Source organism: Microbulbifer maximicatervae (SeqCode), assembly GCF_052468295.1.
Genome location: NZ_CP174340.1, coordinates 3,767,227 through 3,824,897, shown reverse-complemented (window position 1 = coordinate 3,824,897; position 57,671 = coordinate 3,767,227). Strand labels below are relative to the sequence as shown.

Annotated in this window: 51 protein-coding genes (2 of these 51 only partly in view); 16 read left to right on the top strand and 35 right to left on the bottom strand. The window is 47.8% G+C overall.

Annotated features, from left to right (window positions below; translation table 11 throughout):
* The 3 genes from ACJJIQ_RS17050 to ACJJIQ_RS17040 form a co-directional block, all read right to left on the bottom strand.
* Nucleotides 1-383: the beginning of an FHA domain-containing protein gene (locus ACJJIQ_RS17050; protein ID WP_282931212.1), read on the bottom strand. It extends 658 nt beyond the left edge of the window; only the first 383 of its 1,041 coding nucleotides appear in the window; its start codon is at nt 381-383; its stop codon lies beyond the left edge, outside the window.
* A complete protein-coding gene (locus tag ACJJIQ_RS17045) occupies nt 374-1,672 on the bottom strand; it encodes a S1C family serine protease (protein ID WP_413663356.1) in 1,299 nt (432 codons plus the stop codon). Before ACJJIQ_RS17045 ends, ACJJIQ_RS17050 begins: the two co-directional genes overlap by 10 nt.
* A 110-nt stretch (nt 1,673-1,782) precedes the next feature.
* On the bottom strand, nt 1,783-3,564 hold the full coding sequence (locus ACJJIQ_RS17040) for a trans-sulfuration enzyme family protein (protein WP_445362531.1): 1,782 nt from the start codon (nt 3,562-3,564) through the stop codon (nt 1,783-1,785).
* 1,223 nt (nt 3,565-4,787) lie between these two features.
* Between ACJJIQ_RS17040 and ACJJIQ_RS17035 the strand changes: the two genes are divergently transcribed.
* On the top strand, nt 4,788-5,285 hold the full coding sequence (locus ACJJIQ_RS17035; protein ID WP_445362530.1) for a hypothetical protein: 498 nt from the start codon (nt 4,788-4,790) through the stop codon (nt 5,283-5,285).
* Here ACJJIQ_RS17035 and ACJJIQ_RS17030 read toward each other — a convergent pair.
* From ACJJIQ_RS17030 to ACJJIQ_RS17020, 3 genes are all read right to left on the bottom strand, one after another.
* Complete coding sequence (locus ACJJIQ_RS17030) at nt 5,282-7,840, bottom strand: protein kinase domain-containing protein (protein ID WP_445362529.1); 2,559 nt, start codon at nt 7,838-7,840, stop codon at nt 5,282-5,284. The two genes, ACJJIQ_RS17035 and ACJJIQ_RS17030, sit on opposite strands and share 4 nt — an antisense overlap.
* A gap of 126 nt (nt 7,841-7,966) precedes the next feature.
* Nucleotides 7,967-10,549: a protein kinase domain-containing protein gene (locus tag ACJJIQ_RS17025; protein ID WP_445362528.1), complete on the bottom strand. Its 2,583-nt coding sequence runs from the start codon at nt 10,547-10,549 to the stop codon at nt 7,967-7,969.
* Nucleotides 10,550-10,656: 107 nt separating this feature from the next.
* Nucleotides 10,657-11,631, bottom strand: a complete 975-nt coding sequence (locus ACJJIQ_RS17020) for an FHA domain-containing protein (RefSeq protein ID WP_445362527.1) — start codon at nt 11,629-11,631, stop codon at nt 10,657-10,659.
* A 713-nt stretch (nt 11,632-12,344) separates the two neighbouring features.
* Between ACJJIQ_RS17020 and ACJJIQ_RS17015 the strand changes: the two genes are divergently transcribed.
* The gene (locus tag ACJJIQ_RS17015; RefSeq protein WP_445362526.1) at nt 12,345-13,739 is read left to right on the top strand and encodes a cytosine permease; all 1,395 of its coding nucleotides are present in this window, start codon (nt 12,345-12,347) and stop codon (nt 13,737-13,739) included.
* A gap of 48 nt (nt 13,740-13,787) precedes the next feature.
* Here the strand turns inward: ACJJIQ_RS17015 and ACJJIQ_RS17010 are convergent, their stop codons facing one another.
* The 3 genes from ACJJIQ_RS17010 to ACJJIQ_RS17000 form a co-directional block, all read right to left on the bottom strand.
* Nucleotides 13,788-14,351, bottom strand: coding sequence for a YceI family protein (locus ACJJIQ_RS17010; RefSeq protein ID WP_108734532.1), 564 nt, complete (start codon nt 14,349-14,351; stop codon nt 13,788-13,790).
* Nucleotides 14,352-14,363: 12 nt separating this feature from the next.
* Nucleotides 14,364-14,969, bottom strand: coding sequence for a cytochrome b (locus tag ACJJIQ_RS17005; protein WP_444896073.1), 606 nt, complete (start codon nt 14,967-14,969; stop codon nt 14,364-14,366).
* A gap of 134 nt (nt 14,970-15,103) precedes the next feature.
* Nucleotides 15,104-15,772, bottom strand: a complete 669-nt coding sequence (locus ACJJIQ_RS17000; protein WP_444896074.1) for a hypothetical protein — start codon at nt 15,770-15,772, stop codon at nt 15,104-15,106.
* Between the two features lie 570 nt (nt 15,773-16,342).
* On the opposite strand from ACJJIQ_RS17000, the gene yihG reads away from it, so the two are divergent.
* Nucleotides 16,343-17,245: a 1-acylglycerol-3-phosphate O-acyltransferase, YihG family gene (gene yihG / locus ACJJIQ_RS16995; RefSeq protein WP_445362525.1), complete on the top strand. Its 903-nt coding sequence runs from the start codon at nt 16,343-16,345 to the stop codon at nt 17,243-17,245.
* Between the two features lie 52 nt (nt 17,246-17,297).
* On the opposite strand, the gene ACJJIQ_RS16990 is transcribed toward yihG, so the two are convergent.
* Nucleotides 17,298-17,735: a host attachment protein gene (locus ACJJIQ_RS16990; protein WP_413663346.1), complete on the bottom strand. Its 438-nt coding sequence runs from the start codon at nt 17,733-17,735 to the stop codon at nt 17,298-17,300.
* 315 nt (nt 17,736-18,050) lie between these two features.
* On the opposite strand from ACJJIQ_RS16990, the gene ACJJIQ_RS16985 reads away from it, so the two are divergent.
* The 3 genes from ACJJIQ_RS16985 (at nt 18,051) to ACJJIQ_RS16975 (ending at nt 19,818) form a co-directional block, all read left to right on the top strand.
* Nucleotides 18,051-18,479 (top strand): Hsp20/alpha crystallin family protein, encoded by a 429-nt coding sequence (locus ACJJIQ_RS16985; protein ID WP_282931225.1) that lies wholly within the window; start codon nt 18,051-18,053, stop codon nt 18,477-18,479.
* A 74-nt stretch (nt 18,480-18,553) separates the two neighbouring features.
* Nucleotides 18,554-18,970 (top strand): CBS domain-containing protein, encoded by a 417-nt coding sequence (locus ACJJIQ_RS16980; protein WP_108734525.1) that lies wholly within the window; start codon nt 18,554-18,556, stop codon nt 18,968-18,970.
* Nucleotides 18,971-19,242: 272 nt separating this feature from the next.
* A complete protein-coding gene (locus ACJJIQ_RS16975; protein ID WP_444911534.1) occupies nt 19,243-19,818 on the top strand; it encodes a PhnA domain-containing protein in 576 nt (191 codons plus the stop codon).
* 145 nt (nt 19,819-19,963) lie between these two features.
* Here ACJJIQ_RS16975 and ACJJIQ_RS16970 read toward each other — a convergent pair whose 3' ends face one another.
* A complete protein-coding gene (locus ACJJIQ_RS16970; RefSeq protein ID WP_444911533.1) occupies nt 19,964-20,206 on the bottom strand; it encodes a DUF6868 family protein in 243 nt (80 codons plus the stop codon).
* Nucleotides 20,207-20,439: 233 nt separating this feature from the next.
* On the opposite strand from ACJJIQ_RS16970, the gene ACJJIQ_RS16965 reads away from it, so the two are divergent.
* From ACJJIQ_RS16965 to fghA, 3 genes are all read left to right on the top strand, one after another.
* Nucleotides 20,440-21,453: an AraC family transcriptional regulator gene (locus tag ACJJIQ_RS16965; protein WP_444918204.1), complete on the top strand. Its 1,014-nt coding sequence runs from the start codon at nt 20,440-20,442 to the stop codon at nt 21,451-21,453.
* 174 nt (nt 21,454-21,627) lie between these two features.
* Complete coding sequence (locus tag ACJJIQ_RS16960) at nt 21,628-22,761, top strand: S-(hydroxymethyl)glutathione dehydrogenase/class III alcohol dehydrogenase (RefSeq protein ID WP_413663342.1); 1,134 nt, start codon at nt 21,628-21,630, stop codon at nt 22,759-22,761.
* Between the two features lie 14 nt (nt 22,762-22,775).
* Complete coding sequence (fghA, locus tag ACJJIQ_RS16955; RefSeq protein ID WP_445362524.1) at nt 22,776-23,633, top strand: S-formylglutathione hydrolase; 858 nt, start codon at nt 22,776-22,778, stop codon at nt 23,631-23,633.
* A gap of 138 nt (nt 23,634-23,771) precedes the next feature.
* Here fghA and ACJJIQ_RS16950 read toward each other — a convergent pair whose 3' ends face one another.
* The gene (locus tag ACJJIQ_RS16950) at nt 23,772-24,194 is read right to left on the bottom strand and encodes a hypothetical protein (protein ID WP_445362523.1); all 423 of its coding nucleotides are present in this window, start codon (nt 24,192-24,194) and stop codon (nt 23,772-23,774) included.
* Between the two features lie 412 nt (nt 24,195-24,606).
* Here ACJJIQ_RS16950 and ACJJIQ_RS16945 point away from each other — a divergent pair, with 412 nt between their 5' ends.
* Nucleotides 24,607-26,814, top strand: a complete 2,208-nt coding sequence (locus ACJJIQ_RS16945) for a S9 family peptidase (protein ID WP_445362522.1) — start codon at nt 24,607-24,609, stop codon at nt 26,812-26,814.
* Nucleotides 26,815-26,885: 71 nt separating this feature from the next.
* On the opposite strand, the gene katG is transcribed toward ACJJIQ_RS16945, so the two are convergent.
* The 11 genes from katG to ACJJIQ_RS16890 form a co-directional block, all read right to left on the bottom strand.
* Nucleotides 26,886-29,159, bottom strand: coding sequence for a catalase/peroxidase HPI (gene katG / locus ACJJIQ_RS16940; protein ID WP_445362521.1), 2,274 nt, complete (start codon nt 29,157-29,159; stop codon nt 26,886-26,888).
* Nucleotides 29,160-29,534: 375 nt separating this feature from the next.
* Nucleotides 29,535-31,883 (bottom strand): DNRLRE domain-containing protein, encoded by a 2,349-nt coding sequence (locus ACJJIQ_RS16935; protein ID WP_445362520.1) that lies wholly within the window; start codon nt 31,881-31,883, stop codon nt 29,535-29,537.
* An 87-nt stretch (nt 31,884-31,970) separates the two neighbouring features.
* Nucleotides 31,971-32,612, bottom strand: coding sequence for an Lcl C-terminal domain-containing protein (locus tag ACJJIQ_RS16930; protein WP_445362519.1), 642 nt, complete (start codon nt 32,610-32,612; stop codon nt 31,971-31,973).
* A complete protein-coding gene (locus ACJJIQ_RS16925; protein WP_445362518.1) occupies nt 32,612-34,150 on the bottom strand; it encodes an ethylbenzene dehydrogenase-related protein in 1,539 nt (512 codons plus the stop codon). The genes ACJJIQ_RS16930 and ACJJIQ_RS16925 overlap by 1 nt, the downstream gene beginning before the upstream one ends.
* Before the next feature lie 338 nt (nt 34,151-34,488).
* A complete protein-coding gene (locus ACJJIQ_RS16920) occupies nt 34,489-35,091 on the bottom strand; it encodes a glutathione S-transferase N-terminal domain-containing protein (protein WP_444915520.1) in 603 nt (200 codons plus the stop codon).
* Between the two features lie 83 nt (nt 35,092-35,174).
* The gene (locus ACJJIQ_RS16915; protein WP_282931240.1) at nt 35,175-35,426 is read right to left on the bottom strand and encodes an HP1242/YdcH family protein; all 252 of its coding nucleotides are present in this window, start codon (nt 35,424-35,426) and stop codon (nt 35,175-35,177) included.
* 315 nt (nt 35,427-35,741) lie between these two features.
* Nucleotides 35,742-36,494 (bottom strand): TetR/AcrR family transcriptional regulator, encoded by a 753-nt coding sequence (locus ACJJIQ_RS16910; RefSeq protein WP_444896086.1) that lies wholly within the window; start codon nt 36,492-36,494, stop codon nt 35,742-35,744.
* A gap of 145 nt (nt 36,495-36,639) precedes the next feature.
* Nucleotides 36,640-37,659, bottom strand: coding sequence for a cytochrome d ubiquinol oxidase subunit II (locus ACJJIQ_RS16905; RefSeq protein ID WP_445362517.1), 1,020 nt, complete (start codon nt 37,657-37,659; stop codon nt 36,640-36,642).
* The gene (locus tag ACJJIQ_RS16900; protein ID WP_444896088.1) at nt 37,656-39,044 is read right to left on the bottom strand and encodes a cytochrome ubiquinol oxidase subunit I; all 1,389 of its coding nucleotides are present in this window, start codon (nt 39,042-39,044) and stop codon (nt 37,656-37,658) included. The genes ACJJIQ_RS16905 and ACJJIQ_RS16900 overlap by 4 nt, the downstream gene beginning before the upstream one ends.
* Before the next feature lie 317 nt (nt 39,045-39,361).
* Nucleotides 39,362-39,919 (bottom strand): GbsR/MarR family transcriptional regulator, encoded by a 558-nt coding sequence (locus tag ACJJIQ_RS16895; RefSeq protein ID WP_282931244.1) that lies wholly within the window; start codon nt 39,917-39,919, stop codon nt 39,362-39,364.
* 136 nt (nt 39,920-40,055) lie between these two features.
* Nucleotides 40,056-41,009, bottom strand: a complete 954-nt coding sequence (locus tag ACJJIQ_RS16890) for a DUF1853 family protein (protein WP_445362516.1) — start codon at nt 41,007-41,009, stop codon at nt 40,056-40,058.
* A 263-nt stretch (nt 41,010-41,272) separates the two neighbouring features.
* Between ACJJIQ_RS16890 and ACJJIQ_RS16885 the strand changes: the two genes are divergently transcribed.
* Nucleotides 41,273-42,175, top strand: a complete 903-nt coding sequence (locus tag ACJJIQ_RS16885; RefSeq protein ID WP_445362515.1) for a bile acid:sodium symporter family protein — start codon at nt 41,273-41,275, stop codon at nt 42,173-42,175.
* Between the two features lie 211 nt (nt 42,176-42,386).
* Nucleotides 42,387-43,304: a glycosyltransferase family A protein gene (locus ACJJIQ_RS16880; protein ID WP_445362514.1), complete on the top strand. Its 918-nt coding sequence runs from the start codon at nt 42,387-42,389 to the stop codon at nt 43,302-43,304.
* A gap of 80 nt (nt 43,305-43,384) precedes the next feature.
* Here the strand turns inward: ACJJIQ_RS16880 and ACJJIQ_RS16875 are convergent, their stop codons facing one another.
* From ACJJIQ_RS16875 to ACJJIQ_RS16865, 3 genes are all read right to left on the bottom strand, one after another.
* A complete protein-coding gene (locus ACJJIQ_RS16875; protein ID WP_445362513.1) occupies nt 43,385-45,745 on the bottom strand; it encodes an autotransporter family protein in 2,361 nt (786 codons plus the stop codon).
* Nucleotides 45,746-45,897: 152 nt separating this feature from the next.
* Nucleotides 45,898-46,692 (bottom strand): OmpW/AlkL family protein, encoded by a 795-nt coding sequence (locus ACJJIQ_RS16870; protein ID WP_445362512.1) that lies wholly within the window; start codon nt 46,690-46,692, stop codon nt 45,898-45,900.
* Nucleotides 46,693-46,985: 293 nt separating this feature from the next.
* Complete coding sequence (locus ACJJIQ_RS16865) at nt 46,986-47,915, bottom strand: LysR family transcriptional regulator (protein ID WP_444896093.1); 930 nt, start codon at nt 47,913-47,915, stop codon at nt 46,986-46,988.
* A gap of 113 nt (nt 47,916-48,028) precedes the next feature.
* Between ACJJIQ_RS16865 and ACJJIQ_RS16860 the strand changes: the two genes are divergently transcribed.
* The 4 genes from ACJJIQ_RS16860 to ACJJIQ_RS16845 are packed head-to-tail and all read left to right on the top strand — an operon-like array spanning nt 48,029 to nt 50,790.
* A complete protein-coding gene (locus ACJJIQ_RS16860) occupies nt 48,029-48,247 on the top strand; it encodes a hypothetical protein (RefSeq protein ID WP_445362511.1) in 219 nt (72 codons plus the stop codon).
* 2 nt (nt 48,248-48,249) lie between these two features.
* Nucleotides 48,250-49,179 carry a sodium-dependent bicarbonate transport family permease gene (locus ACJJIQ_RS16855; protein ID WP_282931252.1) on the top strand — a complete coding sequence of 310 codons (930 nt, stop codon included), beginning with the start codon at nt 48,250-48,252 and terminating at the stop codon, nt 49,177-49,179.
* A 6-nt stretch (nt 49,180-49,185) separates the two neighbouring features.
* Nucleotides 49,186-49,677 (top strand): 5-(carboxyamino)imidazole ribonucleotide mutase, encoded by a 492-nt coding sequence (purE, locus tag ACJJIQ_RS16850; RefSeq protein ID WP_282931253.1) that lies wholly within the window; start codon nt 49,186-49,188, stop codon nt 49,675-49,677.
* Nucleotides 49,678-49,689: 12 nt separating this feature from the next.
* Nucleotides 49,690-50,790, top strand: coding sequence for a 5-(carboxyamino)imidazole ribonucleotide synthase (locus ACJJIQ_RS16845; protein WP_445362510.1), 1,101 nt, complete (start codon nt 49,690-49,692; stop codon nt 50,788-50,790).
* A 3-nt stretch (nt 50,791-50,793) separates the two neighbouring features.
* Here ACJJIQ_RS16845 and mnhG read toward each other — a convergent pair whose 3' ends face one another.
* The 9 genes from mnhG to ACJJIQ_RS16800 all read right to left on the bottom strand — a co-directional run.
* Complete coding sequence (gene mnhG, locus ACJJIQ_RS16840; RefSeq protein WP_413663319.1) at nt 50,794-51,138, bottom strand: monovalent cation/H(+) antiporter subunit G; 345 nt, start codon at nt 51,136-51,138, stop codon at nt 50,794-50,796.
* A complete protein-coding gene (locus ACJJIQ_RS16835) occupies nt 51,128-51,463 on the bottom strand; it encodes a cation:proton antiporter (protein WP_444911519.1) in 336 nt (111 codons plus the stop codon). The genes mnhG and ACJJIQ_RS16835 overlap by 11 nt, the downstream gene beginning before the upstream one ends.
* Nucleotides 51,463-51,936, bottom strand: a complete 474-nt coding sequence (locus tag ACJJIQ_RS16830) for a Na+/H+ antiporter subunit E (RefSeq protein WP_413663317.1) — start codon at nt 51,934-51,936, stop codon at nt 51,463-51,465. Before ACJJIQ_RS16830 ends, ACJJIQ_RS16835 begins: the two co-directional genes overlap by 1 nt.
* Before the next feature lie 21 nt (nt 51,937-51,957).
* Complete coding sequence (locus tag ACJJIQ_RS16825) at nt 51,958-53,463, bottom strand: Na+/H+ antiporter subunit D (protein ID WP_445362509.1); 1,506 nt, start codon at nt 53,461-53,463, stop codon at nt 51,958-51,960.
* A complete protein-coding gene (locus tag ACJJIQ_RS16820) occupies nt 53,460-53,834 on the bottom strand; it encodes a Na+/H+ antiporter subunit C (protein ID WP_413663315.1) in 375 nt (124 codons plus the stop codon). Before ACJJIQ_RS16820 ends, ACJJIQ_RS16825 begins: the two co-directional genes overlap by 4 nt.
* Nucleotide 53,835: 1 nt before the next feature.
* Nucleotides 53,836-54,255 (bottom strand): Na+/H+ antiporter subunit B, encoded by a 420-nt coding sequence (locus tag ACJJIQ_RS16815; protein ID WP_413663314.1) that lies wholly within the window; start codon nt 54,253-54,255, stop codon nt 53,836-53,838.
* Nucleotides 54,252-56,537, bottom strand: a complete 2,286-nt coding sequence (mbhE, locus tag ACJJIQ_RS16810; RefSeq protein WP_445362508.1) for a hydrogen gas-evolving membrane-bound hydrogenase subunit E — start codon at nt 56,535-56,537, stop codon at nt 54,252-54,254. The genes ACJJIQ_RS16815 and mbhE overlap by 4 nt, the downstream gene beginning before the upstream one ends.
* 219 nt (nt 56,538-56,756) lie before the next feature.
* Nucleotides 56,757-57,449, bottom strand: coding sequence for a pirin family protein (locus tag ACJJIQ_RS16805; RefSeq protein WP_445362507.1), 693 nt, complete (start codon nt 57,447-57,449; stop codon nt 56,757-56,759).
* A gap of 102 nt (nt 57,450-57,551) precedes the next feature.
* Nucleotides 57,552-57,671, bottom strand: partial view of a LysR family transcriptional regulator gene (locus ACJJIQ_RS16800; RefSeq protein ID WP_445362506.1) — the 3' portion only. Its footprint extends 783 nt past the window's final position; the window shows 120 of its 903 coding nt (coding positions 784-903); its start codon lies beyond the right edge, outside the window — the gene reads right to left on this strand; its stop codon occupies nt 57,552-57,554.

Sequence of the window (57,671 nt, the reverse complement as noted above, 5' to 3'; positions counted from 1 at the left end):
GACAAGCTGGAAAACAGGTTTTCCAGTGAATGGAGAGGGGTAGCTTCAGGTACCGGGTCATCCGTATGGAAAACCCGGAAGCGTGACTTCCCACACTGCAGCAAGTCACCGGAGGAAATCCTGTGTTGAGCGATGGTATCTGGTTTAACGGACTTATCTTTCAGGTTTCCCAAAAGCTGGCAGCCGTTGGTCGAATTGAGGTCGTGTAAGACGTACTGGCCGTCCTCTCCCCGCTTGATTTCGGCATGGTGGGCATCGGAATGGATGTCCTCCAGAATTGCATCGTTGTCGTAAGCGCGGCCCAGGGTAAATTTATCCCCGTCCATTCGGTAGCGCAGCTGCACCCGGTGGGCGCGATTGAGTTCTTCAATAATCAGGGCCATTGGATCTCGCTCGTAAACTTCTGAGTAAAGGCGTCGGCGGACTCCTGGGTAAAGCCGGACAAGGTAAAGTGGCTGACCAGTGCGCGATTTTTCTGATCCACACTTAGGCTCAGGAAGAAAATATCGTAGAGGTCTGGGAAGTCCTTGTAGCGCCTGACACAATAGCTAGTGCGCGCGATCAGGGGCTCGCGATTGCGATCCGGCTTCGATACCGAGGTTTCATTGCCGCGCTCCTGAGAGGTAAATCCTTGCTGGCAGCGGAAATTGGTTACATCTTCTTCTCCAGCGCTATTGCCTGGGTAAAAGGAGTCCATCTGCCCTTCGTACTCGGCATAAAAGCGCGCGGGCAGAAGATCCTCGGCCTGCAGCCAGAAAAATTCGTACTCTACCCGTCCGGTGTTGAAGTCGTCGGACAGGAAAATAACATCTTGTCCTGTGCAGCCTTTATCAATTCGCTTGATCGGATTAGTTTCGCTCTCTTGGGTGTTTCCCCAGCATTTAATGGCTGGAATTATTTCACCGACAACCTGTGCCTCACCGAGGGCGCGACGCTGCCAGTCGGCCCTAAGTATTGAGTCGATAATTTTTTGCTGGTTATCCAGAAGCTGTTGATAAGTTACTTGCTTCAGGTTGAGAGTGCCGCCTTCAGCGCGGTAGTGTTTTAAAAGTGACGACAGCTTATCCACTGGTACCAGGAAGCTAACCTGGTTGCCTGCAGTCGCCACATTAATGCCCACTACCTGCCCCTGGGTATTGATCGCTGGCCCGCCGCTCATTCCCGGATTAATAGATCCGGCAAAGTGAATACGATCGTAGAAGCTACCGCCGGCAATACCGTTATAGGTCCCGGGAATCAAGGTCATGCCCAGGTCCAATGGGTTGCCTAGGGAGACAATGGTTTCCCCTTTTTTGGGGGTGTCTGTCGCCAATTCCAGGTATTCGTCTCCCGGTTTCTCCTGGCGCAGCAGCGCCAGGTCATTGACCACATCAATATCCAGTAGAGTTAATTTTCCCCGGGTGCCATTAACTGCAAGATATTCCAGGGAATATTCGTCCGGCTCACTAACCGCTTGAGCCACTACGTGGTAGTTGGTGGCGATCAATCCATCGGGGGAGATTTGAAAGCCTGACCCCAGGCCGGCTTTTGAATTGGAGGACTTTTCGATAAGTCGAATTTGATAGAGGCTGCCGCGATAATCACTGTAGAGCTTTTCATAGCCTTGCGCCATTGCAACAGTGGATAAGCAGCACAGAATCCAGGCGAAGAGCCACGTGGAAAGTTTCGGCATTTTAAATTGATTAAATTGTGGACAGGAAGCGTGATACTACGGGATATAGGATAGTGCAACAAGCGCCCATCACCGGCGCTATCTACCGGTGATGGTTTTGTTTTGGATGGTTAGAGATAGTCCACAATTTTTGGCTGTGTCTCTATCACTTTTTGGTGCGACTCGAGATAAAAGCGGCTGAAGAGTTTGTCGGCCTCTTCCGGAGCGATAAAGCCCTCGCTAAAACCAGGGCTAACTGGATCGAGATGCAGGCGCGCGCAGTTGATCACATGGGCGGCCATCTGCGCCATATTTTCATCCCCAACAGAAATTCGGATAGTGGTTGGGAATATCCCCGCCGCTTCCATAGCTTCAGGTGATAGCTCTGAGTGAGATGTCAGGGCAGGGCAGAGCACCATGGTATTTGTCTGGCCCAAGCTCACCATCTGCCCGAAAGCGGGCTCCAGCGCGTCAAAGAAACTTTTAAAGGCCTCGGTGGGAATTTGCGCAGCTTCCATATCAATGCTGAATAATGGTGTGGGGAACTGGTAGCGCATCAGTGACTCTCGCAGCCCGGAATTGGGATGGGTTTCCACTGCATGGCTGTTGACACGAATCTTGCTGTGACTGGCGAAGAAATGGCTGAGGCTCAAAGTATTAATGCACTTGGTGAGCATGCGCATTTCCAGGGTGCGCATACCGCAATGCACTTCCCAGGCCTTATCTGCATCCAGGAAAGCCCCCTTGATGTAATAAACATCCCAGAACATGCACTGATCCCAATTAAGGCCTTTTGCGCTGTCGCCTTTAGGGATAAACATGCGGTGGTTTTCGCCGATAACCACACCGGCAGTAGCGGCACCGGTGCCACCGATATCCTTGGTGTAGGAGTGAACAACAAAATCCGGTCTCTCTTCCCTATCTTTGCGGCGTAGTGGCTGGTATAGGAAAGGGGTTGCCAGGGTGGCATCCAGGCTTACCAGGATATTTTCCCGGTGAGCGGTTTTACAAATAGCCGGTACATCCAGCATGATCCCGTGGGGATTGCATGGAGACTCAATATAGACATGTATTTTTGCTCCGGCACTGATTGCGTCTATATGTGTTTGCCGGGTATCAGCCAATAGCTTTTCAAACTCTTCACCGGTAGTGCCATCAAACCAGGCCAGATTGATAGACAGCTTATCTTTGCGCGCGTAGAAATCCTGTAATAGTTGGTGAGTGCCGCCATAGATATTCCTGGAAACAATTAAGATATCCCCGTGGCGCAATTGATTTGATAGGAGTGCATCGATTGCAGCCATACCGGAATTAAAATTCCAGGCCATATATTCACTGGCTTCAGGTCCGCATTCCAAATCCACAATAGCATTGGCCAGGGAAATGGAAGTGGGGTTGAGTAAACGTGAATAAATATCGTGGCTTGGCTCGCGCCCACGGAAAGCATCGTCCACCCACTCGGTGCAGGCATAAATGTAAGTTGCCGTGCGGGCAATTACCGGGGTTGCAGAAAAAATAGCGGGAATATTATCGAACAGGGGGTAACCGCCCCGTGTGGTGATATTAAAGTCGTCCCCCTGCAGGCTTTGAAAGCTGGCTCGCAATGGGTTTTGTAAGGTGTCCAATAATTTTGCCAGCTGGAAACTCATAAAGCGCTTGGCATTGAAATAGGCAATCTTGTCAGACTTGTCTAAGCGCTGGAGTGTGTCCGTAACCTGGCTCCACAGCTGGCTCAGATTTCCTTGTGCCTGGTAGAGCAGGGTTGCGGTCTGTTCTAACAGTTTTCCATGTTCTGATTCACTATCAATACAAAAGTGCCGCAATTGCTCTTTTGCCAGTTCATCAATATTTTTTGCCTCGGTGCTATTGCGGCGGGGAGAGAGAATTTTTACATCTTCTAGGTTCGCTTCCATTGTGTCCTCACTACGTGATGCTTTTTGTTATATGGTGACTCTAACAGTCCTGTGCGGCGCATAAAACACTTGGTGGGCAATTAGTGTGTAATTTGCTGTGTTTTGGCGTGATCGATCTGTAATTTGGAAATCTGTACAGTAGCTTCCAGTTGAGGGGGTAGGTGGCTGTGATAATGGTTACCTCGCCATGGAAAGGCAGCCCCCACAACGTTTAAACAGGATTTAATTTCCTCGCAGCCTTGGCGCGATGAAATAAAGGGATTCAGCGCAAGCTGAACGGTCAAGCTGGAATTGGCAGGTGTAGAGTCTTAGTCGGTTCTCTTGGATGAGCTTGTCCGGGCATGGATGCCAAATTTTGCTCTTGATAGTGTTGTTGTAACCGTCGATGGTTGGGACCATCATTTCGGACCGGCAGTTTTATTACTGCCGGTTTTTTTTATTTTCTGATTTAGTTGTAAAGGTTATTGCTTGGCTAAAGAGATTGTCTGCCATCGGTTTTGCTGAATAGCTTTGAATAAACATTTTTGGTGTGGCCTTGATAAGAATAAATTATCTGAGGGGGCGTTAGTCGCTTTCAGTAAGAGTTCAAAATATTTTTATATTTATTTTAATAATATAGCGTCTTATCTTTATTTAGATATTTACGTGATGGGGAAGGAAAAACTTTCCCACTCTTCTTTTTTCTTTTATTATGAATTTATCGTGTAATTATTTTGGCATATGATGACTTTATGCCTTTCAACAAATATATTTTGCGAAATTATCTGTAATGGCGTGTGATCGACCTGTGATCCTTAAGTATGTACATTGTGTTCCAGTTGAGGGTGGGGGTAGGTGCTTGTGGGAACAATTACCTCGCCATGGAAAGGCAGCCCGCAGCAAAATTCGGATAGATTTACTTACCCCCTATCCCCAATGTGATGCCAGGGGTTGAAGGGGGGCACAGACTGAGTGGCCAAGCTAGGATCGATAGGTGCAAAGTCTTAATCGAGTCAATTGGATAGGGTTGCCCGGGCACGGGTGCCAAATTTTGCGCTTGATAAGATTGTTATTGTTATAGCCGTCGATGATCGGGGCCATCAATCAGGGGCGGTAAGTTTCAGCCCTGCTGGATGATTTAAGATTGGGGCTGGTTATGATGACGCAGTCACGGACGTAGTTTACACAAGATAATACGTCCTTTAGTGACACCATATAACAAATTTTTAGAGGGGAATGGAAATATGGTCAATTGTGCTGACCTACCTGTACTTGACGTGAAGGTGCCTAAAGAAGGGTTAAAGCTAGATTTGGTTCTTCAGCCTAAAGAGCAAGAAGATGGTAAGCCTCAATACTGGCCGCTGTTTAATGCGGCTAACCCTGAAGAGCACTTTGGCAATATGCACTTCAAAATCCATAAGCGTGCAGTATTGACTCTGGAGGTGACTCTGGATTTATCGCAAGTACCGGGTCGTGAGTTGGAGTTTGTTCGCTATCGTCAGAACCATAAGTTAGATGGTCTTATTGCCCTGAGCCCAGATTTTCGTCACCAGTTCCGTGCTCGCGCTAAAGAGGTGGATGGCGAATTCACTAAACTGATTATTAAAATCAGGGATAGAGAAGATATCCCCGATAACTTCTCTTTCCTGTGGATGTGCGTGGATGCGGAAACCGGTGCGCACTTTGTCTCTGGGGATCCAGAGGCGCAGGTTGACCCATTTCCGGTTAATGAGCCGCTTTAGTCGCAAATAGTGGACATAACTTTTTGTGAGGTTTGGGGTTGGGTGCAGAGTTTTTTAAATGCCGGTAAGGCAAACCACTCTGCCCCCATTCCTAGCTCAATTAGCTCTTCTATATAGTAACTTGCTGATCGCCATTCCTCGGAAAGGGCATAGATAAGGGCCGCACTGTAGGTGATATCGGTGTCATCTTGGTTCATTTTAAGCAGCTTGTTAAGTATTACTATTGATTCAGCATGCTGGTTAAGGTTCGCCAGGGCTATTGCTCGGATTCGATACTTTCTGAGGCTTTGATCTCCATCCTTAATATTTGAGGTTAGCTTTAATATCTTTTCATACTCATTTATTGCGAGCTGGTTATTTCCCAGCATTTGATAGGTTTCTGCAGTTTGATATATCGTAGTTAAGTTCTGCGGTGATATAGATAGCACTTTTTTATATTTGTCTAATGCTTCCTGATATTTCCCTTGCAGAAAATAAACTACCCCTAAATTGGCTTCGGAGGTTAAGCTTCGAAATTGTTCTGGAATTGCAATGAAAGCCTTTTGGGCGATTTCCAGGTTTCCTTGTTCTAATTCAATTACCCCAATAACAGCATGAGCCGACCAGAAATCTGGATGCTTTTCTAGAAGGATACCTAAAGTTTTTCTTGCTTCGTCATAGTTTGCGATTTGAAATTGGTTTATTGCAACCAAGTATAAGTTCAGTGCGGAGGGGTTTAGAGTTGAGGCTTGCTCTGCATAATAGAGGCCTTGCTTATAATTTTCTTGGGAATAGTAGAATCGGGCATATTGAGCAAGTATGTGTGCAGAGGGGTATCCTTTAGCCTGAAGTTTATTTAATATCGCTTCAAATCCCGCTCTATCTATGCCTGTGGACTTAATATAAAGTTGGGCTTCAAGAAGAGCAGTTTTGTCGGCCCCAGTAGATTCTGCACTGGCTAATATCCCAAGAGCCGATGTAAGTAGGCTGGTATCGTTGCTAGCCAAATATTGTTTAGTGGCTATTTTCGCATATAGGGAGTATAGGTTTGAGTTTTTTGGATATTTGCCAATCAACTCTTTTGATATTTCTAAATCTTCTGGTTCGGTAGCGGTACTCGCAAATTTCGTAATTGTAGAAAGATACCGAGTATAGTCTTCAGGCGCCATTCTAACATCGGCGACCGACTCTTTATGGTATTTGCTTGGAAATAGATCTATGGCGCTATTCCGTATTGAATATTGGGATTCTTGTCTCTGTTGACCTGTAAGAAATATAAAAGAAATTTGCTTTTTGACTTGTTTGTCTAACGGGTTAATAACTTGTATTTCGATGTTGCAACGCAATTGCATGCACTCTAAACGTGCTGCTAAAGCATCAGTAATCCCCTTTTCCTTCAGCCGTTGTAATTGGTCATCTAGGCTGGCTTGTTTTCGGGGGTTATAGCTTACTAAGGCGCTTGATTTTAGGTGGCTTGGTGTGCTCATAAGAGCTTGGCGCACCATAGCGGCGACTAGAGTGTCCGTGTTTTGATCGGTTGTTTTTCCGCTAAATTCGACAGGAAGTACTGCAATATATTTGGGGGGCAACTTAGAATAAGTTTTCCAGCCCCATGTTACAGCTGTAGCTAAAACAGTAAAGCCGGCTAACCATTTAGTCAGACGGTTATATTTCTTGCGCGGTTTGATAAGCAACTGTGTTACTGTTTCAGAGTATTGTTGGGTGTCAGCATCAATGCCATGATGGCGGACTAAAGAAAGAGCTTCGAAAACTTGCTGGGCAGAGTCTGGGCGTTGCTCGGGGCGCTTACTTAAGAGTCTATCGAGTAGTGCTACAAGTGGCTTAGGTATTTCTGCCCAGTGGGTTTGTGGAGGAGTATGGGGCGCGCTGCAGATCTGCTGGGCAAAGGCTAGCGCATTTAAATCTCCACGTTCAAAGGGCTTGTTGTTGCAAAGTAGTTCGTAGGCAATACTGCCCAAGCTAAATAAATCACTGCGAGCATCAAGGGGCGTGCCCTGAACCTGCTCTGGGGACATCGCCTGTATGCTGCCAGCAATATGGTCCTCTCTGGTCAGCTGTTGGTCACAGTCCAGCGCCTTGGCGATGCCAAAGTCGGTGATTTTTGCTACGCCATCATTAGTGACAAGGATATTTTCAAGCTTCAGGTCGCGATGAATAATACCTAGGGAGTGAGCCTTACTTAGCCCTTGACATATTTGCATCAACAAGTCGAGCTTTATTGCCAGGGTGGGGCTGTTTTCGCGAAGCCATTCTTTAAGAGTGACACCCTCAACCAGCTCCATAACAAGGGCGATCCCATTATTTTCCTCCAGTACGTCATAAAGCCGCACAATATTTGGATGGTTCAACCTGGCTAGAAGTTCGGCTTCGCTGCGAAAACGGGCCTCTGCAGAGTTTCCGCTCAAGTCAGAACGGAGGCGCTTAATAGCTACCTTTCGCCGAAGTTTGATATCTTCGGCCAAGTAAACAACCCCCATACCACCAGCACCCAGGGTGCGCTCAACCCTGTAACGGCCTTGATATTCCTCAGTTTTTTCCAACGCAACTACGTCCATTGTATTGTATTCTTCTCGGATGGATAGGGGATTTTACCTGATAGTACAATTTCGTGAAGGCATCTGTCCCCTCCTAAAGGGAAATGGTTCACGTTATTCCATTCTGTTTGATTTGTTTTTTAATGTTTAAGTGTCAGTCCTGTCAGAACATAATGTAGGGTAGTTGGCGCGTATATCATCAAAACTTGCCAGGGTACAAATAGGTTGAAAGCCAATTGTTGTGAACCACACTGGAGCCATGCCTAACTCCAAAGTCTTTCTTATGTAGGCTTTAGCGGAAAGCATATCGCCGCTGGCCATGTAAACCTGGGCGCGGCTGTAATTGACAAATAGACCGTCTGGAGCGGTGTTATCCATCTTTAATAGTGTCTCAATGGCTTGCTCACCCTGGCCCAGCTCGGAGTAGGCCCTTGCCCGCAGTAACAATCCAAGCCAGTCCTCCTGCTCTTGTGCCAAGGTTAGGGCGCGCTGGGCAAACTCTTGTGATTGCGGCTGTCTATTTTCCAGGCGGGCAATCTCTGCCAGCAGCAGGTATACATGGGGATCGTTAGGAGCTCGTTCAGCAATATGGCTCAGGCAGTTTTTCGTATCCTGTAGCTGGTGTTCGATGTAATAGGACAAGCAAAGGTTGAAGGTATCCCGGTCCCCTAAATGCTTTAAGCCCACCTTACTAAGGAGCCGGATAGACTCTTTGGGACGGCCTGAATCCAATTCATTGGCTGCGAGTAGGGAGATAGCATCAATATATTGATTGTTGAGACGGATCGCATGTAAAAGGTAAGGCCTCGCTTTTTCCATTTGCCCCATCAGGGTCAGTGTCAAAGCCTTTTGGCGAAGATAAAGAGGGCTGGTACGAATGTTGAGTGCTTGGTTAATGACTTCCAGCGCACGGTTGTAATTCCCCCTTCGCAGGTAGGCTTTTGCGCGCAGGAAGTAGTAGAGAGCCTGATCAGGCAGTCGCAGCTTTAGTTTTGCAAGTAAGGCCTCTGTGAGCTCTGTATCTGCCTGGAAGATGGCTATGCGTACCTTAGTGACCAACACCGTTGGGTGGTTGGAAATCTTTGTTGGTATGTTGTTGAGAAGCCCTGTGAGTCGGCCACGTATTTTGATATCCCGCGAATGATATAGGTGGGTGGCTAATAGATCCGCTAGCAGTTCATAGTAGGAGGGGAAGTAGGGGTTCCTTTTTAGCAGAGCCTCAATTTTGGTAATTGCCCCGGCAACATTAGCTTCATTATTGCGCTGTTCGAATATCTCGAGGTATTGCTGGTAATCTTCAGGGCTAAGGTTGAACTGAGCTCCTTGGCTTCCTGTTGGGTAGTTGGGAAGTAGATAGTGCAGCTGTTGCAAGATGCGTGAGCGGCTCTCTAGCGGCGCATCCAGGTTTAGCATGGTGCTGCGGTTGGCGGTTTCAGTAAACCCTTCGGTTTCTATCAGGGCAAAAGAAGCTTCACAGGCGGGGGCCTCACAGTTCAGGGCAAATTGTAGCAGCAGCTGTGCATTGAGCGCTTGCGCCTGCTCGCGCAAGGGCTTGCCTTTTAGTTGCTGGGACTCCGAATAGGGTACCAGTAGTAGCGCTGGTTGATCGGAAAGCCCCTGCTTGATGGAGCTGAGAAGGTTATTGGCTAGTAGCCTTTCCTCTCGGTTGTGCAGGTTAGATAAGTCTGGCTCAATAATCGCAATGTACTTTGCTGAGGGTTCTTTACTTCCCCATAGAGAAAGTTCAGGAAAAACAGCGGCGGTTAAGCCGAGTAACATCGCACCGAATACCAGGAGTATGCCGGCTAGAAGTTTGCGTCCTTTGTTTTTACGTCGATGTTGTACATGAAAGTCCTCAGTGGTGATCGTGATGTCATGGTCATCGGCGGTTTCATGATCCGATGTTAATTGACTCAATATCACATCCAAATCGGTGGTTACAACGGCAGCACTGAGAGGGCGTTTGTCCGGGTTTTTGGCCAGCAGTTTATCCAGTAACTTGCACAGCTCCGTAGGAAGTCCGGGGTTTATGACCCCTGCGGGTGGGTGCGGGTTGTTGATGATTCGATCGATAATAACGTATGGGCTTCCATGCTTGCCGAACGGAGGCTGATCACAAAGTAGGTGATAGGCAAGCATTCCCAGGGCAAATAAGTCACAGCGGTTATCCAGTTTCTCGCCGAGGGCCTGCTCGGGAGACATTGCGTACCAGCTGCCGGCGATATGCTGCTCGCGGGTAATTTCTTTCGTATCCTGCCAGCTCCGCGCAATTCCAAAGTCAGCGATTTTTGCGATGTTATTGCTGTCAATAAGGATGTTGTCAGCTTTCAAGTCGCGGTGAATAATTCCAGCAGCATGGGCACGCGCAAGACCGGTAGTGATTTGCTTGAGTAGCTGGATTTTCTGGCGGAGGCTGGGGTTAAACTCCCGTGCCCAATAGGTGAGTGGGCGGCCATCAACATACTCCATAACCAGGGCTACATCGTTCTGCTCCTCCACAACATCATAAATTTGTACGATATGGTTGTGGTTTAGTTGTGCGAGTAGTAATGCTTCCTGGCGAATTCGCTGTGAGGCAGATTCGTCTTCAGAGTTGTTGAGCAATCGTTTTATAGCGACTTCTCGGTTAAGTCGCTCATCTTTGGCGAGGTACACAACTCCCATTCCCCCGGCTCCAAGCTGCCTGATGATTTTGTACCGGCCGATATAAGAGGGTGGTTGCGCTGACATTGTAATTCTTGCCGAGGGATAAGAGATTCAGCTCCGCCACCCTGGCAAATAATTACTGAATAGGTAATGAAGGGGCTTAGCCTTAAGCCCCCTTTCTGGAGATGAAGCTATACCGCTTCAGGCTCTGTTTTCGCCTCGAGCTGGTTGCCTTTGTAAATTTCGAATTGCGGGCAGCCAATGCGGATTTCCCAGGATCGACGCTCTACCAGATTCGAAGTATCCACTGCATCAGGGAGCGATTCTGAGATTTGTTTGCGGGCACGGAAAATCTGGGTGTTAAGGTGGTTAACTGTGATGCCTAGTTCATGGGTGGCTACCTGAATAGAAACCCAGCCTTGGGAATCAGTATCCATACCGCTCTGCATATCTTTGTGACGGGCACGGGCAAGGTACAACAAGAGATAATTGTGGATTCTTGCTGGTAAGGACTGCTTCATGCCTTCACGCTGAAGTTGTAACTGCACATGCTCTTCGTGGGAGCTCACAGAGAACTTCAGCTCAAAGTCGACAATAGACAGCTGCTGCAGTGACAACTCTTTCGTTGCCCCTTGGTTGTCCGCCAGGAAAAGCTGCCAGCTATTAAGTCCACAATCTATACGATCGCCATGATTGACCAGGACTTTATCGCCATCGTCAGCGGATGCACCGGTAAACTCGTATAGCCACTGCCCGGTGAGGGGGCTGTACTGCAAGCTGGCAAGGGGCTCATTTTCATTGGGCAGCAGGTGAAACTGCTCCAGCTGCTGAGCTTCGCCGGATTGGATATCGATCAGCAAATTCTCTGGACCGTCGAGGTTCTCAACAATCCAGGCTGGATTGTTGGCTCGTCCAAATGCGATCTTGTCGCCAGTTTGAAGTGGGTAACTCTTAGCTGGCACCAGCTGCTGGCCATTTAGCCAGGTGCCATTGCGACTCAGGTCGCGGATATTCCAATGTGTACCGGTCCACTGCACTGCGGCATGGATGCCCGATATCTCAGCACTTGTGATTCTTGTGTCTACTGCACCCTGCCGGCGCCCAATGGTGTGGTGTGCCATTAAGTAAACTGGTTGTTCCCTATCTGGATGCTGTAAGCAAGCCATATTCCTACCCTTCTGTCGTGGCCAGCTCAAGTTGTGGCCTGATTGCGACAAAGTTCAATCATACTGGTGGGTGCCTGCTGTGATTGTCCTGCGAGTACCTCAGCAGAACGGAGTCTTGGCTTTCCATTTGTGGCGATCATTCCCCCGAGCTGAGACACTACTTGTTGTGATGGGCGCTGTTCTGCGCCGCTATCCCACTGCTTGTCTCGGAGAGGATTGCCCCAGTTCTGAATGATTTAGTCACTACGATTTTTGGAAATTGTTCTATTTTTGCGCTCCCTTGATAACTGTCTCTAGGGGAGTGCAATAATTGTCAGTAATTGCTTCCATTTTCGCTGAAAAGTTGTGCCGCCGTCAAAAATCTTAAAGACCTTTTCGTACTTTTACTTGTGACTTGGTTAATGTTCTCCAAATACACGGCTGCACACTCGTTTAATGGATACTTGCTTGTATCTTTGTCGATCGCATCTACTTTAATCGATGACTACACAATATATTTCACAGTTGTACGTCGGTGCTAGCGGCATTACTACTAATTTGGTAAATGGTTACCACTTTTGCTGTTATTGAAAATAAGTCTCAATTGTAAAAGAGAATATATATTATTAACCGTTAAATTTGGCACTTTTGACGGCTTGTATGTCATTGTTGAAAAGGTTGATTTGAAGTAGCTGCTTCGGCGCGTTATTTATCAGATGCACTTAGGTGGCACTTTGCAGCTAAAGAATGAAAATTTAGCGGTAGTGAAGCCCGAAGCAAAACGCTGGGGCACTCTGACGATTTTTAACCTTTGGGCCAACGCCGCACAAAGTCTCGCTGGCTATACCCTGGCGGCAACCCTATTCCTCGGTACCAATACGAATGCTTGGCTGGTTCTCGCTGGGATCGCTATTGCAGCAATTTTAATTATCATCCTGTTAAATTTAATCGGTGAACCGAGTGTTAAATACGGTATACCGTTTCCCGTATTGGCCAGGGCGAGTATGGGGATCCGAGGTGCTAACGTCCCGGCGTTGCTTCGGGGGAGCGTGGCAGTATTTTGGTACGGTGCGCAGACTTGGTTTGCTGCCCATGCCATGTCTTTATTACTGAGAGAGTGGTGGCCACAAGCTGTCGGAGAGCAGTGGCTGGCAATGGACCGGATCGATTGGGCTTCCCTCGTACTTGTCTCATTATTTCAAGCTCTTCTATTTTTCAAAGGTATCAATACGATCCGTTGGTTTATCAACCTGGCTGCACCCTGTGTCTACGGAGTGATGCTAGCGCTGTTGTGGATGCTAGTGGTTCGCAGTGACGGACAGTTTGCATTTGCTGTTGCTACGTTCTTTGATCGGTCTATAGCATCCTGGGGCGATGGCTTGGTCCAGCTCATCAAAGTCATAGGTACTATGTTGGCTCTCTATGCGCCGATAATCCTAAGTTATGGAGATTTTGCTCGCTTCTGTAAGAGCGTGTCTGTTATGCGAAGGGGAAATTGGCTGGGAATCACTATAAACATGACTGGCTTTGCGATAATTGTTCTGTTCACCACTATCGCCGCCCAGTCAGTTTTCCACCAGAACTTGGCAAATCCCACTGATATTGTGCAGAAGCTTGGGAATCTGGAGCTGTCATTGATCGCCGCGGTTGTTTTTTTTACAGCAACGGCCGGTATCAATGTGGTGGCGAACTTTGTGGCTCCAGTTAACGATATTTCAAATCTTCTGCCAAAGTACCTGGGGTTTCGTAGGGCGGCATTGATAACGCTGTTTCTGGCCTTTCTGATTAGTGCGTTGTGGCCCGCTGTTATCAAACAAATCGGTTTAGTGGCGTTCGTAAACTGGGTGGGGGTTTTCCTGGCGCCTGCCTACGGTGTCATATTGTCTCACTACTACTTAATAGAGAAGGGCCAGATGGAGGTAGAGCAGTTGTATTACAGCGATAGTGATGGGCGTTATTACTATTTCTGTGGCTGGAACCCGCGAGCACTGCTGACTTTATTGGGGACATGTCTTGTCATCACAATGCTAGCTTTTTTCTTACCGAGAGGGTTGATGGCAGGCGTCGACTGGCTATTGGCTGCGGCTGCTGCTTGCGTTGTTTATTGGAGTGTTGCGAAGCGCAGTTAGGGGGGAGCCCGGAGGAATTTCCGGGCTCAGGGGTGTACTTTTTTGTTGTTAGATACGGATACCTTCGATATCCAGGATCATCTCAACTTTCTGCGAGGCTGGGCCTAGGGATTTGATACCGAATTCTTTCAGCTCGAACTCAGTGGTTCCACTGAAGCCCTGGCGGTAGCCGCCCCAAGGGTCTTTACCGCCACCGATATTGGTAACGTCAATTGTGATTGGCTTAGTGATACCGCGCAGAGTCAGTTCGCCATTTAGACGGGCTTTGCCGTCTTCCAGAGGTTCAAAGCTAGTGCTCTTGAAAGTAGCAGTGGGGAATTTTGCGGTATCGAGGAAGTCATCGCTGCGCAGGTGCTTGTCTCGCTCAGCGTGATTGCTGTTGAGGCTGGTTACATCGATGTCGACATTGATAGAAGATTTTTCTGGCTGCTTTTCATCGTAAAAGAAGGAGCCGTTGAAGTCATCGAAACGGCCGTACAGCCAGCTGTATCCAAGGTGCTTGATACGAAACTGCACAAAAGCGTGAGCTCCTTTGGTGTCGATTTTGTATTCCGCTGCTTGAGCTACAGTCCCCATCAGAGCTGCAATAAGAAATACAGAGAGCTTCTTCATGTCATTTTTTCCTTATTTGGTGGTTGAGAGTGTTGTTTGTACGTGTGAGTGATCGTCTGTAGAACCCTTTACACGGATGCCAAGGATTCTGCGCAGTGTGCCGTCACGGTCAATAAAGTGATGCTTGAGGGCTGCCAAGACATGTGCTGCTACGAGTCCAATCAGGCCCCAGGCAAGGATTTCGTGGATAGATCCCGCAATGTCTTCCTGATTAGGAATCCCTTGTAAGGTTGCAGGGATACTCACTATGCCGAAGACATCGATAGGACGGCCATCGGCGGTAGAAATCAGATAGCCGGAAACCATGATTGCCAGTAGTAACAGGTAAATCAGCCCATGTGTGGCGGTGGCGGCAAATTTCTGCCAGTTGGGTGTTTGGGGGTTGCTCGCCGGAGATGGGTTGGCAAAGCGCCAAGCCAGCCTGAAGAGTAGAAACACAAGCAGGATGATGCCGACCCCTTTGTGAATTTCAGGGGCTCGCTGATACCAGGGGTCGTAGTAGGATAGCTGGCGCATCCACCAACCGAGAATAAAAGTCCCTATGATCGCAGGGGCCATTATCCAATGGAGGGCGATGGCTACCCAGCCGTAGCTGGAGGAGCTGTTTTTGGCCTGCACTTCTCTCTCCTATTGGTAGTACGTCACACTTAGATTTGCTAAGTGCCACTAGGGTACAGCCTTTGGGCTCTACCACCAATGGGGAGTTCCTGAGTATGGGAAAGGAGTCAAAGGTGTTAGTAGGAAATGCCGCGCTATATCGATCGCCCAGGAGAGCTTTCGCGCTCGGCCGCCTGAAGGATGCGCTCACAAGATAGCCGGTCCAGGGAGGAAGAACGCTGTGCCAATTGGTCTGCCAGCCAGCTGGTGGAGTGCTCTTCATCCCCAAGGGCTAGTTGTTCCAGCTGCCAGATAACATTCAATAGGGTCTCACGCTCAAACCCCGTCTCAACCGCCTGGCTGGTAAACAGGTGGGGTTCCAGTTGTTCCAAATCGTTGCGCTTGAGTACTAACTCCGCATAGGTAGGATACCAGCGGCTGCTAAACGGTTCTGGCCGCTGGTGATAGTCGAAGGTGATTCGCAGCCGGTTTCCGTCGGCATCTTCCAGAAGCGGAGTGTCATGTTCGTAGGCGGGCAGCGCTGGATTATTCCGCAAAATATCCACGATGGCGTGCCAGTCACTGGGATTTTCGTAACAGAGCCTGACAGGCTCTACCAGTTCACGGGTCCCCTTGTGATCTTCCAAAGACAGTTTTTGGCCTGGACGGTACCAGTACAGGTTAAGAAGCTGCTCATCGGCCAGGTCTGCAAGATGTGCACTGGTTAGTGGCTCTTCAGACAATGCACTCAGGTGGTCAACGGCTTGCTGTACGCTGAGCCATTGCTTGCGGTGGAAGTGTTGCTTATTACCTGTAATTCCCATTCTATTCTCCCGGCGCAATTCTACGACCTGGAGCCTCAAGTTTAGCAGGGTGCAACGCTGCTCCAGTCACTATCGTGCCTTTGCGGCGTGGGAAGATAAAAGTTGCTAATCCATGATTATAGAAAGGGTACAATGGCGCCTTTTCATATCCAGGGCATGCTGAAAAAATGAGGCCGCTCACTGGGCTGCTGTCACTGGTTTTATCCGTGCAGTTTGCGCTGATGTATCGCCGATAGATTCAGACTATTCAGTCAATAAATATGGGGTTGAAATGCGTGTTACTCTCCCAGAGTTGCTGCGGTTTGATATTGCCTCTGGCGCGGCTAAAGCCTAGGCGCTCGGCGCATGAATTTATTGCAGTGGAGCAGTTTCCCATGAGCCATAAATATACACAGCCATGTTGATTGCGATAGGCAGCCTTTAGCCCGGATTATGTAAATACACTGATGAGAGCAGAGTCCGCTTAGTTTGTGATAAGTGGATTTCAAGATATTAAAAAAGAAACGGGTAACCTGTGAATATGGCGTGAGAGCCTGACCTGTAAGCCCGGAAAATTAAAAGAGCCTTTAGATGTTTAACTTTCTCCCTTCGTTTTTGCTGTTGGTCATATCTTCGGTGTTGCTGGCCGTTAGCACATTGGTTTGTGCAGCCCCCATACTCTTGTTTTCAGTTTTTAGATTTATTCTCCCTTTTGCCTTTCTGCAAAAAATTTTCATGGTTTTTTTTATTTCTTGGGCAGAAATGTGGATAACCCTAAATAAAGGATGGATGAAGCTGACCCAAAGAACCCAGGTGGATGTACAGGGGATAGAGCATCTCGATAAACATGGATGGTATCTGGTCACAGCGAACCATCAAAGCTGGGTTGATATCTTTATTATGCAGTCGATTTTTAATCGAAGAATTCCATTCCTGAAATTTTTTGTGAAGCAAGAGTTGATCAAAGTTCCTGTGATTGGAATGTGCTGGTGGGCACTCGACTTTCCATTTATGAAGCGTTACAGCAAAGAATTTTTGAAAAAACATCCAGAGATGCGCGGTAAGGATCTTGAAGCGACGAAAAAATCTTGTGAAAAATTTAAGCTAATACCCACCAGTATTATGAACTTCCTTGAAGGAACAAGGTTTAGCAAAGAGAAGCATCAAAGACAGCAATCGCCTTTCAAACATCTTCTAAAGCCCAAGTCCGGAGGAATTGCTTTTGCAATGCACTGTATGGGTGAGCAGCTGAACCAGTTACTGAATGTCACCATTGTTTACCCTGATGGTATACCTACTTTTAAAGATTTTCTTTCCGGTAAGTTAAAGAAAGTGATTGTTCGCATTGAGAAAGTCCAGTTGCCGAGCCGGTTTTTTGAGAGAGACTACGCAACCGATCAGGAGTTTCGGGTGGAGTTTAATCAGTGGGTAAATGAGTTATGGACTGAAAAGGATGCCCTGATTGATAAGCTTTTAATGGAAAGCAGGGCTTGAGCGGGGTTCGTAGAGAGGTTCACTCGTGACCCTCTCTACTGGCCGAAAGTCACTATAGCCAAATAGGAAGCTGAGCCCGGATCTCCTCAGGTTCACAAGCCACCAGATTTTTTCCTGTTTCTCCCGCTATTGTTGCGCGGGTTGGAGTTTTCAAGGCATCCCTCAAGCTGCCAACCATGTAGGGTTCTGCAACAATATACAGTTTTTCGTACTGGCCCTCCTGTCTTCCCCTCTCCAGGGTATGTGCAATTTCTCTGGCAAAATTCTCACCTTCACGGCGATGTAATCCTGCAGAATTACCTACTGAGTGCCTTCCTTGACCATAGCTGTCGAAAGTGCGTCCGGGCGCATCACTCTCTTGGTCTCTGCCAGAGAGCCGTGATTCTGGATGGAGAAGTGCCTGGATTTCATTGAGATTTCCCGCGCGTTTGTTGGCTTCAAAAATTCGCGCTTGGGACTGGTTAGCCACAAGGACCCATGCTAAGGCCATGAACATATCCTCGTTTAACTGCCTTATTTAATCCTAGTAAATAGCCATATTGGCCACGAGCCCCGGTTGCTTATTGATGGATATGGAGGTGGAAATTCTCTTTAGGTGCACTTGGAAAGGAAGTTTTTAATATTTATATGTACAAAAGAAATATACGATAGCTCTCATATTCAATTTGTAATGGCTTTTATCGGCACTTAATCCCTTCGTTTGTCGCAGTATTTCCTAGACTGTACTCAAGATGTAACAGGCGCAAGACGGACTCTTGAGTTTTCTGGCGCCTTTTGCGGCTTAGCGTAAAAAGAGGTTGTAAATATGAGTCTGATCCCCAGAGGGTCCCTATTGGACCTTGATAATATGTTTGAACAAATGCTCTCACCGACCCGTGCAATCGGCTCTGAACGCGAGGGATTTTTTTCTCCGCGTATTGATGTGAGTGAGCGCAAGAATATGTATGAAATCAGCGCTGAGCTGCCGGGAGTGGGTAAGGACGATATCAGTGTAACCCTAGAAAATGGGGTTTTGACTCTTGAAGCTGAGGTGCACCGCGAGGTTAAGGAGAAGAAGGATGGCCGCGTGCTTCGTCAGGAGCGACGTTACGGCAAGTTCTTGCGCAGTTTCAATCTTGGTGAAGATGTTCGCGAAAGTGAGATTGATGCAAATTTCAAAGATGGGATTCTCACGCTCACGGTACCAAAACATGAGGGGCATCCCCCGCAAAGAAAGCGGATTGAAGTGCACTGATCTATAGGGGTTAAGGGTGATGGGTTTTACCCGTCACTCTCTTTGGCATTTGTCTAAAGAGTTTTGAGGTACCTATGAAAGTTAAACACGCAATGCATGAGGGGGCTACCTGGTGCACCCCGGATACTCCATTACAGGAGTTGGCAAAAATTTTACGAGATGAAGATATTGGTGCAGTGCCGATTGGAGAAAATGACAGGCTTGTAGGAATAGTGACTGATAGAGATATTGTATGTCGCGGTGTGGTTCAGGGGGGTAATCTCAGCTCTCTGTCTGCCCGAGATGTTATGACAGAGGGGATTGAATGGTGCTGGGAAGAGGATGATCTGCTGTCTGCTGTCCACAAAATGGAGCAACAGTTGTTACGGCGAATGCCGGTACTCAATAGTGAAAAGCGTATGGTCGGTATTCTCAGTTTAGGGGATATTACCAGTGCCATCGCCAGCAAGCAGGGTGGGCAGTTCGCAGCAGCGGTCTCCTCGCACCACTGAGTGTGGGACTTAACGCATAATGCTCTTTACAGTCGTCAATCTATATTGGCGGCTGTTGGAAGTTTTAGTGCTCTAGAGTGTCTTGTCTGAAGCCTGTGAATCCCTCGGCAACCTAATGGCTCCATCTACTAATGGGCTGTTGATAGTCTTATTTACTTCCTGCCTGAGCTTGATCATGTCCACGGTCGACCCCGATGTCCGTTAAATGTGATTATTTGGGAGGCGTGCAGGAAGAATCAGTCGTATAATCCCTACTTTTTTTGAGGTTACTTATGGCTGTGACTCAGGAGCAGTTGGCACAACGCAGTGGAAATCAGTGCGAGCTCTGTAAAGCAGAAAATGGCTTGGCGGTTTATGACGTACCCCAGTCAGAGGGCTATCCAGATGCGGCAGTACTATTGTGTCAAACCTGTAGGGACCAGCTGGAAAATCCTGCACAGCTGGAAAGTGCGCACTGGCAGTGTCTGTCGGAGTCTATGTGGAGTACCGAGCCGGCAATTCAAGTGTTGGCATGGCGTATTCTAAAGCGCTTATCTGGCGAGACCTGGGCCCAAGACTTGTTTGACATGTTGTATTTGGATGGCGATTTGCTGGCCTGGGCAGAGGCCGGGGCAATACCAGAGGCTGGTGAGTTGGTGATTCATCTGGATAGTAATGGTGCCCAGTTACAAGCTGGAGATAATGTAGTTATTATCAAAGACTTGGATGTAAAAGGAAGCAGTTTGGTTGCAAAACGGGGAACGGCAGTTCGCGGTATCAGCTTAAGCGATAACCCTGAGCATATCGAAGGACGGGTCGAGGGTCAGAGAATTGTAATTCTGACAAAGTTTGTGAAAAAGAGTGGCTGATAAATATTTCAGAAATAACTTCATTTTCTGAAAAGGGTATCTGCCGGCGGACCCGAAATACCCCCCTGTCCGTCTTAATTATGAAAATAAGAAAGGTATAGTTTACCTTTCTTATTTTTTTGCAAAATATTTCCGCTTTTATCAATTAACTGATAATTTTTAGAGCAAAATACGGTGTAATATTGAAGACGATAATAGCAATTTTGTATTGTGCCAGATATTGAAAATATGCACGGCCTAAATCTTGTTCATTAAGCTCAAATATTCGTGCGTGAATCCTGGTGATCGACTTCCTCAGGCAGACAAGTCCAATAGTTGATAGCAGTAGTATCAATATGTTTATAATCGAAGCCCAGCCTAAAAATAGTGTTAGATTTTCAGTTTCCATGTGAAATTTCCTTGCAGTTCTTTCTCGTATAAACCGATAGTTCTATGAGTAGATAGTGGAAAGTGCCACAATAGTCAGGCACTAGCCTTCAAATAAGTTGCGTTTGTGGATAGGGGTAGTCCCAGTTAGTTGAAGAGCTATGTTATATGATATAGCTATTGTCCGATGCTCATTATTCCTAGACACTGTGTGATAGTGCAAATGAGAGGTTGGCAATATGGTAGCTATAAAACATGAAGCCTATCTATGAAATTCGCAGTGGTGCGCTGGCTGGGTTTAATCTATTGGTGCCACAGCTCGGTGGTCAGTCATCAGATTTTTTAGCGCAAGTGGGGCTTCCTGCGGATTGTACACGTCGTCCAAATATATTGATCCCCATTGCAACGCTGGTGGACCTCCTTAATTTGTGTTCACGGGACTTGTCCTGTAGTGACTTTGGCTTGCGATTGGCGGGGAAGCAAGGGCTACGTATGCTGGGCGTCCTTGGTAAGCTGATACTGGAAAGTGAGAATCTATCCAGTGCTTTGACAGTAACTCATCGGTATATGGTGTTACACAACCAGGCGGACCACTGGAAAATTTACCAAACCGATGACTGCTTGATTGCAGAGAGAGTTAATCACTTCCCCGACGCAATTCCCGCGCAACAGTATACTGAACTTTCAGTAGGCGCCGCCTATCGCCTGATACAGGAGATGGTTGGCTCTAAAGTATCTCCCCGATCTGTTTCATTTCGGCATAAGCCCCAATCTTCGCTGAGTAGTTACCAAAATTTTTTTGGCATTGAGGCTAGTTTTGAGCAAGATCGAGATCGCTTGGTTTTTGATGGATCATTGATGAACTATCCCCTCGCTAAACCCAGCAGCGGTCTTATGAGATATTTTGAGGAGTTTTCCAAGTGCTTATTGGCAGAGCACAAGGGTGATATCAGCCGACAGGTTCAAGTCTTAATCCTTCAAACTCTCGGGGCCCAGCAGCACTCCCTGGAGCAAATTTCTCGCTTACTCGGTATGCCAATGAGAACGCTTCAGCGCCGTTTAAATGAAGCGGGAACCTCCTTTAAGCAGTTGGTACAGGGGGCGCGAATGAAGACTGCTCGCTGGCATCTACGGGCCTCAAGTATTGATGTGGGATTACTATCAGCAAGTTTGGGCTACACCGATATCAGTGCTTTCTCAAAAGCATTTCGAGCCATTCATGGAAGCTCCCCACTACAGTGGAGGAAGCGACAAGCTATTAATTGTTAATCAATTAAAGGAATTATTTTGAGTAATGGTTTAGCACTACCAATTATTACTATAAGGGTGAGCTTTTAGATTTTTCCTGATTTTACTTCAGCAGCGGCGCTTGGCTTTGCACCAATAATCTTAGGGGACTATGCTGGGCGCCACTGGAACGAATGATGAAAGGCAGAATTGAAAATGAGTGCAGAGACAATCCGTTGTAAAGCAGCTGTAGCTTGGGGGCCTGGGGAGCGTTTGGTTATTGAGGATGTCGATGTTATGCCTCCCCAACGGGGTGAAGTTCGCGTGAAATTACACGCCACCGGCGTTTGTCACACAGATGCGTTCACTTTGTCAGGAGATGATCCTGAAGGGGTGTTCCCGGCAATCCTCGGTCACGAAGGTGCGGGTGTTGTTGAGTCCGTTGGTGAGGGGGTGACCAGTGTCTCTGTCGGGGATCATGTAATTCCTTTGTATACCCCCGAATGTGGCGAATGTAAGTTTTGTCTCTCTGGAAAGACCAATTTGTGCCAAAAAATCAGGGGCACCCAGGGCAAAGGGTTAATGCCTGATGGTTCGACACGCTTTTCGGTGAATGGGAAACCCATTTTCCATTATATGGGATGCTCTACTTTTTCTGAGTACACAGTTCTTCCTGAGATATCTGTGGCCAAAATTAATCCCGAAGCCCCCTCAAATGAGGTTTGTCTGCTGGGCTGTGGTGTTACTACGGGAATGGGAGCCGTTACCAATACCGCCAAGGTTGAGCCGGGCTCCTGTGTGGCAATTTTTGGTTTGGGTGGAATTGGTTTATCCGCAGTGATCGGAGCCAAGATGGCTGGCGCCTCACGAATTATTGGTGTCGATATTAATGAGGACAAATTTGCGCTGGCGAAGAAACTGGGAGCCACTGAGTGTATTAACCCCAAGGCTTACGATAAGCCTATTCAAGAGGTTATCGTAGAGCTTACCGATGGCGGAGTGGATTATTCTTTTGAGTGTGTGGGCAATGTTAACCTGATGAGAGCTGCCTTGGAGTCTTGCCACAAAGGATGGGGGGAATCCATTATTATTGGAGTGGCAGGTGCGGGACAGGAAATCAGTACCCGCCCATTCCAGTTGGTTACAGGGCGGGTTTGGAAGGGATCAGCATTCGGCGGTGTAAAGGGGCGCTCTGAATTGCCTTCTTTCGTAGAGCGTTACCTGGCTGGAGAATTTAAATTGAATGACTTTATTACTCACTCAATGCCCCTTGAGCAAATAAATGATGCCTTCGATTTAATGCATGAAGGTAAAAGTATTCGCAGTGTTATTCATTTCCAGCAGGCTTGATAGGACCACTTAAAATGTCGATTGAATTGGTTAGCAGTACTAAATCTTTTGACGGTTTTCAGCAGCGTTACCGACATAAATCCAGCACGCTCAACTGTTCTATGGTCTTCTCCATTTTTTTACCACAGGATGCAGAGGGGAATACACAGAGGAAATATCCTGTTGTTTATTGGCTTTCGGGCTTGACGTGCACGGATGAAAACTTCAGTCAAAAGGCTGGTGCTCAGAGAGTCGCTGCAGAGTTAGGGATTATCTTAGTGATACCCGATACCAGCCCCAGAGGAGACGATGTGGCGGATGACCCGGGTTATGATCTGGGGCAGGGGGCTGGTTTTTATGTGAACGCGACTCAAGAACCCTGGAAGCAGCATTATCAAATGTATGACTATGTCGTGGATGAACTTCCAAGCCTGGTAGAACTTCATTTCCCCACCAATGGTCGACGCGGGATTTGCGGGCATTCCATGGGCGGCCATGGTGCCCTGGTAATCGGCCTGCGAAACCCCAAGCGATATCAATCAATTTCTGCTTTTAGTCCAATTTGCAATCCTATTGCTTGTCCTTGGGGAGAAAAGGCGCTGGGAACTTACTTGGGAGCTGATCCCAAGAGCTGGGAACCATATGACGCAACAGTGCTAATGGGGCGCGCTGTAGAGAAAACGCCGATTTTGGTTTCTCAGGGGGAACAGGATGAGTTTCTTGAGGAACAGCTGAGACCACATTCCCTGCAAACAGCTGCTGAAGCCAGTGATTATCCTCTTCGGATAGAGCACCATGCAGGTTACGATCACAGTTACTATTTCATCGCTTCATTTATTGAGGAGCACTTAAGGTTCCATGCAGACTCATTGTTGAGCAGGCATAGGTATTAGGCAGTGTAAATCGCGGACTAGTGAAGTTAGCCCCTCAGTTGAGGGGCTGTTTGGGTAAAGGGTTTCGCACCCTGGGCAAGTTACTATGTATAAAGCGATACGAGCAGAATACAAAGAGCCAAAGTGAGAGGCGTAAGCTTATCGTGCAACCGCCCGACACTCGCCAATAGTTTCAGCTCTGTTCTGGTCAAAAGTTTGTTCGATCAGGAACCAGCCATTGGGACAGAAGCCACTTTCGGCTAGCAAGAGTTCCATTCTCTGCCGGGCAACTTTCTTCACATCTCCAGAATTGGCGCCGCCGGGACCGCCACCTCCTGGGCCACCGCTACCCTTACCACCGCCGCCGGGACCACCACCACCGGGACCTCCACCACCCGGACCACCACGCTTACCGCCTTGGCCCTTGGGGCCGGCCCCAATGGTTGCCTTGTAGGTAAAGCGACGATGGCCCAGTTCGGTGATGTCAGTGACAAACGATTCAGTGGTGGGGATCTCTGGTGTAGAGCTACAGCCAGCAGCGATCAAAATCACAGCTGCAGATGCAAAGAGATGAACCTTCATTATTGTTACCCCATATTTTGATAAAAGCTTTAGTCCGACATTAGCTAACCACAAATGTTGGTTAAGCAGAGTAAACATTTGTAAAGGGGGGCTATTGCAGCAGGATTGTTTGTGCGCAAAACCAAAACTGTAAGGTACTGCATGTCCCGGAAGGTTCCGTTGTAGAATCCTTCACCGGTTTGCTCTATCCACAATATAGCTGCATTTTTTAGAGGGTTTCCGATAAATTTGAGATACTTCTGGTGATCAGAACAAGTCCCAAAGAGAAGCTATGGCTTACCTGGATGTCATTTAGGCCGGCTCCTAAGGAAGCCGGAGATAACATGGAATTAATCAGAATTTTCTAAATAATACCCCTGCTAGCAAAGTGGTACGTGAATTGCCAACAATACTTAATATAAAGAGTTTTCCTATGAAACAAGCACTGCTTGCATTACTTGGATGTACTTTTGCAGGAATATGTTCTGCAGAGTCACTCAGCATTGAACGGTTATTCTCCGACCCGGCTCTGAGTGGTACCGCTCCCCGAGCGCTGGAATATTCACCTGATGGGCAGCGCGTAACTTTCCTCAAAGGTAGAGTTGAAGATTACAACCGTTACGATCTTTGGGAGTACAACCTGAAAGACGGTCAGTCCCGAATTTTGGTCAATTCCGATAGTCTGCACATCGGTAGTGAAACTCTTTCGGATGAGGAAAAGGCAAGACGGGAGCGCCAGCGAATTTATGGTAGTGGAATAATGGAGTACAGCTGGTCAGAGGATGGTCGGTCTCTGTTGTTCCCTTTGGCCGGCGATATTTACTATTACGATCTCAAAGACCGTTCTTCGCGTCGACTGACTGAAACGGAAACCTTTGAAACCGATGTAAAGGTTTCTCCCGAGGGGCACTTTGTTTCGTTTATTCGCGACCAAAATCTCTATATTGTCGATCTGAAAACCGGTAGAGAAAAGCAGCTAACCAGCGACGGCAAAGATCATATTAAAAATGGAATGGCTGAGTTTGTTGCCCAGGAGGAAATGGACCGGATGACCGGTTATTGGTGGTCTCCTGATGATCGGCATATTGCTTTCCTGCAAGTTGATGAGTCGCCAGTTGATCAGGTAACCCGTAGCGAAATCTATGCGGATCGTATCGAAATGATACAGCAACGTTACCCCGCTGCTGGGCGTGCGAACGCAAAAATCCGACTTGGCCTTATAGATATTGATTCGGGGGATATCCGTTGGGTCAGCCTGGGAGATAATCAGGATATTTATATTCCCCGAGTAAAATGGGCCCGTGATCACCTGTTAACTTTCCAGTGGCAATCTCGAGACCAGCAAAAGTTAGAGCTTCGTGCTTACAATCTCAATACGGGAAAAACCCGAACGCTCCTTACCGAGTCCAGCGATACCTGGGTTAACCTGAGCCATGATCTCCACTTTTTGGAAGATAGCGATGCTTTTATTTGGTCATCGGAGAGGGATGGCTTCAAACACCTGTATAAATATGATTTTGGCGGCAGATTACAGGCACAATTGACTAAGGGAGATTGGGTCGTTGACGAGTTAGAGGCTGTTGATGAGCAGGCTAACCGTCTGTATTTTACCGCACGAAAAGATACTCCAATCGAGAGGCATCTCTATGAAGTATCCCTGCAAGGGGAGAGCGATATTAAGAGAATTTCACAGCGTAGTGGCATGCACTCTATCGAATTTTCTGAGGATGCCTCTGGGTATATTGATAAGTTTTCCAGCGTTACCACGCCCCCTCAGGTGAGCCTGCACAGCAGCTCAGGGACCAGAGTTACCTGGCTTGAGCAGAACGCTGTAAATCGTGATCACCCTCTCTATCCTTTTAAAGATCAATGGATCACTCCGGAATTTGGCAGTATTGAGGCGCCCCATGGCCAGGAGCTTTTCTACCGCTTGTACAAACCTGCTAATTTTGATGCGAAGAAAAGTTACCCGGTAATGGTGTTTGTCTATGGTGGTCCACACGCTCAGGTGGTTACCAATAGCTGGGATAAACTATTCAACCAGTATATGGCCCAACAGGGTTATATTGTTTTTTCCCTAGATAATCGTGGTTCAGCAAACCGCGGTACCACTTTTGAGAATCCTATCTTTAAGAATATGGGATCTCCTGAAGTGGAAGATCAAATTACCGGCGTTGAATTCCTGCGTACCCTGCCTTACGTTGATAAAAATAAAGTAGGTATCTTCGGCCACAGCTACGGTGGTTACATGGCACTGATGAGTATGTTCAAAGCCGGAGACTACTTTAAGGCGGGGGTATCGGGTGCGCCGGTTACGGACTGGACGCTGTATGATACCCATTACACTGAGCGTTATATGGGCAATCCAACCAAGGATATGGATGCCTATGAGGCATCTTCTGTGTTTCCCTATGCGAAGGGCTTACAAGGTGATCTGCTGATTTATCATGGCATGGCGGATGACAATGTGTTGTTTACCAATACCACTAAACTCATAAAACAGATGCAGGACAACGGCCAACAATTTGAGCTGATGACTTATCCAGGCAAGAAGCATAGCTTGCGCGGTAAGCAGACTCGCATCCACCAATACAGTATGATCAAGCGATTTTTTGATCGGCATTTAAAGGGGCAGGATTAAAACTTAAATAATCTCCCAGAAGAAAAAACCGAGGCTAGCCTCGGTTTTTTCTTTATTGAGGTATATGATTTTTAAGACTGAGGCTGATCAACCCGATCCAAATTCATTACCTTGGTCCAGGCCTGCACAAAATCATTTACAAACTTGTCAGCGCCATCACTAGAAGCATAAACCTCTGCGACTGCCCTTAATTCAGAGTTTGAACCAAAAATCAGATCTACAGGTGTGGCTGTCCACTTTGCCTGGCCACTTTTGCGATCTTTTCCTTCATAGATACCCTCTGATTTTGCCGACTTGGACCAGACAGTAGACATATCGAGCAGGTTCACAAAGAAATCATTCGTCAGTGTGCCGGGGCGCTGAGTAAGTACACCATTCTGTGAGGAGTCGGTATTTGCATTAAGTGCGCGCATTCCTCCAACCAGAACAGTCATTTCAGGCACACTCAGGGTTAACAGACTGGCTTTATCAACTAATAACTCTGTAGGGGTTCTTCCATAACCATCGCCAAAGTAGTTGCGGAAGCCATCGGCCAGAGGTTGTAGTACCGCAAAAGAATTAATATCTGTTTGTTCCTGGGAAGCATCGGTGCGTCCAGGTTTGAATGGGACCTGAATTTTATGTCCGCCTTGCTCTGCTGCTTTTTCAATGGCTGCTGCGCCTCCAAGTACAATGATATCTGCCATTGAGATTTTTTTGCCCCCGGATTGGGAACTGTTAAATTCCTGCTGGACTTTTTCCAGCGATGCCAGGACTTGTGATAGTTCAGAGGGATCATTTACCGACCAGTCCTTTTGGGGTTCCAGGCGAAGACGGCCACCATTGGCACCACCGCGAAAATCTGAACCACGGAAGGTAGAAGCTGAGGCCCAGGCAGTCCTCACCAGATCGGGAACGCTAATGCCTGCCGCCAGTATTTTTGCTTTGAGAGAATTTATATCCCGGCTGTCAATCAGAGGGTGATCAACTTTGGGGATAGGGTCTTGCCAAATTAAATCTTCTTCGGGTACCTCCGCTCCCAAATAGCGCGCGCGAGGGCCCATATCCCGATGAGTCAACTTGAACCAGGCTTTGGCAAAGGTGCGTTGAAATTCTTCCGGATTTTCCTGAAACCGTTTGGCAATTTCTTTGTAGCTGGGATCGAACTTAAGGGATAAATCCGTGGTAAACATGATGGGGGCATGGCGCTTGTTCTTGTCGAATGCATCGGGCACCAGATTTGCCGCGCTCTGATCATCGGGAATCCACTGAACGGCACCAGCTGGACTTTTTGTCTTCACCCAATTGAATTTAAACAGGTTGTCCAGATACTGCTGGCTCCAATTGATCGGGGCGGCAGACCAGGCCCCTTCCAGGCCGGATGTCATTGTGTCGTCGGCATTTCCTTTCCCACACTTATTTTTCCAGCCAAGCCCCTGCTGCTCAATTGGGGCGGCGGCGGGCTCTGGGCCGAGGCAATCAGCTTTCACTGCACCGTGAGCCTTACCAAAAGTATGCCCTCCAGCAATCAAGGCTACTGTCTCTTCGTCATTCATCGCCATGCGGGCAAAGGTTTCGCGGATATCTGTGGCGGCAGCTACCGGATCGGGATTGCCATTGGGGCCCTCCGGGTTGACATAAATAAGCCCCATTTGCACAGCGCCCAGGGGCTTGTCCAACTCTCGGTTGCCGGTGTAACGCTCATCTGCGAGCATCTTGGTTTCGGGCCCCCAATAAACCAGGTCGGGCTCCCAGTCATCCTGTCGCCCCCCGGCAAATCCGTAAGTGGGGAATCCCATGGACTCCAGGGCTACATTGCCGGTTAGCACCATAAGATCAGCCCAGGACAATTTGCGCCCATATTTTTGTTTGATGGGCCAGAGTAGACGGCGGGCTTTATCGAGGTTGGCATTATCAGGCCAGCTGTTGAGGGGATCGAAACGCTGTTGGCCGCCACGGGCACCACCGCGACCATCACCGATCCGGTAGGTGCCAGCGCTGTGCCAGGCCATTCGGATCATAAATGGGCCGTAATGACCGTAGTCTGCGGGCCACCAGTCCTGTGAAGTTTTGAGTTGAGTTTCGATGTCCTGTTTTACCGCTTTAAGATCCAGGGTTTGGAATTCGGCAGCGTAATCAAAGCTGTCACCCATTGGATTGGATCTTGGAGAGTGCTGCCTGAGGGGACGAAGATCCAGCTGATCAGGCCACCAAAACCGATTGGACTTTGGCTGTCCTTCTACTGCGCCCTCAAGAATTACTGGATCAGTGACGACTTCCTCATGGGTATCTGCGACACTAAATGGCGCGACTATAAATATTGAGATTAATAAAGCGACATAACTACGATTATATTTTATTAACATTTACAGTATCTCCGTACGATCGTTGGTACATCCTTTGGCTCATTATTTATTTGATGATGAAATACCTGACTCTATTCCTTACCGCTGATTTCTTTTGCCCTTTGGCTGAAGCGTAGTCTTGGATATGGGGTTAATAGTATATAAATTTTATAGCGTCAGGTTTAAAAGGAATTAATAAGGTAGATTGGTAAACTTAATTACTGGTTCTTTTATTTAAAGGAATTATGGTTTTGGGGTAGGGCGACGTTGATATTTTTATATTTTGAAGAAGTTCGTGCCAAAAAATTTGGATTGTAAATCTAAACCACTGTTGGAGAAATAAGATACACAGAACGGGATAAATAAGGCTCTCCGGACAGAGAGCCCTGAAGGCAATTAATTGCAGAGTGTCTGTAAGGTAAGAAGAGGGCTCTGCCCGCTCTCTTTGGAGCTTAAATCCAGACCGTTAATGCCCCGTTCCGATGCGATGACCAGGCCGTTATTATTATCGTTTAACCAGCTGTCGACGATTCCTGAGGCTCCCAGGTCAATGAGATGTCGGCCGGTAGAGGAGGGGATAAAGCTGCCCACTTGAAGTCCGAGAATAGAACTACCTCCGACAGAATCCCAAGTGGCCGACTCTTCCCGCCAACTTTGTGTTGCCATGTAAATGCCGTAGCTATTGCTGGAAGTATTGGTTACATTCAATTCGAGTGTCGCATCAATATACTGGCGACAGCTTAAATCTGATAAGTCAAAGCGAATGAGGCTATAGAGAGTTCCATAGGTTAGATCGCTGCCGTCGGCGAGGAGTCCATCGCTATCACCATCGAAATTATCATCCTCTTTTCTGGATGAAATAAACACATCGTCTGAAGCAACTTGAGATACCTCTTCACTAATAGAATCGCTGCAATCGGCGGTTACCCTGAGGGCTGGGGCAATACCGGTTTCTTGTGAAGAGATATCTACCCCATCACTGCCACTCAGTGAGGCAATGACCAAGCCAGTATTTTCATTGTTCAGCCAACTATCCAGAAGACCTGATGAACTCAAGTTCACCACTTGGGTACCAGTAGACGACGGGGTAAAGCTGGCGAACAACTGTGAAAGCACCGTTGATCCACCGACAGAATCCCAGGTGGCTGATTCCTCACTCCAGTTGGATTCAGCCAAGTAAATACCGTAACTATTACTGGACCGGTTGGTGATATTAAATTCGATCTCAACTGAATTTATCGTCGAGCAGTGAGATAAATTGGAGAGATCAAATTTAATCAGTGAGTAAAGCGTTCCATAGGTGCTATCACTGCCATCTGCCAGAAGACCATCTGGGTCATTGTCAAAATTGCTGGAAGAGTAGCGCGATGAAATAAATGTATCATCAGTCACTGGTAGTGACAGTTCGCCATTACCACTGTCGTCCTCAAGCATAACGCTCCTGCCAACGTTATTTTGTGCGAGAACCATAGCTTCACCAATTCGATTGGCGCTCCACCAATTGATATTTTCCGGTAATACAAGAGGATTATTGGCTCGATCTTCTCGCGTCAGGGTACTTGCGCTGTTATCGAACTGTGCTGTGCGTACAGTGAGTTGGTCAAAGCTGACCTGGATAACTTTGAACTGCTGGATGCTGGCCATATCTATGGTCCAAAACTTGGCATCATTTGCTGAGCGAGCTGGTGCTCCCCAGCTTCCCTCACCAACGTAAACGGTACCGCCGGTTTCGTTGGTTGAAAAATCGCTATTACCGGGGGCAACGACTTCGGTGACTTTGGTGAGATGGGTATCTGATTCGACCACCATATTCATGGCGTAGTCATAAAAGGGTTGTGCCCACCAATCAAATAATGTGGGGTTGTCAGATTTACCGCTGTAGTGGGGGAACATGGGCTTGTGGTACTGGGCAAAGCGCCAGTGACTGTAGGCGCCAATCCCAGCTAAATCACTCTCAAGCCAATTGTTCATGGCGGTAGCATAAGATGACCAGCCGCTTTCCTGAAACTGGCTGTTTAGTGTGTAGACACGCAATAGGGGGGAAATTTGTACTGCGCCGTAGGTATCACTGGGGCTACAGCTACCATCCGCATTGAAGTCCACACCAAAGACCTGGCAGGTGGTTGAATAGTTGTCATCCTCATGATTCCCATGGGTAGGTATTAGAGGGTAAATACGTTGATAGCTATAGCCATCAATTTCGTCGTTGGAGTAGGTCAGCGTCCAGTCTTGTAAAAAGTCATCCATTTCTGACGCACTGTTGGCGTTGGTAAAATCACCGCCATGCATAACGGCCAGCGGGCGAATTTTGGCTAGTAAAGCATTGCCCTCGCGCCGTGTTGTATGCCCCGTGCGGGTATCTCCCCCAGCGACTATGACGAAGGGAGATTCCTCCGAAGGAGCCGTTTTAAACCAGAACCGGTCGCCACAGCCGTCCTGATCACACACTCGATAGTAAACTGCTGAATCCGGTGTTAGATTTTCCAACCTGACAAAGTAGCTATCTAAGCTGCCATCGAAGGTAGATGTTGAATCAACCCCTTGACTGCTCCAGCTATTTTCATTGGTTGAATAGCCAAAATTAATGTAAGGATTACTCGTGTGTCCGTCTGGCGAAAAACCGATAACGGCACTGGTGGATGCATCACCATCCCAGGCCAATCTGTGGTGTTTAGTTGCTGAACTGGCATCAATTGCCAAACATAGAGTCGAGATAGCAAAAGCAGTGCTTAAGAACCGTCTCATCGGGGGTTTCCTGTAAGTAGTGGTTATTATTTTCAGGCGCAGCACCTATAGAGATTAGTCGCAAAAAAATTGTGCGGCGCGCCGGAATTATTGTGGATCTTTATTACAGGCCGTTGAATGATTGGAGACTAAACGAACGAATGCGGCGTTTCGGTAGGGAATTGTGACGGTTTTTGCATTCATAAAATTAATTGCGCCAGCACCTGTTCCCAGGTATTGGTAGATGCCATATAAAGGCCTGTCAAAATTACGGGTCCAGTAATCTCCCTTTTGAGTTTTCGGGAAATATTCAGTCGCAATTAGAGGTCTGCCAGATTTACTTTCCTGCAGGATAATGGATCGCAACTCTGTAATATCGGGGAGCCTCCAGTTTTGCGTTGCACACAATTTCTGTTGATTGGTATTGCGAATCAGGTCCTCGGTATCACACCGCTCTTCTTCAAAATAACAATCTCCATTATTTTCTATACCTTCTTCATATTGATACCATGAATAGGTCCACCTTCCATCGTGAATTCCTTCGTCGTCGGTTTTAACTTCCCAAAGAAGCCCTGTATCGATATCGCAGATACAGGACCAGGGGCCTGCCCAAGCCTCAATAGGCTCCCCATTTTTATCAATTTTAACTAAGTGGTATTCCCTTGGTAGAGGTTGTGATGGTTGGTGCAGTATGGCTGCACAGACCGTGATTACAGGAAAAATGAATACCCAAAATATGCGCACAAACATTATTGATCTGCCAACTTGATTTTGACGGGGAGGGCGTGGCGAGTGTGGGCGATTTGCGAGTGATCAAAGGCAGAAACCCAGAGGCAAATACCGTCTTTTATTGCTACATCTAACGCTGACCCAGTATTTAATTTACGCACCATCTCCATAGACCATTGGCCGTCCTGCCAAACAGCATAGGCCCTGACATCGGCACGATCTCCCTCAAAGCGATTTGAGGTATAGAGGACTGAAGGCATAATCGTATTGATAGGATAATTGTCATCTTCAGCCGTGTATGGCTGGTAATCAAACCAGGAAATAGTCCAATCGCTCTTTGTATCCTCGTTTTGATATGGCGTCAGGCTGGAGGGACTTTTGGGGAGTCGTTTTGGTGTAACGTTTTTTAAGGAGTACCACTTCCAGTTCATTAAGTATGCCCCGGACTCTTTGCCATCCTGGAGATATCCTGCGGTATAGCGGCGTGCTCCTGGCCTTACAATATCAGGCCTGCCAATATAATTGTCATCTGCCAGGTGCATTTTATTGGTTCTTACTGCTTTCCAGTGCCAGAGATCGTGTATTTCATCGGATGAGCTGTAGTGGTAGCCCTTGCCATGCCAATTTGCGGGCAACTGTGCTGATGGTTTGCGGCCCAGGTGAGAGGTTCCCGAAGCACCGAAATCACAGGCATTGGAAAGCAGGATGGCAAACTTATCTTCATAGTGACGGGTTTCATTAAAACTTTGAAAACCTTGCTGTTGTATTTCCCAGCCAGAATCCACTTTTTTCAGCGGTAAGTGTTTCAGGCTTTCAGTGGGATCTTCCCAAGTGATATGAAAAAATATTTCCTGTTGGTTATGCAAAGCTCTCAAGTTGACGGTTGAGCTACCACCAATAAAGTTAGCACCTCCGTCAGTATGGATTTTAAGTGGTGTGGCTGAGAACCATGCGGATTCTTGGGGGATTCCATCTATGTTTATAAAGGTTTCCGGACTTATTTTCTCAACTGTAAGATCGTGGTAACTGTTATTTGTAACAATAATCCAAAGTAATAAAGTGACACAGCCAAAAGATAAGTAGGTAAAAATTGAAGTTCGATAGCCCGATCGAGTATTGGGAAGTAAATAACTCAAAGTCTTCAGGCCATAGGTTGTTAGGTAAACGCCAGCGTGAAGAAATATATAGAGTACGATCGCAAAAGCACTATAAAAGTGTGCCTGGCGAAAGATAGAAGCATTGCCGGAACCAATAAATAAAATCCAGCCACTTAAGACCATGAGCACTAAAAAAAATGAGCCAATGCGTGTTACTACCCTATGGTAGCTAATTGATGTTTTATAAGGTTTACTTTGTGAGGTTGTATTTTTTATTTTAATTATTACTTTATAGGATAAGTAGCAGATAAGGATGGTCGAAACAACAATTGCTACAAAGAAATGAATATCATGAATCTGTCCCTGGGGTAACAGTTCTTCGATATTTCCAATACTTGGCTTAGTTAAGGTGGAGATACGGAGCCCCGTTAGTAGGCTACATAAAACTGCAACAATGGCCACACTGTGCAGAATTATCCAAAGAGTACTCTTCGGTGGTTTGGCCATGGGAGTATTCCAAAAGGGTTTAGGCTAGTAAAAAAGTGTGGCATTTATATTAATTAAAATAGACTACATTCTGCTGATGGAGTCACGGCGCCTAAAAAATGAGGAATGCGCTGCGCTGTAGTAACGCATAAAGAATGAATGCCGATTCCGAGCTTACCGAGATGTAATCACAGCGAGTCTCAGTTGTAGAGTCTCCTTTCCGCCTGACACTAATAGTGTACTACTCAGTATTTTGACCTGTTCAGAATAAATAGCGGGATAACTTATTCTTGTTGGTATTCTGCATTCTGTAACTACTCATGCAGCTGACACTTATTCAGGCTTTCACTTTTCTCCAAATCTTCCGATATGGCCATAAGTTTCGGGTGGTCACTTCTCCAGTCAAAATCTTCATGGCGAAAATCAAGATAGGATAGTGCTGAGCACAAGTTAATATGTGGCAAACTAAGACTGGCGGGTAATCGATCCAGGTGCTTTTCCAGGTAATCTAGAGATCTCTCAATAGCACTGAAGTAGCGCTGCCACCAAAAATCAGACCTAAGTTCTTCCCGTGCACGCAGCTTTTCCATTTGCAGATGCACTGCTGCGTCCATTAATCCAGAGCTGACACTGTGAAAAGTATACAGATCCCAATTGTTGTCCAGTGGTGCAGATAAGTGACCATCCCCTAAGCTTTTATCAAGAAATGCACAGATGACTTCGCTGTCAATGATCGAGGAGCCATTATCCAGGGTTAGGCAGGGGACTTTTCCCAAGGGGTTGCTGGAAATAAGTTCGTCGTCATTGTGAAAGGGGTGAGAGAAATGCTCTGTTACCACAGAGTGCAGACGCTGTTCTTGCACAACAATGCGCGCCTTGCGCGCAAAGGGGGAGGAAAAGGTCAAGTACAGTTGCATAGGCCAAGCTCTTTTCGGCTGCGTGCCCTTTCAGCAACTGCAGTGACCGCTAGTGCTGCTACGAGCAACTGTTAACGCGTACTTTAGTGATGGGTAATCACTGAAGTAATGCGGTTATAGAGGTGCTGTTTTAAGTAGGCTCTCTGTTTTTTGAGGCTGGAATAGTGATCGTCGTCGGTGCCAATACCACTATCCTGAAGGCCTCTTATTTGTTTATCCAGTTTGCTGTAAATGTCGTTTTCAAGTTTGAATTGAATATCGTCTTCGATGAGCTGCTTGATTGTGTCTGCATATTCAGGGAAATCCACCGAGAGCTCGTGTGAAGCAATGGGCATAAGGGACCTCCACAATCGATATTAGTTAATGAAGTGTAGGTTCAGTCTTGCCAGTCACAAAAATGCAATTCTAGCGCTGCTTCCCTTAATCAACATAGTTATAAAGTGAAGTTAATATAAGTCTGTATATAGCCATTTGATATATATAAAAGTTGAAGCTATTTTATTAGCAAATATTTTTTACCCTCTTTTTTTTGATTATTGGTAATTGTTAGTCAGGTGAGGCTTAAACAGAGGGCTGGGTGGAAATGACGGGCACAAAAAAGCCCGACAATTACTTGTCGGGCTTTTTTGTTAGCGGTTCTGCTACTGGGCTTAAGCCGAAGCCTCCAGTGGGGCAAAGCGCAATTGGCGCCTCTGCAAAAGCTCACCGAGGTAGAGCTTTAAGTAGGCTGCAGCGGCCCGTTTCCCCTCTGCTGCGGAGTCTTCTGTTATTTTCCCAAAGCGGGAATAAGACTGGGAGCAGAAAGAGTCGTTAATGTTGATGGCACACATAAACCGGTCTCGCCAATCCTGAGAGGGTGGTAACTCAAACTCTCGAGACAGGTTCTTGATCAGAGTATCTGCCAGGCGCCAATTGTTTTCCATTTGTAGTTGGCGTAATGCCCAACTGGACTGAGGTCCAAAATGTACTTTTAGTGCCGCGAGATTCTCTTCATAGTAGCCGCGCACAAGGTCGCACAGCTGATTAAGCATATCCTGCCAGCTTTCTGACGGAGAAAAATCCGAATGGCCCAATACTACGTCACCGAAAGACTTATAGTGACGTTCGGCCAGGGCGGTTAAGCTGGCATCTACACTTGGGAAGAAATGATAAACAGACGCTGCTGGAACACCTGCAACCTGACTAAGGTTTGCGAGGCTAATATCCGTAGAGTCTTGTTCAGTAATTAATACTTCAAGGGCGTCAAGAAGCTTTTCATACTTCTCCCGGCCATTTTTGCGTTGTGGTTTGCGCGGACTGGCGGTGTCGCGCCGGCTGATTGCTCGTCGATCGATTTGGTTCAAACTACCTCCCCCTTTAGACAAGCGGTACTGGCCATGGGCTAGCATACGCTTTACTTCCATGTAAAAAATTGTCTTTTGGAATTGATTATTATAATCGTACCAAATTCGGGCGAGCAAGAAGAACTTGTTTGATTTGTGGGGTAGTTCCACCTTAATTAATTAAATTCGGCTAGCAGGTATTTCTGCCAGCCGAATGGAAATGCAGCTAGTGATAATGTAGCTCTGTCGCCTTTCCTCGGAAGACGTAATAAGAGAAAACGGTATAGGCGAGGATGACGGGAACTACTATTACCGCACCCACAAGAATAAATTTTAATGAGGCGGTGGCACTGGCTGCCTGCCAAATATTTAGTTCGCCGGGAACAATATCAGGGAAAAAGCTGAAGGCCAGGCCGATAAAGCACATCAGGAAAATAACGACGACCGTGAAAAAAGGAACCGCTTTATGTCTGTCTGCAGGCTTAGGCATTCTCTCCAGCAGAACATCATTGGAGACAAAGGCGATAAAGCACAGGGTGGGTACGAGTAGTACAAACATAACCAGAGGGTAGGTAAACCATCGGTCAAATACGGTTGGGTTTACCAGTGGATTGATGGCCGATACTGCAACCACCCCAAGCAGGGTGGCCCGCCCTGCGTAACGGGTCCAAGTGGTCGCTCGTTTTTGCAGCTCCGACTCGGTTTTAAGAACCAGCCAGGCGCCGCCAATATAGGCATATGCGGCGGTAACTCCCAGAGCACTGAGCGCTGAAAAAAGCTGTGCAGACCAGTCGGGCTTAAAGCCAATCACGTACTGCCCCAGCATGTACCCCTGCGCAAGGCTGGTAATAATAGATCCCGCTTTAAAGGTTCGATCCCAGGTTAGCTTTTTGTCGATGGCAGCTTTTGCACGAAAGTCGAATGCCACTCCTCGCATGATTAGCCCGACCAGCATAATCGCAGCTGGTATATATAGATGCATTAACACCAGGTTGTGTGCGATTGGGAATGCAATCAGGAGCAAACCGATTGCCAGCACCAGCCAGGTTTCGTTAGCATCCCAAAAGGGGCCAATGGATGCGATCATGGTATCCCGCTGCGATTCCTCCTCTTCTCCCATGGGGAGCAAAATGCCCACCCCAAGATCGTAGCCATCCAGAATTGCGTAGACTATTACCGCCAGGCCCATAAGGGCGACAAAGGCGACAGGCAGCCAATAGGCCGCTGCAGAAGCGCTACCGGTCATTTGCCTTCTCCCTTGTCATTTTTCTCGGTATCTTTTGGACGGTTGGTTAAGCTAGTGCCGGCGAATAGTTCCTGAGTTTCAAACTCCTCGACTTTTACAGACTTCAGGGCCATCACTTTCAGGGTTCTTATGTACGCATAGAGCAATATCACGTAGACAACCAGATAAAGGGTTAGGGAAAAACCGACATGAGAAGGTGGTACTGGAGTAACAGCGTCGGCGGTTTTCAGTACTCCTGTTACGAGCCAGGGTTGGCGTCCAATTTCTGTGACATACCAACCGGCCAAAGTGGCTATCCAGCCGGAGAATGTCATCGCGACCAGGGTTTTGAGCATCCAGCGAGGCAGCTCACCTTTACGCAATAGATAGACCCCTCCCCAAGCGGTTAGCAGCATCAATATTCCTATGCCGACCATAATGCGGAAGGCGAAAAATACGGGGGCTACCGGTGGGTGATTATCGGGGAATTCATTAATTCCCTTGATCTCACCATCCCACTCATGGGTAAGGATAAGGCTGGCCATCTTGGGAATGCCGATCGCCAAATGGTTGGTTTTCTCTTCTCCGTCGGGTATCGCAAATAACAGTAGGGGTGCGCCGCGCTCTGTTTCCCAGACCCCCTCCATTGCGGCGACTTTTTGCGGCTGGTGCTCAAAAGTGTTGAGTCCGTGTAAGTCACCCACATAGATTTGAATCGGAATAAAGATGGCAGCGAGAATCAGTCCTGTTTTAAGGGCGAGCCGGGGCGCGCGTTTGGGGTCTCCTTTAAGAATCCGATAAGCGGAAATCCCCGCAACAAAGAAAGATGCCGTCAGACCCGAAGCCAGCAGCATATGTGTAAGTCGGTAGGGGAAAGAGGCGTTAAAGATAATTTCCATCCAGCTTGCCGGGTAGGCGACCCCATCCCGTAAATCGAATCCGGCAGGTGTTTGCATCCAGGAGTTGAGAGCAATAATCCAAAAAGCGGATAGAGTGGTCCCTGTTGCCACAATAAAGGCAGATAAAGTATGTATTTTGCTTGGCACCTTATTAATGCCAAACAACATAATGCCGAGAAAGGTTGCTTCGAGAAAGAATGCAGTAAGTACTTCGTATCCGAGAAGCGGGCCGGCGATATTGCCGACTTGGGCCATAAAGCCGGGCCAGTTTGTTCCGAACTGGAATGACATGGTGATGCCACTCACTACGCCGAGAGCAAATGTCAGGGCAAAGACTTTTACCCAAAAACGATATGCGCGCATCCAGACCGGATTATTAGTTTGGTCGTAGCGTAATTTAAAAAAGAAAACGATCCACGCGAGTGCGATGGTGATTGTTGGAAATAGAATATGAAAGCTGATATTTGCGGCAAACTGTATCCTGGAAAGGATCAGGGTATCTAGCATGAGAGCCTCTGCTGGTCTGAGATCTTTGAACCAGTGAGCCGATTAGCACCTCCTGTGCTAATCGGCACTGCAAGAAAATATAGAGGCAGGTGTGTGTTCCCGCGTATACAATCCTGCAGGAGCCGACTTTGGATCGGCAGCGGCACGGCCTTGTGCCGTTTTTAATCCAGCACTATGGGCTGCTGGATTAAAAATATGCCGGGGCTTTTAGCCATGGATTTGGCCCTATGGGTTTCTCCCCGGAATAAGTGCTTCAGATGAAAGTGTTATTTCGCTTTGAGTGCAGCGGTATATTCCTCGTGCTAGCGTTTTTTTCGCTAGTTTGAGGTGTTCTGTCCACCTGTCATCTTACTTTTGAGTTCCAGTAGCTTGACGATACCGGAGCCTAGCTTCATCAATTTAAGCAGGTCCTGGTGTTCTAGCTTGCTGAGTGTGTTGGCAAATTCTTCGAGTAGCTCCAGCAAGCTGTAAACTTCCTGGATTTTTTCCTGTGCCTGGGCATCCAGCTCATCTTGGGGTTCATTGAGCAGCAGCTGGCGAAGCAGACTTAATGTAGGGTCGAGCTCTCGCTTGCGGCGCTCCTCGAAGACAGTGCGAGCGAGGTCCCAGATTGATCCAGCTGCAGTGAAATAATCTTTGCGATCGCCCGGTTGATGATGCAGCTCTACCAAGCGCCAGGCCTGTAGCTCTTTGAGCCCCATACTGACATTGCCACGACTGATCTTCAGTGCCTGGGCCAATTGCTCGGCATTGAGTGGCGTGGGATGAATGGTGAGTAGGGCAAACATTTGTCCCACCGTGCGATTGAATCCCCAGCGGCTACCCATTTCACCAAAGTGCAGTACGAATGCCTGGGCTTGACTCGATAGTTTCATTTACTTCTTAAGTTTCAGAAATTTCTGAAAATTGTAAATGTAAATTGATCTATGTCAATCACCAATTTAGAAAATAATGTGAGGCCAGTGAGAGGCTTCCTGATTCTGATCTGGGGAGAGGCTGGCGCAGCCGGGGTTATATGCTCAAGCTACTTTTGGCTCTTTGGTACCAGTTGTCGGGCACGATAAAGCCTCTGCAGGCTTCGCCATTTTTATCGACGGCGGCGATGCACAGGGGGTGGGTAAAACTTTCGGGCAGCAGCGCTTCTAGCAATTGATCGGCAGTCATGCCGGTGGTGCTGCTCTGAGGCGCCAGCCAGGTTTGCTTGGGGAGCGCCAGCCACTCGAGAGTACTGCGGTTTACCTGGCTCAGGGAGAATGACCGAAACTCAGATAACGATACCCACCAAAGATCATGACTGGAGGGCCGGCGAAGTGTATCCAGCGGTTTGAATAGTCTCCCGGGCATTAGCGCCCACTGGCGATCTATCTCTAGGCCGTGCTCTTTCAGCATTGATTGAACTGCCGGCATTTCAATCAGTGGCAGTTGATGATCTGCCATTCTTGCCAGTTTGATATCCAGTCGGTCCTTGATTCCGGGCCCTACCCAATGGATATCGGTAACCTGGAGATAAAATTTTACGGCAATCTCCCAGTGTTCACACTGATTGCTGGGCAGGTGTTGCACGACGAAGTCGAGTTCCCCCAGTGTCTTGCCGCCAGACCTTAGAGGGAGGTTTTGGTAGAGCAGCTGGTAGTCGGGGTGTTTGTCAAAGGCAAATGACCAGAGCCTTTCAAAGTAAGTGCCCAAGCGGTTATTGGGTTTGTTGAGGTTGAGTTCGTGCAGGTAATTATCCAGTTCAGGGGAAAGTGCATTTTTTACTTTCGGGCAGGAGAAGTATTCCAATAGGGACTTTCGTCGCGTGGGTAGAAGCCAGGGGAGTTGGTTAGCTGCACTAAAAGCTGTAACGGAGTCCTCGCTAGTGGGAATATCCGAACTTCCCACGGACCACATTAAGTTGTCCCAATTATCTACCTGTCCGCTTTTCAGGGAGGAAATCATGGCCTTCTGTATCGTTTCCTGAGTCATTAAACTTCTGTATATTGCTAAAATACAAGACAGATTGGTGAAGTCACCTATGATTGCTTTACCATCTGAACTAAAAATAATAATTACACTTATAAGAATCGATCCGAGCACCAAAAAAATCAGCGAATTACCGATGTCGAAATAAGTCGCCTGGCAGTGGAGTTTCTGCCTTGATTTCGTTATCCATCTCCAGTGCCAGCTTTATTCTGGGAGTTGATTTTGGTCGGGTATTTTTCTTACAGTGACTGATACTGGAGAAAATCATGGAATCAGGTCCTCTTATTTCGATCGGCTTGCCTATCTCGCTGTTTATCATCATGGTGGGAATAGGGATGACCCTAACTGCCAGGGATTTCCATCAGGTAACGGTAAAGCCCATTGGCCTTATTATCGGAACTTTTACCCAAATTCTCCTGATGCCAGCTATAGCAATTGGCCTCTGCTGGGGATTAAATCTACCACCGGCCATTGCTGTTGGCCTAGTCATTATTGCCGCCTGTCCGGGAGGCACAACATCGAACCTGTTTACCTTGATGGCTCGCGGCAACGTGGCGCTTTCTATTGTATTAACAGTTTCTGCCAGCCTGATTACAATTGCCAGTTTACCGCTTTTCGCAAATTATGCGCTTCGAACTTATTTCGGCGCTGACCAGACTATAACTCTGCCATTCGCCAGTACAGTGGTGATGTTATCCAGTATTGTCCTCTTGCCTGTTGTGGTAGGGATGCTATTTCGCGCCTGGAGACCGCACCTGGCTCGCCGCGCAGAGGGAATAGTCAGTATTTTTGGCGGGGTTGTATTGCTTGCACTGGTAGCAGGCCTTATCTGGGGAATTCGCGATCGCCTTGCAGACTTGATGGTTCAAGCTGGCCCCTCGGTCATTCTATTGAATCTCTGTGGTGTGCTATTGGGGCTTCTTATCAGCCGGGTTGCTGGCCTGCCAAAGCGGGAGGGGGTTGCGGTTGCAACGGAACTCGGTATTAAAAACAGTACCATCGGAATGATGGTAACCCTCACGCTCTTACACTCGAGTGAGATGTCCGTGCCCTCAGCAGTTTACGGTGTATTGATGTTCCCATCTGGCGTTCTTTTGGCGTTATATGGTCGCCGTGGTGCAACGAAAAAACTGGCCTCTGAGACGGAAGGAGCAGGTGAAGTAGGGTAGTAAATGTTGCATTTACCGAAAACTAGACCATACCTTTACTATTGAGGGTGTGGTCGATCTTGGAAAATTGAGCTCGCCTATACCAATTTCTGTTACTGCACTATGAATTTCAATAATTCTAATGTGCGGCCACGGATTACTGAATGTCCTTTTTAGGTATATGTCTAAAACCAGGCATTGAGTTGTCTCAACCTCAGATTGTAAAGTCAATATGTTCAAGGGTTTTACGGCGAAGCGCAGCAAGAAAAATACAATCAACAACAACCTAAAATTAGATGCTCTGGTCTGGAAGAGAATATTGGAGCAGTCGGCCCTCAGTGGTAATGATTCTGGGGTAGGTAATGCGGCTAAACACAGTATTGTTGTTTCTCTGACTAGCTATGAAAAGCGAATCCATGATATCCATTTGTGTATCGAGAGTTTATTTCAGCAGTCGCTAAAAGCGGATTTAATTGTACTTTGGCTATCGACCAAAGAATTTCCAGATTATATGTTGCCTAATATTTTAATGAGGCAGGTGGATCGTGGGTTGAGAGTTGAATTTGTTGATGAAGATCTAGGACCTTACACAAAGTATTATTACACGCTTCAAAAATTTCCTGATAGCCTGATAGTCACAGTGGATGACGATATCCTCTACCCGATGGATACCATCGATATGCTGTATCAGTCATATTTAAAGTTCCCGTCACATATTTTCTGTCATCGAGCTCACAGGATAGGTGTTGATAAAAAAGGTAATGTATTGCCTTACAATAAATGGAGGACAACGCGGGAAAATTGGAAGTGCAACATGAATATCAAACCTTCTTATCGCGTTTTTCCTACTGGAGTTGGTGGTGTTTTATATTATCCCGGCTCTTTACATCCCGATGTTCTGAATAAAGATAAGTTTTTGGAGTTATGTCCTAATGCGGATGATATCTGGCTTAAAGCCATGAGTATGAGGCAAGGAGTCCGTTGTGCAAGAGTGCCAGATGTTCGTTTCTGGAGGGATAGGTTTTTAACAATCCCTGGGTGTCAGGCTAGCGGCTTGAAGAAACAAAATTTAAAGGGAAAGTGTGGTAATGATAAGAAAATACGCAGAGTATTCTCTGAATATAATTTATCTCAGTTACTGTTAGAGTGAATAGGCACTGCTTAATCTATAGGTAATGTAGTTGTTGCACTCTAAGGTTGATATTTGGCTTTCAGTTTAATCTCAAACTGCTACCACTTATAACGAAATCCTAATTCCAAGCCTCCAGAAAAACTATTCCCCAGGTTTTCCAAACTGCTACTGTAATAAATTTCTGAATAGATAGAACAGTGATCACCGCACTCATCGTAGCTCGCGCCCAAGCGCAATTCACCGTACCAGGTATCAGGTTTTTGACTGAGTCGGGTTTCCGATACGAGTAAATTAGTCCTCTGGTCGATATTGTAAATAAGGCTCGGAGTTGCGAACAGAGAGAACCTTTCCAGGGGAATTGAGCCGTACATATTGCGACTGCTCTTACGCTGGCTCTTGCGCTTTTCAAAGATGGTTCCCAAACGTAAGAGGAAGCCATTGTTATTGATATCTGTAGCTTGTACTGCATAGATATCCTGCAAGTTGTTAGCTTCCTCCGAGGTGTAAATCAATTGCGCATGGGGTGTCCAGGAATAGTAATCATGCAGTTTAAAACTCTTTCCGCCCTCGATAGACAAGGCGTAACCAAATGCTTCATCGCTATTATTGAGTTCGCGCAGTGATTTGGCATCCATTTCAAAGTCAAACCAATTTAGCTTAAGTTGACTATCAATAAAAATGCCATCCAATCCATACCAGGTGACAAATGCGCTGATACCGTAGTTACTCGCATCGATTGAGCCATCACCAAAAAATGAACTCACATCGTTATTTGAATCGCCGTAGTGCAAAGCGGCGCTGCCAATAAGTTGGCTTCCAAATACGGAGACTTGTATTGGTAAATCAAAGCCCACTTGTACTTGATAGTAAGTCTGCTTCCAGTTTGCACGGGTACTGGACTCACTGGGATCAAGGGTAATATGCCGGGCAGAGTTCCTGATCCAAAGTCCACGATTATCAATTGCCTGCTCTTGGGCATCGCTATACTCGCTACTGGCCAAGTCCAAATAGCTTGTACCTACCCAATAGCGATTTCCCAGGCGGCTGCGTAGTGAAGAGGGAATATTGAGTGTTCTGAGAATTTGCGGGAGGGCTTCGTAGAGTACTGCAGTAGGTTGCCAGCGGATCATTCCGCCTTCAGGAAATACTGAAGAGTTATCCACAGTTGAACGCAAATACCAGCTGCCATCATCACTTCCTCCTGCGCCGTTCTGGTGCAATGTGTAAGCATAGGCTCCACCTATCACTGCCTGCTGATCATCTTTACTGACAAAGTCCCCTGCTAGAGTGAATTGTGCATTTGATTCGCCTTTGACGGAAACCACCTTAATACCATTGCCCTCTGTCCGCTTTCCTTTACCTGAGCGGTTAAAGACAGAGATAGTGGTGGTGCCAGAGCTGTCTCCTTCCACAATTAGTTGATCGCTCTGTGAAAAATCATCTTCAAGGACGGCGTCTACCCATAGGCGCCCATTATTAGAGCGGTATTGCCCATAATTTCCATTATCGTCTTTGGCTATGGTGAGGGTGTTGAACCTATTGTTGGATAGATCAATGGTTCCACTATTGGAGACATCTCCTGAAATTACATAACTGTCGCTATCAAAAAATGCCTGCCCACCCCAGCGAATATCCAGGCCGAGGGAATTTCCTTCTGAATCGAGACCTCCTCCGACAGTTAAACTCCCAGTGAATGTCATTTTGGAGCTACCCCAGATAACGACTCTTTCCCAGTTGTTTAGAAGAGTCCCATCAACGGAGTAATCCAATTTAAATATTAAATTGTCGACTTCACCATCATCTGCACTGAGATCATCACCACCATCCAGTATGACATCTCCATCGAAAGAGTGTGAATCTATCAGTAGGGTGTCTGATCCGGAGCCGCCTCGAATTTCGTTACTGATGCCCTCATCCCAATAGATATAGTCATCGCCGTTTCCGCCATCCAGGTAGTTAAAAATGAAACCTCCATCCAAGGTGATGGTATCGTTTCCTTCTCCTCCCCAGACGTGAAAGGACAGCCCATCGAGTAGAATCAGGGTGTCATCTCCATCGCCTCCATGAATGCCTCCTCCCCCGAGATAATTCCCTACATCACTGGATCGCTCGTCGAGAGTTATCGTATCGTTGCCAGCGCCACCGTCGGCAAATAAGGTAACAATTCCTCCCGTGATAGTAATTTCGTCATCTCCCTCTCCCGCAAGTACATTTTCCGCCGTTCCACCGTTAAGAATGATGGTATCGTTGCCGGCATAAGTTTCTATGTCCGCACCATCGGGGTCATTGTCTTCGTCACAGGTGATTTCATCTGCGGCAGTGGTGCCACTATTGCCGGGGGTACATTGTGCTAGAGAATGGCGGCTAAAAATAAGCAGTGCAGAAACCGTCATAATGAGTAGGAATATTTTTACGAATCCTACAGAAGAAAGCTGGAAACCAGTTTTTTGGGGAGACACAGTTATTCCTTTATATTGTGCCAGATAGTTGTAATACCGATTAAGTTTTTAGCGGCGAAGTTATAGTTGGGGACAACGCAGCTCGAGTATGACTTAACTTCAAATTTTAAGAGTATTCGCTGTCGCCCAACTGTATGAAATCGCTCCGATAACTAAAATTTAATACCCACCCCGAAATTTATGATCCAGGGGTTGTAGTCAAAATGGGCATAGAGGCGATCCCTGCCCAATTCAGTGGGGAAGTCGATAGTGGCATCGGTGTCTGCCAGGTAATAAATCGCGGATGCGTTAAGTAGTAGAGGATATCTCCAGTCGCGGAAATCAAAGATATAATCCAGGCCGGCTTGCAGCCCCCAATCCCACGAGTGCCCCATATTAAATGATCCCGGTGCGACCGAGAGCTCTGAATCTATCAGGTATTCGTTAAACTGGCGGCTGATTTCAACGGTGTGGAAATTGGTGTAATTGATTCCTGCACCGATATAGGGGCGAGCGCGATAGGATGGATCTAAGAAGTACCAGTTGCCGAAAACCATTGTCGTTGTAGTGCTAAAGTCGCCGAGCTGGATTTGGTTTCGCCCAGGGTTGCCGGTGAAATTATCCAGTTTTGTACCATAGCTGGCGCCATTAATATGCATTAATTCTATGCCCCAGCGATCGCTGGGCCGCCACACTCCCGATATTTGCCAAGCATGGGTCGAGTTGATTTGCCAACTGCTGTTGTATAAATCCCATTGCTGTAAAACTCTATATTTAAGCGCTGTGCCCTCATCGTTTGGCTGGACATAAGTCAGGCCAAAACGAACAATAAATTCGCCCCATTCGATATCACGCCAATCATCCTGGGCATGGGTCGATAGTGCTGAGAGAGTGAAAAGTAGAGTAATAATTCCTTTATTAATTCCTTTTGCGGTCATCTCGATATCCATCTCTGAAAATCCGGACACAGGCAAAACTGCTTATCTGCCATAGGTGGCTTTGGTTGATACTTATTGGCAGTGCATGGGCCAAGTACCCCAAAAAGTAGCAGGACTGAAAAAGGTCGCAGGGAATTTTTCAAAATTTGAGGCCTAAATTATCTAGCCAGGTTTTCAGGGAGAAGGGAATTTATAAGGAGAGAAAGAATAATGCGCTTGGTGCCTTTGGGGGTATAAGTGTCTAATCGGGTTTACAGGGAAATTTCCACTGCGAGTCTTGGGTGCAGTGTATTTTTTCCCTCTTTTCCAGTGATAAGGCTGGGCTACGGGAGATTACCCAGGGGCACTTTTTCCAGATTGCGGGCGTATTCCAGGAACTTCTGTGCTGCTGGTGATAGTGGACGTGATTTGCGTCGAGCTAAATACCAGTGGGTGACAATGGGAAGCTCTTCGACATCGAGAATTGACAAGCCTGCACGCCCGCCAAATGCCAGGGTATGCTCCGACAATATAGAGACCCCCAGACCGGACATAACCGCGTGCTTAATGGCTTCATTGCTCTCAATGGTCATACGGAGCTTGAGGTCTACATTGCGTTTGCGCAGGAACTGTTCAATGGCATGGCGTGTACCGGAGCCCTCTTCCCGATGTAGGAACTGACATCCTGCAAATTCTTGCAGGGAGATTTTCTTGCGGGAGGCCAGTGGGTGCTTCTCAGGCGCTATAGCCAGTAATCGGTTGGGTAGAAACTCCACCAGCTCCAGGTCCTGGCTCTTTGGAGGATGGCTGAATACGTAGAAGTCATCTTCATCCTCACCAGTGTAATCAATGATCTGTTGGCGGTTGCCCACCCTGAAGTGGATATCCAGTCGCGGATGCTGCTGATAAAACTCCCCGATCAGGTGAGGGATAAAGTATTTGGCGGTAGTCACTACTGCCAGTTGTAGGCTGCCGGTATCCAACCCTCGCAATTGGGCCAGTTTCAGGTCCAGATACTCGTAACTCTTCAGGATTTCCCGGGCACTTTCTACTAGTGTTTGTCCGGCCTCCGTAAATTGCAGTTGCCTGCCCACCGAGTAATACAGAGGTAAACCCACCGCATCGGAGAGTTTGGCCAGTTGCATCGATACGCTCGGCTGGGTTAGGTGCAGTTTTCTGGCTGCGGCGCTGATATTGCCCAACTCATAGACACAGAGCAGGATCTCCAGTTGTCGAACGGTTCCAATGCGGGCATGGGCACGAGTTAGGGGCACAAAATCACCTGTATAGGTTTGAGTTTATAGTTTACATAATAAATATCTATTTTTATCTATCAATAGCAATTCCGATAATGCGGCAATTTCAATAACCAGTGGGGGCATTATCAATGCAGAGATCACAACTCTTCTTTGGCGTGGTTGTCGGCTTGTTAGTTTTATGTGCAGGCTTGTCAGTAAATCTTGCCGGTATGAACGGGGTTCCCTTGATGGCTGTAGGCCTAGTGGTGGTTCTGGCCAATGCTATTTACTGGCTGATGGCGCAGCAAACCCCAAAACGCATACGGATCTCCAATAATCGCTCCAGACAGCGCCGGGGACAGCGATAGAGATGCAGTTGGATATTGTTGTTGGTTTCTTTCTGCTGGGCGCCTTTGCCCAGCTGGTTCGCAGTGACCTGCGTTTACCCAAAGGTCTTTACCAGAGCTGCGTTATCTTCCTGCTAATCGCCATCGGCCTAAAAGGTGGTGCTGCTTTAAGTGCGTATTCCGCTGCCACCCTGGTTCCCCAGTCCCTGGCGGTGGTGGCTTTTGGTGCTTTGTTACCCCTGGTAGCTTTCCCTATCTTGCGCTGGATTGGCAAGTGGTCACGTGTGGATGCGGCGGCAACGGCGGCGCACTATGGGTCTGTCAGTGTTGCCACCTACGCGGTGGCTGTAGCCCTGCTACAGTCACAGAATATTGAATACGAAGCGTATTTCCCTCTGTTTGTAGCGCTTCTTGAAGTCCCGGCAATCATTGTCGGCATGTTGTTGGCACGGCAATCGATGGGCAGTTCGAGCAAGCGCCGGGTGTTTCACGAGGTCACCTGCAACCAGGGAGTACTGTTGCTCCTGGGGGGAATTGTTATCGGAGCCTGGGCTGGAGAGCGCACCGCTTCAGTAATGCCTTTGTTTGGGACCCTGTTTCATGGCATATTGGCGCTCTTTCTGCTGGAAATGGGGCGTGTCGCTGCGGCGCGGTTGGCCGATGTTAGAGGGCAGGGTGCTTTCCTGCTCAGCTTCGGCATTTTTATGCCGCTGATTGGCGGTGCCGCTGGCGGTATCTTGGGGAGTTTGTTGGGTTTGTCGCCTGGTGGTATCTTTCTGCTCGCGGTGCTCGGTAGCAGTGCCTCTTATATCGCTGTGCCTGCGGCTATGTCCGTTGCCCTGCCGCAGGCCAATGCTAGTGTGTCCATCACTTTGTCCCTGGCAGTTACCTTTCCTTTCAATGTGCTGGTGGCGATTCCCGTCTATCTGGCGCTCGTTCAATATTGGAGTTAATCGCAAGTGAAGCCGATTCCCTTTGAAAAAGTCACTATCGTAATGGGTTCCCGCTCGGATTGGGCCACCATGAGCAACGCGACTAAGCCTCTGGAAGAGCTCGAAGTTCCCTTTGCTACTGCTGTGGTTTCGGCCCACAGAACTCCCCAGCGCATGGTTGAATTTGCCAGCCGTGCCCACGAATCCGGTACCGAAGTGATTATTGCCGGCGCCGGCGGCTCCGCCCACCTGCCGGGTATGATCGCTGCTTTGACTCCCCTGCCTGTGATCGCAGTGCCGGTTGAGAGCCGCTTTATGACGGGTATGGACAGCTTGTTATCCATTGTGCAGATGCCTCGCGGTGTGGCGGTAGCAACCCAGGCGGTCGGTGCTTCCGGTGCCTACAATGCAGGTTTGATGGCTGCGCAGATGTTGTCTTTGGCTGATGCGGAATTGCAGAAGCGCCTGATCGCCTGGCGTGAGCGTCAGACCGAGCAAGTCCCGATCACGGTTGAGTGATAGGAGATCGTTGTGAGTAAGAGACGAGTTGCCATTATTGGCTGTGGGCAGTTGGCACAGATGATGGCTCAAGAGGGGCAGCCCCTCGGAGCGGAGTTCAGTTTCCTGGCTGAGACCGGTGAAAACACCGACTGTGTGAAGGGACTGGGGACTATCGTGGAGATGGAACCGGGACAGGACCCTGAGGCCTTGTATCAGGCATTGGGACGCCCGGAAGTGATCACCAGTGAGAGGGAGCAAGTGAGTGTGGACTTGCTGCGCTCATTTCAGCCCTTCTGTCCGGTATATCCGGACCCGCATATTACAGAGAAGGCCCAGCACCGCTTGCGTGAGAAGCGAGCACTCACAGACTCTGGACTGCCTGTTGCACCTTTCGCAGCAGCACAGGGTGAAAAAGAGCTGCGGGAAGCGGTCGACCAACTGGGATATCCGGCGTTTATTAAGAGCTGTGAAAATGGCTACGACGGCAAGAACCAATGGTGTGTGAAGAGTGCTGCAGACTTGGATGCTGCCATTCCCCAAGCTGGAGATCAGGAGTGTGTGGTTGAGGCTGGGGTGAATTTCGCCTGTGAAGTCTCCATTATCGGTGCTCGTTCGGCATCCGGTGAAATCAAAGCTTATCCGCTGACGGAAAACCGCCACCGCAACGGCACCTTACTGCTGTCCACCGCTCCCTACGACAACCCGGAGCTGCTCAAGGCCGCAGAGGGTTACCTGGCGACCCTGCTGAAGGACTGGGACTATGTGGGTGTATTGGCCGTTGAGTGTTTTGTCAGTGAGAGCGGCCTGATTGTCAACGAAGTGGCACCGCGAGTTCACAACAGCGGTCACTGGACCTTTGTCGGCCCTGAGGCCAGCCAATTTGCCAATCATATTCGCGCGATACTGGATATGCCCCTGGGCGATACTGCCTGCCCGGTGCCGGTTGCGATGGTCAATATGTTGGGGGTTGATGTAGCTCCGAAGCAGGATAACGATGGTGTTTGGCTGTACGGCAAAGCACTTCGCCCTGGGCGCAAAATGGGTCATGTCATTTTACAGGACCCGGATATGGAGCACCTGCGCCAGCGCAGCGAAAATATGATTGAAGAACTTTACGGCGAAAAGATTTAGTGCTTACTGAATATTGCGCATCGGGTTCTTGAACTTGAGTTTGTAGCCGGTACCCCGCCACATGGGAGTGCCGGCTCGATAAGCCGCCCGGGCAATCATATGGACACCGATTGGCACTGTAAGTAATAAGAATAAAATGGCGGCAATGGCCCTGGCTGTTACCTGAGCGTCACTAAAAAGAATTGCTACGCCCGCCAGCAATAATCCGCAACACACCGTAGCCCCTTTTCCCGATGTACTCATTCGAGTGTAAAAGTCCGGCATTCGCAGCAACCCCAAAGCGGCGCTGAACCCAAAAAAACTGCCCACCAGAATTATCAAAGCGATAAAAATTTCATCAAATGTCATCACGATCCCTATGGCTGTGGGTGACTGTGCGCGAGCCGCTTTTTTCAATAAAACGGGCAAAGGCCACACTCACTAAAAATGCGACCAGGGCCAGGGCGATGGCAGCGTCCAGATACACGGGCTGTCCCGAGGCAATTGCCAGTAGTGCACAGTAGGCTACCGCCAAAATATTGAGAACATCCAGGGCGACAACCCTGTCTGCTAAGGTGGGGCCCAAAGCGATACGCAGGAAGCACATCACCAGGGCGAGTAACAATAGAAAGGAGGCAATATTGATTGCTACTGTGACCAGTGGCGAATGAATATCGATAATTGTGAGAAACATCAGGAAACGGCCTCCTTAACCCGTTTCTCAAATCCCTCCCTAATCTCCTCGCGAAAGGTTTCTGGATCACTGACAAACATAGTATGTACGATTAAGGCATCATTGTTGGGTGTGACATCCAATACCATAGTGCCCGGTGTCAGCGAAATTAAGTTAGTGAGAATAAAAATCTGGTTTCTATCGAGCCTCTCCATGGGTAGTCGTACTACCAGGGGCCGGCTTTGCAAGCGGGGCGAAAAGACTTCGTAGGCGGCACGCAGGCTGGATAAAACAAGCTCCTCGATAAAGAAAAAGAATAAATGAGCCAAACGGGGCAAGCGGGTAAAATAAGTCTGTGCCCCGGGTAATATAGGTGAGACTCGCAGCGCCAGAAATCCGATCAGAAAACCAAAGAAAAAATTTGCCATGGAGGCATTGCCGGTCAGGGCCGACCAACTGATCGCGAGCAATAAATTTAATAGAAAAATACGCATTTCTATTTATCCATCCCAAAGTTAATGAGTGGTACCTGGTAACACGGCGTTCAGGTAATCATCAGGCTCCAATAACTCTCCGGCAGCCCCCAGGGAGTATTCGATAAAAGGCTCGGGAACCAATCCCAAAGCCAAAGTGATTAATGCCAATAATGCGACTGGCAACAGCCGCTGGAAGCGCTCTGCGCCGCTGAGGCTATATAAATTCTTGCAGTGCTCCTGGGGGTGTGGCTTCCAGAATGCCTCTGCCCATATTTTACTCATTGAAAATAGGGTAAGCGCCCCGGTAATCAGTGCGACGGCAGCGACGATATAGGCGGCCTGGTCGAGGCTTGCTTTGACTAATAGCAATTTTGCCCAGAACCCAGATAATGGTGGGAACCCCGCTAAGCTAAATGCGGCGATAAAAAAGAAAGTAGAGAGAAGTGGGCTGGCGCGATATAAACCACCAATTTCATTGAGCTCATAACTACCAGTAAGGCGCTGGGCAGTACCGCTGATCAGGAATAAATTTGTCTTTGCCACAATATTGTGGACCATGTAGAACACAGATCCGGCCAATGCTAAAGGGCTGTTCAGTGCTAATCCCAATACCAGGAATCCAATCTGGCTGATGATATGGAATGCGAGTATCTTGCGGAATTCGTACTGTGCTGCTGCGCCCAAAACACCCGTCAGCATGGTGAGTAATGCAGCTCCCAATAAAATATCCCGGGTGAAATCCAAATCATTGGGAAATATTAAAGTAAAGGTGCGAATTAGCGCATAGACGCCGACTTTGGTCAGAAGACCGGCAAAGACAGCGGTTACAGCGACCGGTGGAACATGGTATGAAGCGGGCAACCAGAAAAAGAGTGGAAATATTGCCGCCTTAATTCCAAAAGCGCAGATAAAAATAACTGCCAATGTTGAAATCGCGACGGGATTTTGTACCTCGGCCAGAGAAATATGCAGCTGCGCCATATTAAGGGTGCCGGTGAGACCATAAAGCAACCCGATAGAGGTCAGCATCAACAGCGTGGATACAAGGTTTAATGCTACATACTTGATGCCACCGTCCAGCTGTATTTTTTCACCCCCCAGTACCAGCAGTGCGAAAGAGGCAATCAGCATCACCTCAAACCACACATACAAATTAAATAGGTCGCCGGTGATAAAGCTACCGCTAACACCGGCCAATAACAGTTGAAAGAAACTGTGAAAGCCAAGTTTCACCCGTTTCTCACTGATATCTGAAATGGCAAATAGAGAGACACACAAACCCACGATGGCACTGATCAACAGCATTACCGCACTGAGCCGATCGGCGACCAATGTGATTCCGAAGGGAGCCTGCCAGTCTCCCATTTGCCCAGCCTGAGGGCCCTGGCTTTCTACCAGGACAAGAATATAAAGGTTAATGCAAAGGGCAGTGAGGCATCCCAATATCGAAATGGCAGAGCAAAGGTATCTACGGCCTCGAGCGGGAAATGTGATTAACGCCGTGGCGATAGGGATTAGGAATGGCAGGGCCAATAACCAACTCAAGTGGTCTTCTTCCTCTTGGGTTTGACAGGCTCGGCAATACGCATGCTATCCACATCTAATGTACCCAGCTCACGGTAAGCCTGGGCGATCAGGGCTAGGGCAAAGGCCAGCAGGCCGAAGCCAATTACGATTGCGGTTAGGATCAGGGCTTGGGGTAGGGGATTGGCAACAATAATTTGCGGGGCTTCCTGATCCTTGGGTACTAGCGGTGGTGAGGCGCGTGTCAACCGCCCCGCGATGAAAATTGCCAAGTTGGCGGCATTGCTAATCAGTACCAAGCCGAACAGATAGTGCAATAGGTGGCGGGCCAGCATAAGGTAGACGCCGGTAGCAATCAGGATGCCGACGACAACGGCGAGGGGAGCTTCCATATCAGCTGGCCTCTTCCAAGGCAAAAATTAGTGTGAGAACGGCTCCGAGTACTGTCAGATAGACCCCAATATCAAAAAATAAAAGATTGCTGATAATGATTCCGCCATTTTCTTTGCTACCTACAATGGCAAACCACTGCCCGGAAAAGGGGCCGTCTCCCCAAAATAGAGCCATCAACCCAGATAATCCGGCGATGACAACTCCCCAGGCGGCGAGAGTTCCTGGAGGTATGCGCAGAGCACTTTGTGCCGCCTCCATCCCCCAAGCCATGGCAAACAGGGCAAAAGCAGAAGCGGCAATTAATCCAGCAATAAATCCGCCTCCGGGATAATTGTGTCCACGTAACAGCATATAAATGGAGAAGACCAAGATCAGGGCTACCAACACACGGGTCGCTGTCTGTAGGATAATAGAATTCACTGCTTGCCCCGTCTTAAATGATGACCGAGTAAGGTCACCGCAGCGACAGCCGCAGTAAACACCACAATAATCTCCCCGAAAGTATCCAGGGCCCGGAAGTCCACCAGAATGACATTGACGATATTGCGCCCATGGGCCTCGGGTACAGCAGCTTCCTTGTAAAATTCACTCACTGGGCTCTCGAATGGGGTTTGCAGAACCACCAGAATGCTAATGGTAAATAAAAGGCCAACTGTGGCACCGAGCAATGCATCCCTGGGACGAAAGCCTTCCTTCTTGCCGGGAGTAAATACGGGCAGACGTGGAAGAATCGCAGCAATTAATACCAGGTAGAGTGTTTCCACCAGAATCTGTGTAATTGCCACATCCGGTGCACCGAAGAAGAGATAAATTAGAGCGATACCCACACCGAGAGCGCCGAGAGCGCAAATGGCGGTCAGAGGTTTACGCGCAAAACCCGCAGTAAATGTACCTCCTACCGTCAGCAGTATGGCTGCCCACTCTTTTAAATTAAGTCGTGGCGCAGTGTATTCCAGTGAGAAGTGGCCGGTATGAACAAAGGCATAAAAAAGGGCCATCGAGAGTGTAACAAAAATGACTGTGAGATAACGACGCATAATTCCATTTTGCAATATGCGTGTTTGCAGTGCGGCAAAAGCTTTTAATAGTTCTAAGGATTTATCCCACAGTAGATCGGCGCTAGTTGGCGCATGGGTAAAGTCCCAGTTTAGCCAGGCACGCATACGTTTTAAATTGACATACATAATCACCCCGAGCACAAAAGTAAGAATGCTCATCAGGAGCGGAATGTTAATACCGTGCCAGAGTTTTAAGTCGATGGTTTCCGGAAGGCCAAGTATCGCTGTCAGTGCCGGTTCTACCAGTCCGCCTCCGACTAAATCCGGGGCCAAACCAAATGTGAGACCGAAGGCACTTAAAACCAGTGGGCTTATCCACAAACCGGGAGGTGCCCAGCGAATACGGCTGGCATCTTTGGGGCGAGGGCCAAAGAAGGGTTTGATGGCTACCATGCCGGCTACTGTCACCGTTACCGCATTGGCAAAAATTGCTGCTGTGCCCACCAGTGCGGGCTCTGAAGCTACCGCCAGAGCACCTTCATATTTAAGTTCTTTACCAATAAATCCAAGGAACGGTGGGAATCCGGCCATGGATAGGGCTGAAGCCAGTGCAGCTATAAAAGCAAAGGGCAATAACTTCGCCAGGCCATGAAGCTTGGTTAAATCCCGAGTACCTGTCTGCCGATCGATAATGCCCACCACCATAAACAGTGCGGCTTTATAAAAAGAGTGAACCAGCAAGAAAGTAATTGCAGCGGCGACGGCAGCTGAAGCATCAGAACCCAGAAACATGGTGATAGTGCCCAGAGCGATCACGGTGGTATAAGCGAGGGCCAGTTTCAGGTCTGTTTGACGCAGGGCGGCCAATGCCGCTACTGCGGCAGTGGCAATACCGGTGCAGGTTAAAATCCACTCCCAGTATTCAGTGTGAGCCAGTACCGGATGTAGGCGCGCAAGAAGGTAAATGCCGGCTTTGACCATAGTGGCGGAGTGTAGATATGCGCTCACCGGTGTTGGAGCCGCCATGGCATTGGGCAACCAAAAATGGAAGGGCAGCTGTGCCGACTTTGAGAATGCTCCGATAAGTACCAGTATCAAGATAGGAAGATACAGTGAACTGGATTTAATCTGTTCTCCTTTTATTAACAACTCTTCAAGATCATAGCTATCGACAATTTGTCCCATTAATAGGAAAGCGGTTAGTAAGCAAAGTCCCCCTAAGGCAGTTACCAGCAAGGCTTGCAATGCTGAGCGTCGTGCAACAGCACTGGAGTGGTTAAAGCCAATCAGGAGATAGCTCGCGACTGTCGTCACTTCCCAAAACACAAATAAAGTAATGAGATCGGATGCCAATACCAAACCCAGCATTCCGACCATAAAGAGATAGAGATAGAGGAAGAAACGTCGCAATAGTGGATTGCCGCGTAAATACTCAGCGGCGTAAATGGTAATAAAAAAGCCAATACCGCTGATTAATAAGGCAAATAAAAAGCTGAGGCCATCAATATAGAAGCGTAGGGATACCCCCAGTTCTGGAACCCAGCTAATGCCAAAAGAAAACTCTCTACCTGCGGAAATATCGGGCAGATGAAAAAGCAATGATAAGGCGATAATGGCCGGAGGAATCGGAGAAAGCAGGGAGATCCATCTTCCCGGCGTTTTTTTATCGCCATTGCGACTTTCCATGTCGCCTGCTGATCCCATTATTTTATCCCTGGTGACTCGATGCCTATATACAGCAGTGATTCATTGCCAAGTTAATAGTTTAGGTGTAAACCAGAGATTGTCGCTTTTAGGGTGAGTAGTCTTGTGCTTGTGAATATGAACATGCCGGTTAGATAGAGTTTAATGCCTATTACGAGAAGCGGTATCTTAGAGCAGGTTTACAGCCCAAACAGAATTAGTCTGTTGATAGATCGCCTATTATCGAGGCAAGTCGAACCATAGTGCGATAAGATCATTTGCTGAAGCGGTTAATTCTATTTTTTCCCGATAAACTCCCAAGCCATCTCCCGCCACGAGAAGGTGGCTGCCATTGAGTTCGGCATTACCAGCGATGATATGAAGATATCCTGGGCGCTTAAGGGTATCCAACCTTAAATTCTCACCGGTGCGTAGTTGGAGGCGAAATAAGCTGGCATTCTGGTGAATAATTAGTGAGTTATCGCGTCCATCGGGAGTTACCAATGGAGTTAGCGCCCCAGTTTGAGTAATTGTCTTTTGTTCATAGCTGGGTTGAATATCTTTCCGGTTAGGCTGAATCCAGATTTGTAGGAATTTAAGATTTTTAGTCTTTGAGTGGTTATACTCTGAATGGGTAATACCTTTACCTGCACTCATTCTTTGAATCTCACCGGCGGGAACGACAAAGTGGTTTCCCTCGCTATCTAAATGTTCGATAGCACCCTCCAGAATGTAGGAAATAATTTCCATATTCTGATGACCATGAGTGTCAAATCCTGCCCCAGGCTTTACGGTATCATCGTTAATAACTCGCAGCGCAGAAAACCCCAGATGATTAGGGTCATAATAGTGCCCAAATGAAAAACTGTGTTTGCTGTGTAGCCAACCAAAACGGGCTTGCCCCCGTTCCCCTGATGGTCTGAAGTAGTACATAGCCGGTTCCTTATCGGTGAAAATAATATGGCTATGGTAGGCTGCTGTGGTTATAGGAGATATTGGATAATAATGAATCGGTTATTCGTATTAATAGAATGTTTAAGATTCTTCAGAGGTTGGCATATCTAAGGTCAGTAATCTTAGCTCACCAATAAACTCTCTAGCGGCAGGGCCTAATTTATCCTGGTCTTTAAAGTTCAAGAAAAAACTTGTGGAGCG

Coding starts and splice junctions, on each gene's coding strand:
- ACJJIQ_RS17025 (WP_445362528.1), bottom strand. CDS start 10,549: ATGTCAGCGCAACCACCCTCTTATATCGGCCGGTACAAAATCATCAGG.
- ACJJIQ_RS16990 (WP_413663346.1), bottom strand. CDS start 17,735: ATGGCCTTAGCATGGGTCCTTGTGGCTAACCAGTCCCAAGCGCGAATT.
- ACJJIQ_RS16950 (WP_445362523.1), bottom strand. CDS start 24,194: ATGAAGGTTCATCTCTTTGCATCTGCAGCTGTGATTTTGATCGCTGCT.
- ACJJIQ_RS16805 (WP_445362507.1), bottom strand. CDS start 57,449: ATGTACTACTTCAGACCATCAGGGGAACGGGGGCAAGCCCGTTTTGGT.
- ACJJIQ_RS17040 (WP_445362531.1), bottom strand. CDS start 3,564: ATGGAAGCGAACCTAGAAGATGTAAAAATTCTCTCTCCCCGCCGCAAT.
- ACJJIQ_RS17000 (WP_444896074.1), bottom strand. CDS start 15,772: ATGGGAATTACAGGTAATAAGCAACACTTCCACCGCAAGCAATGGCTC.
- mnhG (WP_413663319.1), bottom strand. CDS start 51,138: ATGACATTTGATGAAATTTTTATCGCTTTGATAATTCTGGTGGGCAGT.
- ACJJIQ_RS17030 (WP_445362529.1), bottom strand. CDS start 7,840: ATGGACGTAGTTGCGTTGGAAAAAACTGAGGAATATCAAGGCCGTTAC.
- ACJJIQ_RS17045 (WP_413663356.1), bottom strand. CDS start 1,672: ATGCCGAAACTTTCCACGTGGCTCTTCGCCTGGATTCTGTGCTGCTTA.
- ACJJIQ_RS16835 (WP_444911519.1), bottom strand. CDS start 51,463: ATGTTTCTCACAATTATCGATATTCATTCGCCACTGGTCACAGTAGCA.
- ACJJIQ_RS16880 (WP_445362514.1), top strand. CDS start 42,387: ATGTTCAAGGGTTTTACGGCGAAGCGCAGCAAGAAAAATACAATCAAC.
- ACJJIQ_RS16980 (WP_108734525.1), top strand. CDS start 18,554: ATGAAAGTTAAACACGCAATGCATGAGGGGGCTACCTGGTGCACCCCG.
- mbhE (WP_445362508.1), bottom strand. CDS start 56,537: ATGGGATCAGCAGGCGACATGGAAAGTCGCAATGGCGATAAAAAAACG.
- ACJJIQ_RS16855 (WP_282931252.1), top strand. CDS start 48,250: ATGCAGTTGGATATTGTTGTTGGTTTCTTTCTGCTGGGCGCCTTTGCC.
- ACJJIQ_RS16920 (WP_444915520.1), bottom strand. CDS start 35,091: ATGCAACTGTACTTGACCTTTTCCTCCCCCTTTGCGCGCAAGGCGCGC.
- ACJJIQ_RS16885 (WP_445362515.1), top strand. CDS start 41,273: ATGGAATCAGGTCCTCTTATTTCGATCGGCTTGCCTATCTCGCTGTTT.
- ACJJIQ_RS16915 (WP_282931240.1), bottom strand. CDS start 35,426: ATGCCCATTGCTTCACACGAGCTCTCGGTGGATTTCCCTGAATATGCA.
- ACJJIQ_RS16930 (WP_445362519.1), bottom strand. CDS start 32,612: ATGTTTGTGCGCATATTTTGGGTATTCATTTTTCCTGTAATCACGGTC.
- ACJJIQ_RS16900 (WP_444896088.1), bottom strand. CDS start 39,044: ATGCTAGATACCCTGATCCTTTCCAGGATACAGTTTGCCGCAAATATC.
- ACJJIQ_RS17010 (WP_108734532.1), bottom strand. CDS start 14,351: ATGAAGAAGCTCTCTGTATTTCTTATTGCAGCTCTGATGGGGACTGTA.
- ACJJIQ_RS17035 (WP_445362530.1), top strand. CDS start 4,788: ATGGTCAATTGTGCTGACCTACCTGTACTTGACGTGAAGGTGCCTAAA.
- ACJJIQ_RS16820 (WP_413663315.1), bottom strand. CDS start 53,834: ATGGAAGCTCCCCTCGCCGTTGTCGTCGGCATCCTGATTGCTACCGGC.
- ACJJIQ_RS16970 (WP_444911533.1), bottom strand. CDS start 20,206: ATGGAAACTGAAAATCTAACACTATTTTTAGGCTGGGCTTCGATTATA.
- ACJJIQ_RS16830 (WP_413663317.1), bottom strand. CDS start 51,936: ATGCGTATTTTTCTATTAAATTTATTGCTCGCGATCAGTTGGTCGGCC.
- ACJJIQ_RS16935 (WP_445362520.1), bottom strand. CDS start 31,883: ATGAGACGGTTCTTAAGCACTGCTTTTGCTATCTCGACTCTATGTTTG.
- ACJJIQ_RS16985 (WP_282931225.1), top strand. CDS start 18,051: ATGAGTCTGATCCCCAGAGGGTCCCTATTGGACCTTGATAATATGTTT.
- ACJJIQ_RS16890 (WP_445362516.1), bottom strand. CDS start 41,009: ATGACTCAGGAAACGATACAGAAGGCCATGATTTCCTCCCTGAAAAGC.
- ACJJIQ_RS16905 (WP_445362517.1), bottom strand. CDS start 37,659: ATGACCGGTAGCGCTTCTGCAGCGGCCTATTGGCTGCCTGTCGCCTTT.
- ACJJIQ_RS16860 (WP_445362511.1), top strand. CDS start 48,029: ATGCAGAGATCACAACTCTTCTTTGGCGTGGTTGTCGGCTTGTTAGTT.
- ACJJIQ_RS16965 (WP_444918204.1), top strand. CDS start 20,440: ATGAAGCCTATCTATGAAATTCGCAGTGGTGCGCTGGCTGGGTTTAAT.
- ACJJIQ_RS16960 (WP_413663342.1), top strand. CDS start 21,628: ATGAGTGCAGAGACAATCCGTTGTAAAGCAGCTGTAGCTTGGGGGCCT.
- katG (WP_445362521.1), bottom strand. CDS start 29,159: ATGTTAATAAAATATAATCGTAGTTATGTCGCTTTATTAATCTCAATA.
- ACJJIQ_RS16975 (WP_444911534.1), top strand. CDS start 19,243: ATGGCTGTGACTCAGGAGCAGTTGGCACAACGCAGTGGAAATCAGTGC.
- ACJJIQ_RS16945 (WP_445362522.1), top strand. CDS start 24,607: ATGAAACAAGCACTGCTTGCATTACTTGGATGTACTTTTGCAGGAATA.
- ACJJIQ_RS16895 (WP_282931244.1), bottom strand. CDS start 39,919: ATGAAACTATCGAGTCAAGCCCAGGCATTCGTACTGCACTTTGGTGAA.
- ACJJIQ_RS16910 (WP_444896086.1), bottom strand. CDS start 36,494: ATGGAAGTAAAGCGTATGCTAGCCCATGGCCAGTACCGCTTGTCTAAA.
- ACJJIQ_RS17020 (WP_445362527.1), bottom strand. CDS start 11,631: ATGGCTTGCTTACAGCATCCAGATAGGGAACAACCAGTTTACTTAATG.
- yihG (WP_445362525.1), top strand. CDS start 16,343: ATGTTTAACTTTCTCCCTTCGTTTTTGCTGTTGGTCATATCTTCGGTG.
- fghA (WP_445362524.1), top strand. CDS start 22,776: ATGTCGATTGAATTGGTTAGCAGTACTAAATCTTTTGACGGTTTTCAG.